Origin of the sequence: Streptomyces buecherae (assembly GCF_014295035.1) — a bacterium.
In the GTDB taxonomy this organism is placed as follows: domain Bacteria; phylum Actinomycetota; class Actinomycetes; order Streptomycetales; family Streptomycetaceae; genus Streptomyces; species Streptomyces youssoufiensis.
Window position 1 is genome coordinate 773014 of the sequence record NZ_CP060404.1, and the last position, 57260, is coordinate 830273.

The 57260-nt window shown below is 74.2% G+C and carries 48 protein-coding genes and 2 pseudogenes (1 of these 50 running past the window's edge); 20 read left to right on the forward strand and 30 right to left on the reverse strand.

What is annotated here, in order from left to right:
* Positions 1-2121: the 3' portion of a right-handed parallel beta-helix repeat-containing protein gene (locus H7H31_RS02610; protein WP_187064432.1), read on the forward strand. The gene continues 312 nt to the left of window position 1, outside the view; only the last 2121 of its 2433 coding nucleotides appear in the window; its start codon lies beyond the left edge, outside the window; the stop codon is at positions 2119-2121.
* Between the two features lie 12 nt (positions 2122-2133).
* On the opposite strand, the gene H7H31_RS02615 is transcribed toward H7H31_RS02610, so the two are convergent.
* On the reverse strand, positions 2134-4647 hold the full coding sequence (locus H7H31_RS02615; protein ID WP_372455935.1) for a hypothetical protein: 2514 nt from the start codon (positions 4645-4647) through the stop codon (positions 2134-2136).
* Between the two features lie 286 nt (positions 4648-4933).
* On the opposite strand from H7H31_RS02615, the gene H7H31_RS02620 reads away from it, so the two are divergent.
* On the forward strand, positions 4934-5773 hold the full coding sequence (locus tag H7H31_RS02620; protein WP_187064433.1) for a DeoR/GlpR family DNA-binding transcription regulator: 840 nt from the start codon (positions 4934-4936) through the stop codon (positions 5771-5773).
* Positions 5774-5929: 156 nt separating this feature from the next.
* Here H7H31_RS02620 and H7H31_RS02625 read toward each other — a convergent pair whose 3' ends face one another.
* Together H7H31_RS02625 and H7H31_RS02630 are read right to left on the reverse strand one after the other, a co-directional pair.
* Complete coding sequence (locus H7H31_RS02625; RefSeq protein WP_187064434.1) at positions 5930-6490, reverse strand: ATP-binding protein; 561 nt, start codon at positions 6488-6490, stop codon at positions 5930-5932.
* Between the two features lie 180 nt (positions 6491-6670).
* The gene (locus tag H7H31_RS02630) at positions 6671-6997 is read right to left on the reverse strand and encodes a hypothetical protein (protein WP_187064435.1); all 327 of its coding nucleotides are present in this window, start codon (positions 6995-6997) and stop codon (positions 6671-6673) included.
* Between the two features lie 179 nt (positions 6998-7176).
* Between H7H31_RS02630 and cds1 the strand changes: the two genes are divergently transcribed.
* Entirely contained in the window at positions 7177-8280 is a 1104-nt protein-coding gene (cds1, locus tag H7H31_RS02635; protein WP_187064436.1) for an L-cysteine desulfhydrase Cds1, read from the forward strand.
* 76 nt (positions 8281-8356) lie between these two features.
* Here the strand turns inward: cds1 and H7H31_RS02640 are convergent.
* The 3 genes and pseudogenes from H7H31_RS02640 to H7H31_RS02650 all read right to left on the reverse strand — a co-directional run.
* A pseudogene (locus tag H7H31_RS02640) lies at positions 8357-9128 on the reverse strand (ABC transporter permease); the annotation flags it as partial.
* Between the two features lie 8 nt (positions 9129-9136).
* A pseudogene (locus H7H31_RS33615) lies at positions 9137-9520 on the reverse strand (ATP-binding cassette domain-containing protein); the annotation flags it as partial.
* Entirely contained in the window at positions 9517-9810 is a 294-nt protein-coding gene (locus H7H31_RS02650) for an SHOCT domain-containing protein (RefSeq protein WP_187064438.1), read from the reverse strand. The gene H7H31_RS02650 and the pseudogene H7H31_RS33615, both read right to left, overlap by 4 nt.
* Positions 9811-10044: 234 nt before the next feature.
* On the opposite strand from H7H31_RS02650, the gene H7H31_RS02655 reads away from it, so the two are divergent.
* A complete protein-coding gene (locus tag H7H31_RS02655) occupies positions 10045-10371 on the forward strand; it encodes a trypco2 family protein (RefSeq protein WP_176165239.1) in 327 nt (108 codons plus the stop codon).
* A 23-nt stretch (positions 10372-10394) separates the two neighbouring features.
* A complete protein-coding gene (locus tag H7H31_RS02660; protein ID WP_187064439.1) occupies positions 10395-15491 on the forward strand; it encodes a S1 family peptidase in 5097 nt (1698 codons plus the stop codon).
* A 229-nt stretch (positions 15492-15720) separates the two neighbouring features.
* Here the strand turns inward: H7H31_RS02660 and H7H31_RS02665 are convergent, their stop codons facing one another.
* The gene (locus tag H7H31_RS02665) at positions 15721-16989 is read right to left on the reverse strand and encodes an ROK family protein (RefSeq protein ID WP_187064440.1); all 1269 of its coding nucleotides are present in this window, start codon (positions 16987-16989) and stop codon (positions 15721-15723) included.
* Between the two features lie 17 nt (positions 16990-17006).
* Between H7H31_RS02665 and H7H31_RS02670 the strand changes: the two genes are divergently transcribed.
* From H7H31_RS02670 to H7H31_RS02680, 3 genes are all read left to right on the forward strand, one after another.
* Positions 17007-18332, forward strand: a complete 1326-nt coding sequence (locus H7H31_RS02670) for an MFS transporter (RefSeq protein ID WP_187064441.1) — start codon at positions 17007-17009, stop codon at positions 18330-18332.
* A 120-nt stretch (positions 18333-18452) separates the two neighbouring features.
* A complete protein-coding gene (locus H7H31_RS02675; RefSeq protein WP_187064442.1) occupies positions 18453-19088 on the forward strand; it encodes a GNAT family N-acetyltransferase in 636 nt (211 codons plus the stop codon).
* Positions 19089-19635: 547 nt separating this feature from the next.
* Positions 19636-20577: a DUF2797 domain-containing protein gene (locus H7H31_RS02680; protein ID WP_187064443.1), complete on the forward strand. Its 942-nt coding sequence runs from the start codon at positions 19636-19638 to the stop codon at positions 20575-20577.
* Between the two features lie 143 nt (positions 20578-20720).
* Here H7H31_RS02680 and H7H31_RS02685 read toward each other — a convergent pair whose 3' ends face one another.
* From H7H31_RS02685 to H7H31_RS02695, 3 genes are read right to left on the reverse strand one after another with little or no spacing between them, the layout of a single operon-like run.
* The gene (locus H7H31_RS02685) at positions 20721-21386 is read right to left on the reverse strand and encodes a response regulator (RefSeq protein ID WP_187064444.1); all 666 of its coding nucleotides are present in this window, start codon (positions 21384-21386) and stop codon (positions 20721-20723) included.
* The gene (locus H7H31_RS02690; protein WP_187064445.1) at positions 21383-22636 is read right to left on the reverse strand and encodes a sensor histidine kinase; all 1254 of its coding nucleotides are present in this window, start codon (positions 22634-22636) and stop codon (positions 21383-21385) included. The genes H7H31_RS02685 and H7H31_RS02690 overlap by 4 nt, the downstream gene beginning before the upstream one ends.
* 57 nt (positions 22637-22693) lie before the next feature.
* Positions 22694-23398, reverse strand: coding sequence for a TetR/AcrR family transcriptional regulator (locus H7H31_RS02695; RefSeq protein WP_187064446.1), 705 nt, complete (start codon positions 23396-23398; stop codon positions 22694-22696).
* Between the two features lie 161 nt (positions 23399-23559).
* On the opposite strand from H7H31_RS02695, the gene H7H31_RS02700 reads away from it, so the two are divergent.
* Positions 23560-24144: a nitroreductase/quinone reductase family protein gene (locus H7H31_RS02700; RefSeq protein ID WP_187064447.1), complete on the forward strand. Its 585-nt coding sequence runs from the start codon at positions 23560-23562 to the stop codon at positions 24142-24144.
* A gap of 371 nt (positions 24145-24515) precedes the next feature.
* On the opposite strand, the gene H7H31_RS02705 is transcribed toward H7H31_RS02700, so the two are convergent.
* Entirely contained in the window at positions 24516-25727 is a 1212-nt protein-coding gene (locus H7H31_RS02705; RefSeq protein WP_176166587.1) for a geranylgeranyl reductase family protein, read from the reverse strand.
* A 169-nt stretch (positions 25728-25896) separates the two neighbouring features.
* On the opposite strand from H7H31_RS02705, the gene H7H31_RS02710 reads away from it, so the two are divergent.
* Positions 25897-27285, forward strand: a complete 1389-nt coding sequence (locus tag H7H31_RS02710; protein WP_187064448.1) for a dipeptidase — start codon at positions 25897-25899, stop codon at positions 27283-27285.
* A 364-nt stretch (positions 27286-27649) separates the two neighbouring features.
* On the opposite strand, the gene H7H31_RS33620 is transcribed toward H7H31_RS02710, so the two are convergent.
* The 8 genes from H7H31_RS33620 to H7H31_RS02745 all read right to left on the reverse strand — a co-directional run bounded on the left by H7H31_RS33620 (position 27650) and on the right by H7H31_RS02745 (position 35291).
* On the reverse strand, positions 27650-28063 hold the full coding sequence (locus tag H7H31_RS33620; protein ID WP_308284219.1) for a transposase family protein: 414 nt from the start codon (positions 28061-28063) through the stop codon (positions 27650-27652).
* Positions 27978-28352: a hypothetical protein gene (locus tag H7H31_RS33625; RefSeq protein WP_232109650.1), complete on the reverse strand. Its 375-nt coding sequence runs from the start codon at positions 28350-28352 to the stop codon at positions 27978-27980. The genes H7H31_RS33620 and H7H31_RS33625 overlap by 86 nt, the downstream gene beginning before the upstream one ends.
* A 223-nt stretch (positions 28353-28575) precedes the next feature.
* The gene (locus tag H7H31_RS02720) at positions 28576-29436 is read right to left on the reverse strand and encodes a MerR family transcriptional regulator (RefSeq protein WP_187064449.1); all 861 of its coding nucleotides are present in this window, start codon (positions 29434-29436) and stop codon (positions 28576-28578) included.
* Between the two features lie 190 nt (positions 29437-29626).
* On the reverse strand, positions 29627-29980 hold the full coding sequence (locus H7H31_RS02725) for a hypothetical protein (RefSeq protein ID WP_232109651.1): 354 nt from the start codon (positions 29978-29980) through the stop codon (positions 29627-29629).
* On the reverse strand, positions 29973-30224 hold the full coding sequence (locus tag H7H31_RS02730; protein ID WP_187064453.1) for a hypothetical protein: 252 nt from the start codon (positions 30222-30224) through the stop codon (positions 29973-29975). Before H7H31_RS02730 ends, H7H31_RS02725 begins: the two co-directional genes overlap by 8 nt.
* Before the next feature lie 87 nt (positions 30225-30311).
* On the reverse strand, positions 30312-31346 hold the full coding sequence (locus H7H31_RS02735) for an NUDIX hydrolase (protein WP_187064450.1): 1035 nt from the start codon (positions 31344-31346) through the stop codon (positions 30312-30314).
* 709 nt (positions 31347-32055) lie between these two features.
* Positions 32056-34179, reverse strand: a complete 2124-nt coding sequence (locus tag H7H31_RS02740; protein ID WP_187117724.1) for a serine/threonine-protein kinase — start codon at positions 34177-34179, stop codon at positions 32056-32058.
* A 104-nt stretch (positions 34180-34283) separates the two neighbouring features.
* Complete coding sequence (locus H7H31_RS02745) at positions 34284-35291, reverse strand: ROK family protein (protein WP_187062658.1); 1008 nt, start codon at positions 35289-35291, stop codon at positions 34284-34286.
* A gap of 216 nt (positions 35292-35507) precedes the next feature.
* On the opposite strand from H7H31_RS02745, the gene H7H31_RS02750 reads away from it, so the two are divergent.
* Together H7H31_RS02750 and H7H31_RS02755 are read left to right on the forward strand one after the other, a co-directional pair.
* Entirely contained in the window at positions 35508-36578 is a 1071-nt protein-coding gene (locus tag H7H31_RS02750) for a LacI family DNA-binding transcriptional regulator (protein WP_372454957.1), read from the forward strand.
* Positions 36579-36662: 84 nt separating this feature from the next.
* Positions 36663-37310: a maleylpyruvate isomerase N-terminal domain-containing protein gene (locus H7H31_RS02755; protein WP_187062659.1), complete on the forward strand. Its 648-nt coding sequence runs from the start codon at positions 36663-36665 to the stop codon at positions 37308-37310.
* A 123-nt stretch (positions 37311-37433) separates the two neighbouring features.
* Here the strand turns inward: H7H31_RS02755 and H7H31_RS02760 are convergent, their stop codons facing one another.
* The 6 genes from H7H31_RS02760 to H7H31_RS02785 form a co-directional block, all read right to left on the reverse strand.
* The gene (locus H7H31_RS02760; protein ID WP_187062660.1) at positions 37434-38894 is read right to left on the reverse strand and encodes an AAA family ATPase; all 1461 of its coding nucleotides are present in this window, start codon (positions 38892-38894) and stop codon (positions 37434-37436) included.
* Between the two features lie 140 nt (positions 38895-39034).
* A complete protein-coding gene (locus H7H31_RS02765) occupies positions 39035-40408 on the reverse strand; it encodes a DUF6986 family protein (protein WP_187062661.1) in 1374 nt (457 codons plus the stop codon).
* Positions 40409-40598: 190 nt separating this feature from the next.
* A complete protein-coding gene (locus H7H31_RS02770) occupies positions 40599-41561 on the reverse strand; it encodes an electron transfer flavoprotein subunit alpha/FixB family protein (RefSeq protein ID WP_187062662.1) in 963 nt (320 codons plus the stop codon).
* A 156-nt stretch (positions 41562-41717) separates the two neighbouring features.
* Positions 41718-42503, reverse strand: a complete 786-nt coding sequence (locus H7H31_RS02775) for an electron transfer flavoprotein subunit beta/FixA family protein (protein ID WP_187062663.1) — start codon at positions 42501-42503, stop codon at positions 41718-41720.
* A gap of 187 nt (positions 42504-42690) precedes the next feature.
* Positions 42691-43197, reverse strand: coding sequence for a flavin reductase family protein (locus H7H31_RS02780; RefSeq protein WP_187062664.1), 507 nt, complete (start codon positions 43195-43197; stop codon positions 42691-42693).
* A gap of 242 nt (positions 43198-43439) precedes the next feature.
* Positions 43440-43754, reverse strand: coding sequence for a TlpA family protein disulfide reductase (locus H7H31_RS02785; protein ID WP_187062665.1), 315 nt, complete (start codon positions 43752-43754; stop codon positions 43440-43442).
* A 226-nt stretch (positions 43755-43980) separates the two neighbouring features.
* On the opposite strand from H7H31_RS02785, the gene H7H31_RS02790 reads away from it, so the two are divergent.
* The gene (locus H7H31_RS02790; RefSeq protein WP_187062666.1) at positions 43981-44700 is read left to right on the forward strand and encodes a lysophospholipid acyltransferase family protein; all 720 of its coding nucleotides are present in this window, start codon (positions 43981-43983) and stop codon (positions 44698-44700) included.
* A 102-nt stretch (positions 44701-44802) separates the two neighbouring features.
* Here H7H31_RS02790 and H7H31_RS02795 read toward each other — a convergent pair whose 3' ends face one another.
* The 3 genes from H7H31_RS02795 to H7H31_RS02805 are packed head-to-tail and all read right to left on the reverse strand — an operon-like array spanning position 44803 to position 48082.
* Positions 44803-45891, reverse strand: a complete 1089-nt coding sequence (locus H7H31_RS02795) for a threonine aldolase family protein (RefSeq protein WP_176165217.1) — start codon at positions 45889-45891, stop codon at positions 44803-44805.
* Positions 45870-46649 (reverse strand): SDR family NAD(P)-dependent oxidoreductase, encoded by a 780-nt coding sequence (locus H7H31_RS02800; protein WP_187062671.1) that lies wholly within the window; start codon positions 46647-46649, stop codon positions 45870-45872. The genes H7H31_RS02795 and H7H31_RS02800 overlap by 22 nt, the downstream gene beginning before the upstream one ends.
* Positions 46650-46684: 35 nt before the next feature.
* Positions 46685-48082, reverse strand: a complete 1398-nt coding sequence (locus tag H7H31_RS02805; RefSeq protein WP_187062667.1) for a DUF6421 family protein — start codon at positions 48080-48082, stop codon at positions 46685-46687.
* Between the two features lie 391 nt (positions 48083-48473).
* Between H7H31_RS02805 and H7H31_RS02810 the strand changes: the two genes are divergently transcribed.
* The 6 genes from H7H31_RS02810 (at position 48474) to H7H31_RS02835 (ending at position 53307) form a co-directional block, all read left to right on the forward strand.
* The gene (locus tag H7H31_RS02810) at positions 48474-49157 is read left to right on the forward strand and encodes a glycerophosphodiester phosphodiesterase (RefSeq protein WP_187062668.1); all 684 of its coding nucleotides are present in this window, start codon (positions 48474-48476) and stop codon (positions 49155-49157) included.
* Positions 49158-49360: 203 nt separating this feature from the next.
* Complete coding sequence (locus H7H31_RS02815; protein ID WP_187062669.1) at positions 49361-49753, forward strand: VOC family protein; 393 nt, start codon at positions 49361-49363, stop codon at positions 49751-49753.
* 170 nt (positions 49754-49923) lie between these two features.
* The gene (locus H7H31_RS02820; protein ID WP_187059618.1) at positions 49924-50097 is read left to right on the forward strand and encodes a DUF6191 domain-containing protein; all 174 of its coding nucleotides are present in this window, start codon (positions 49924-49926) and stop codon (positions 50095-50097) included.
* A 184-nt stretch (positions 50098-50281) separates the two neighbouring features.
* Positions 50282-51214 (forward strand): M56 family metallopeptidase, encoded by a 933-nt coding sequence (locus tag H7H31_RS02825; protein WP_187059619.1) that lies wholly within the window; start codon positions 50282-50284, stop codon positions 51212-51214.
* Between the two features lie 120 nt (positions 51215-51334).
* Positions 51335-52120 (forward strand): phosphatase PAP2 family protein, encoded by a 786-nt coding sequence (locus tag H7H31_RS02830; RefSeq protein WP_187117725.1) that lies wholly within the window; start codon positions 51335-51337, stop codon positions 52118-52120.
* A 218-nt stretch (positions 52121-52338) separates the two neighbouring features.
* Positions 52339-53307 (forward strand): pirin family protein, encoded by a 969-nt coding sequence (locus tag H7H31_RS02835; protein ID WP_187064666.1) that lies wholly within the window; start codon positions 52339-52341, stop codon positions 53305-53307.
* A gap of 281 nt (positions 53308-53588) precedes the next feature.
* On the opposite strand, the gene H7H31_RS02840 is transcribed toward H7H31_RS02835, so the two are convergent.
* The gene (locus H7H31_RS02840) at positions 53589-54152 is read right to left on the reverse strand and encodes a cupin domain-containing protein (protein WP_187064667.1); all 564 of its coding nucleotides are present in this window, start codon (positions 54150-54152) and stop codon (positions 53589-53591) included.
* Positions 54149-55279 carry a type III polyketide synthase gene (locus tag H7H31_RS02845; RefSeq protein WP_187064668.1) on the reverse strand — a complete coding sequence of 377 codons (1131 nt, stop codon included), beginning with the start codon at positions 55277-55279 and terminating at the stop codon, positions 54149-54151. Before H7H31_RS02845 ends, H7H31_RS02840 begins: the two co-directional genes overlap by 4 nt.
* Before the next feature lie 350 nt (positions 55280-55629).
* Here H7H31_RS02845 and H7H31_RS02850 point away from each other — a divergent pair, with 350 nt between their 5' ends.
* The gene (locus H7H31_RS02850) at positions 55630-56886 is read left to right on the forward strand and encodes a cytochrome P450 (protein ID WP_232109652.1); all 1257 of its coding nucleotides are present in this window, start codon (positions 55630-55632) and stop codon (positions 56884-56886) included.
* Positions 56887-57260: the final 374 nt, after the last annotated feature.

The window sequence follows — 57260 nt, forward strand, 5'->3', positions numbered from 1 at the left end:
GACGGCTCGCCGGACCTGGCGGACGTGCGGGTCGCCACGCGCTCGGCGGTCGGCATCGAGGTGCGCGGCACGGCCCGGCCCACGGTGCGCCGCTGCACGGTGGACAACCCGGCGGGCATCGGGCTGAGCGTGTTGGACGGCGCGGCCGGGATCTTCGAGGAGTGCGAGGTGGTCGCGGCCGGCCAGTCGGGCGTCTCGGTGCGCGGCGGCGCCCACCCGCGCCTGGAGCGCTGCCGGGTGCACCACGCCAGCGGCGCCGGGCTCTCCGTCACCGGCGAGGGCAGCACGCTGGAGGCCGTGGGCTGCGAGGTGTACGAGATCAAGGGCTCGGGCGTGCAGGTCTCCGCCCGCGCCGCCGCGCTGCTGACGGACTGCCAGATCCACCGCACCACGGCCGACGGGGTCAACCTCGACACGGACGCGGTGCTCACACTGGCCGACTGCGACCTGCACGACGTGCCGGAGAACGCGATCGACCTGCGCTCGCGCTCGGTGCTCACGCTGACCCGCTCCACGGTGCGGCGGTTCGGGCGCAACGGGCTCTCGGTATGGGACCCGGGCACCCGGGTGGACGCCAACCAGTGCGAGATCCACGACAGTACGGGCGACTACCCCGCGGTGTGGGTGAGCGACGGAGCCGCCGCGGTGCTGGACGGGTGCCGGGTGCACGACGTGCCGGACGCGCTGTTCGTCCTCGACCGCGGCTCCCGCGTCGACGTGGTGGACAGCGACCTGTCGCAGGTGCGCAACACCGCCGTGTCGGTCAGCGACGGCGCCAGCGCGCAGCTCGACGACTGCCGGATACGCGAGGCGGCGACCGGTGCCTGGTTCCGCGACCACGGCAGCGGCGGCACCCTGGCCGGCTGCACCATCGACTCCGTCTCGACCGGGGTGATCGTCACCAAGGGCGCCGACCCGACGATCGAGCGCTGCACCGTCACCTCGCCGTCCGAGGCCGGGTTCTACGTCTCGGCCGAGGGCCGGGGCTCCTTCCACAACTGCCGGGTGACCGGCAGCGGCGGCTACGGTTTCCACGTCATCGACGGCTGCCGCGCCACGCTGACCCGCTGCCGCACGGAGCGCTGCGCGCGCGGCGGGTACGAGTTCGCCGAGCCCGGGCCCACCAGCGAGGACTGCACCAGCGACGAGAGCGCCACGCACGCCCCACCGCCGCCCACCCCCGGTGGCGGCGTCGGCCCGACCGGCGCGTTCGGGCAGCCCGCCGTGCAGACGGTCGGGCTCCTCGGCGGCGTGCCGAGCCAGTCCGTCGCGGCCCCGCGGGCGGCTTCCGTACCGGAGCCCGAGCCGGTCAGGGCGTCCGACGATGTGCTGGGCGAGCTCGACACGCTGGTCGGCCTGGAGAGCGTCAAGCGCGAGGTGCGGGCGCTGATCGACATGATCGAGGTGGGGCGGAGGCGCCAGCAGGCGGGGCTCAAGGCCGCGTCCGTGCGCCGACACCTGGTCTTCACCGGCTCCCCCGGCACGGGCAAGACCACCGTGGCCCGGCTCTACGGTGAGATCCTGGCCTCGCTCGGGGTGCTGGAGCGCGGGCACCTGGTCGAGGTCTCCCGCGTCGACCTGGTCGGCGAGCACATCGGCTCCACCGCGATCCGTACCCAGGAGGCGTTCGAGCGGGCTCGCGGCGGGGTGCTGTTCATCGACGAGGCGTACGCCCTCTCGCCCGAGGACTCCGGGCGCGACTTCGGGCGCGAGGCCATCGACACGCTGGTGAAGCTGATGGAGGACCACCGGGACTCGGTGGTGGTCATCGTCGCCGGGTACACCGTGGAGATGGCCCGCTTCCTGTCCGTCAACCCGGGCGTGGCCTCGCGGTTCTCACGCACCATCAGGTTCGGCGACTACGGGCCCGACGAGTTGTTGCGGATCGTGGAGCAGCAGTCGGAGGAGCACGAGTACCGGCTGGCCGAGGGCACGGCCGAGTCGCTGCTCAAGTACTTCACGGCCTTCCCCAAGGACGCGGCGTTCGGCAACGGGCGCACCGCGCGGCAGACGTTCGAGGCGATGGTCGAGCGGCACGCGGGCCGGGTGGCGCAGCACCCGGACCCGAGCACCGACGAACTCACGCTGCTGTACCCGGAGGACCTGCCGGAGCTGCCCTAGCCTCCGGGCGGGTCACGGCGCGTGTGCCGCGCCGCGACCCGCCGTCGGGTCGCCGGTCGCCGCGCCCGACGCCGCGTGACCGGCCGCCCTCGCCCTCGGGCGGGGCACCCCTTCGCCGGCGAGCCGGGCCAGCAGGCCGGCGCGCTCCTGGGCGAACGCCGGGTCGGCCTGGTAGTCGGAGTGGCCGAGGATCGGCGCGGGCAGCGGGTGTTCGGCGGTGCGACCGTAGGCCAGCGGGTCCTTGAGCGCGCCCCGGTCGATGGGTGGTCGGCCGTCCCCGGGGCGGGCGTCGGGGAGGCCGGGGGGTTCGATGGGCCCGCCGATCGGGTCGGTGTACCGCCACAGGTTGCGCCAGTAGTGCAGTTCCCGGTGGAGGGCCGACAACTGCGCGGGCCCGAAGAACGCGGGGAACCAGCGCCCGTACAGCCGCTCCAGCGGCGAGCCGTAGGTGAGCAGGGCGACGCGGCCCCGGGTGCGCCGGTCGAGTTGCCACACCGCCGCGGCGGCCAGCACGCTGCCCTGCGAGTGGCCGGAGATCACCAGGCGGCCACCGGTCTTCGCGGTCCAGGTCTGCATGCGCCAGGTGAGGTCGGGGACGGCGCGCTCGGCGTAGCAGGGCGGCGCGAACGGGTGCGCGGCGCGCGGCCAGAAGGTGCCGACGTCCCACAGGATGCCCACCGTGCGGCGGGCCCCCTGGTCCCGGTAGGCGCGTCGGCCGGAGGCGAGGAGGACGGCGAAGGCGACGCCCACCAGCCAGGAGCCCATCGCCTGGGCGGCCTGCGCGGCGGCGTCGATGATCGCGGGCGCGCCGTCGGCGGCCCGTCCCGGCACCTCGCCGGTGCCCCAGGCCCCGGCCACCGCGAGGCAGCCGAGGAGCAGCGTCAGCGCCGCGACGGGGCCGATGATCCAGGGCACGGAGTCGGTGAGGCCGGCGCGGGCGATGGTGCCCGCGATCTTCTTGGTGCGTACGGTGTCGGGGCGCTCGTCCGGGTAGCCGTCGGGCACGGTGCGCTCCAGGTTCCTGCGCACCCGGTTGACGCGCCATGCGAAGGCCAGGAGCAGCAGCACCAGGATGACCAGCAGCGGCGGGATCACGGCGGCCTGCCAGGACAGCAGGATCGGCGGCCCGGTGATCGGGCCGTCGCCCATTCCGGGGGTGGCGCCGCCGTCGAGCCAGTCCGCGAAGCGCTGGGCCACGCCGCCGGTGAGCACGCCGGCGATGGCACAGGCGAGGACCGCGACGGCGGGGCCGGCGAGCCCGGCGAGCGGCGTGCGCACCCGCGAGGGCGGAACCGGCTCGTGTCCGTGCCGTGGGTCGAGCCCGCCGGTGTGGCCGTCGCGGGCGGCCGAGCGGTAGAGCGCCGCGGCGACCACGGCCAGCGCCAGGATGAGGGCGATCTGGGTGAGGGCGATGACGCCGAACGCCGGGTCGCCCGGCAGCCGTCCGCTCGACGTCCAGCCCGGGCGCGACCAGCCCGCGTGCAGCACGGACAGCGCCAGCAGGACGAGCGAGGTTGCGGGCACCACCTTGTCGGTGACGCGGTCCAGCGTGCGGTCGAGGGTGGTTTCGCTGCGGCCCCTGCGGCACACCGCGTACAGCACGGCGAGGCCGCTCGCCTGGATGGCCACGAGCAGCGCCCAGCCGGTGGCGTCGAGTACCGCGGAGCCGCCGGGCGCGCGGTCGTAGCGGGTGGCGGCGGCCGTCAGGACGGCGGCGACGGTGAGGAAGCCGGTGGCCGTGTGGACGGCCCGCAGTCGGGCCACGAGCCGGCGGCCGTACCAGAAGCCGGGCAGGTGCAGGGCGGGTCGGTGGGCGGCCGACGGGTCGTCCTCGTTGAGCGGGCGCTCGATGGGCGGGGCGGACTCGTACGCGCTCCAGGTGCGGGTGGACAGCAGCCACAGCAGCGCGATGACGGCCAGCGGGGCGACGGCGGCCAGGGCGATCCGGCGGCCGGGCTGGCTCCACCAGCCGCCGCCGGTCGGTGACGCGAAGCCCAGCCAGGACCGCCCGTCGGCGCAGGCGGCCGAGCCGGCGCACTGCCAGGCCGTCAGGTCGAGCGCCACCTCGCAGACGGCGGCGACGAACAGGACCGTCAGGGTGAGCGCGATGAGCCGCACCAGCACGCCGTACAGCCGCACGGTGCGCTCGCGGCGGTCGGCGGCGGGGCGGGACCAGTGCGCGAGGTTGATGACCATGAACGGGAGCAGCAGCAGCCACAGCGCGCGGCTGCCGTCGCCGGAGGTGAGGCCGGACCAGCAGTACGCCTCGGGCACCGGGCGGTCACGGTAGTCGGCGGGGCGCGCTTCCGCGTCGGCGTCCTCGGTACGGCGGTAGACGCCCGCGGTCTCGTCGCCGGTGACGCGGTGCACGCGCGGGTCGTCGTCGAGCATCGTCGACGGGGTGGCGCCGCCGACGCCGTGCACCAGCAGTTCGAGCGCGAGCGCGTCGGAGGCGGGCGCCGCGTCCGGGCCGAGGATGGCGTCGGGCGCGGCCGGGGCGGCGGGCGGTACGGCGTGGGCCGCGATGGGTGGTGGCGCCGCGGTGCCGGCCCCGGCCACCGCCTGCGCACGCGTTGGGTTGGTCTCGTCGTCGGGTCGCTTCGTCGGCGCCACCGTGTCCCCCGATCCGGTGTGGGTGCGGGAATGCCGCGCTCGATGGGACGCCGCGGCGGACGGCGGCGGTTGCGGTACGGCGCCGCTGATCGGGCCCGCGGGTGGTCCCGCTGTCGCGATTGTGCCCGCTCCGGCGGTCGCCTACCCGCGTGCGAAGATGTGCGCGGACATCGGCGGCTGGGCGGAAGGGACGGGCGGGGTGAGCGAGAATCAGAACCTCCTCGCGGAGCAGCGACGCGCCCTGATTCTCGATGAGGTCAGGCGGCACGGTGGGGCGCGAGTCAACGAACTGACGCGCAAGCTCAAGGTGTCGGACATGACGGTGCGCCGTGACCTGGACGCGCTGGCCCGGCTCGGGGTGGTGGAGAAGGTGCACGGCGGTGCCGTGCCGATCGCCGAGGCGAGCACGCACGAGCCGGGGTTCGAGGCGAAGTCCGGGATGGAGCTGAGCGCCAAGGAGGACATCGCGCGCGCGGCGGCTCCGCTCGCGGTGCCGGGCTCGGCCATCGCGCTCTCGGGCGGTACGACGACCTACGCGCTGGCGCAGCACCTGGTGGACGTGCCGGGGTTGACGGTGGTGACCAACTCCATGCGGATCGCGGACGTGTTCCACAGCGCGCGGCGGGCGGCCGACGCCGCCTCGGAGGGTGCGGGTGGCCGGGAGCGGTCCTTCGGCGCGGCGACCGTGGTGCTCACGGGCGGGGTGCGCACGCCCTCGGACGCGCTGGTGGGTCCGGTGGCGGACGCGGCGATCCGCTCGCTCCACTTCGACGTGCTCTTCCTCGGGGTGCACGGCGTGTCGGCCGAGGCCGGCCTGTCGACGCCGAACCTGGCCGAGGCCGAGACCAACCGGCACTTCCTGCGGTCCGCGCGCCGGGTGGTCGTGGTGGCGGACCACACCAAGTGGGGCAAGGTGGGCCTGAGTTCGTTCGCCACGCTGAGCGAGGTGGACGTGCTCGTCACCGACGCGGGGCTGCCGCGCGCGGCGCGCGAGGAGATGGCGGAGCACCTGCGCGAGCTGGTGCTGGCCGGCGCGTAGGCGCCCCACCGCCGGTGCCCCGCCGGCGCGCGCCCCGCCGGTGCGCGCCCCCGGCGGGCGCGGCGCGCACGGCCCGGGCCACCGGCGGGGGCGTACGGGCCGTGGCCCGGCCAGGGGATGCGCTGTCGCGGTCGAGGGGCCTGGCCGGGTGTTGGCTCAGCGGCTGGCGGCCTCGGCGGGGTGACGCTCCAGCGGCGGTCTGGGGTAGGCACCCAGTGCCGCCGCCGCGGTCGGCCGATCGCTCGCCGGGCCGGCGCTGGGCGGGCCCAGCGGCAGGGCGGCCTGGCGGGCCGGGCGCCGCGTCGGCCGCGGGGTGGTCTGCGCGGCGGGCAGCGTGAACCACACGGTCTTGCCGCCGCCGTCGGCCGTCCCGCGCACACCCCAGCTCTGGCTGAGCGCGGCGATCAGGGCGAGACCCCGTCCGTGCGTGCCCAGCGGATCGAGGGTGGGCGCCGCCAGCTCGCGCGCGTCGCGGTCGCGGACGGAGACGGTGAGCCGGTCGAGGGCCCACTCCAGGTCCACGGTGCAGCGCTTGTCGGGTTCGGCGTGCAGATGGACGTTGGTCAACAGCTCGGAGACGCCGAGGACCGCCGACTCGATGAGCTGTTCCAAGTGCCAGTGGCGCAACTGCGCCGATACGATCCTGCGGACCTGGCCGATCCGCTCCGGGAGAGCCTGGAGCTCCACGGTGCAATGCCTGCTCGGGCTGCTGATCACGGCCGCAACTCCCTGGAAAAGTAGGGCTAGCCTGCATCAGGTGCGAGCGGGAGTGGGGCGCGCGGGACTACCCGCCGCGCCCGACCAGCGCGCTGGTTCGCAGCGTAACCACTGGTGAACTCTCGGTGACACCGATGCGCGTCCAGCGTCCCGCCATCGGCGCGACCGCGCAACTCGCGATCAGCTCGTACGGGGCTCGCCCTGCGCCGAGCGGATCACGTCCAGGAAGCGCCGAGCGGCGGCCGGGCCGTCCGTCGCCCCCGACTCGCGCTGACCGAGCGTCAGCACGTAACGGGTGCCGTTGACGATGGCGCGCGCCTGGTCGCGGGCGGCGAACCAGGGTTTGCCCGCCTGCACCGAGCGCAGCGGGGCGCTGTCGATCTCGCTGCCGTAGCTGGTCAGCAGCTTCAGTCTGCCGTCTTTGATCAACACCTGTCCGGCGCGGGTCACCGAGCGCAGCGAGCGCTCGATCCGTACCCCGGTCGCGTTGAACTCGGTCTCCGCCACGATTCACGCCTCCCCATCGCCCGGGCGCCCGTGCCCGCCGGCCATCCGCTCATCGGACTCGCCGTCACCCTACGTCCAAGGGGCAGTTTGCCTGCCGTACGAGCCGGGCACCAGAGCCGCTTTATGATCGAAATCGGGTCAGGTCCACCACCGGTCCCGGGAACAGCACGAGGAGTGGCATGGACAGCACCGAGACGATCGACGTGGACCGCACCGACCCGCACTACCGCGCCTGGCTGGGCGAGGCCGTGCGGAAGGTCCAGGCCGATGCCAACCGTTCGGCCGACACCCATCTGCTGCGCTTCCCGCTGCCCGAGAGGTGGGGCATCGACCTCTACCTCAAGGACGAGTCCACGCACATCACGGGCAGCCTCAAGCACCGCCTGGCGCGCTCGCTGTTCCTGTACGGGCTGTGCAACGGCTGGATTCGCCCGGGCAAGCCGGTCATCGAGGCGTCCAGCGGTTCGACGGCCGTCTCCGAGGCGTACTTCGCCAGCCTGATCGGGGTGCCGTTCATCGCCGTGATGCCGCGGACGACCAGTCGCGAGAAGTGCCGCCTGATCGAGTTCCACGGCGGTCAGTGCCACTTCGTGGACGACCCGCGGACGATGTACGCGGAGTCCGCCGCGCTCGCCACGGCCACCGGCGGCCACTACATGGACCAGTTCACCTACGCCGAACGGGCCACCGACTGGCGGGGCAACAACAACATCGCCGAGTCGATCTACCAACAGCTCCGGCTGGAGCGCTACCCGGAGCCGAGCTGGATCGTGGCCACCGCGGGCACCGGCGGCACCTCGGCGACGATCGGCCGGTACGTGCGCTACATGCAGCACCGCACGCTGGTGTGCGTCGCCGACCCGGACAACTCGTGCTTCTTCGACGGCTGGGTCAGCGGCGACGCCGACGCGTGCGTCGAGCGCAGCTCGCGGATCGAGGGCATCGGCCGCCCGCGGATGGAGCCCAGCTTCGTACCCGGCGCGATCGACCGGATGATGAAGGTGCCGGACGCGGCGAGCGTGGCGGCCGTGCGCGCCCTGGAGGCCGCCATCGGCCGCAAGGCGGGCGGCTCCACCGGCACCGGGCTGTGGAGCGCGCTGCGGATCGTCGCGGAGATGGTCGCGGCCCAGCGCACCGGAAGCGTCGTCACCCTGCTGTGCGACCCGGGCGACCGCTACCTGGACAAGTACTACTCCGACGCCTGGCTCGCCGAGCAGGGCCTGGACATCGCGCCGTACGCCGCCACCCTCGACCGCTTCCTGGCGGAGGGCGTCTGGCGGTGACGGCGCACGCCTCTCGACGTGCGCCGTCACCGCCTGGTCGCGCCGGCTGGCCTGGGCCCGCGCTCGGGCCGGGGGGCTACTCGGTGGCGATGGCGCGCGGTACGTCGAGCCGGGCGGCCCGGCGGGCGGGGCGCAGGGCGGCCAGCGCGCCGGCGCGCACGCCGACCAGGGCCACGACGACCAGGTGCCCGGGCGGCAGGGCGAACGTGCCCTCGCCCGAGTTCACCGCGACCTCGACCGGGGCCCAGCCCAGGAAGCCGCCGAGGGCGAGCCCGCCGAGCGTGCCGAGGGCGGCGACCAGCAGTGATTCCCGGCGCACCAGCGCGCGCAAGCGGGCGCGGGGCTGGCCGACGGCGCGCGGCAGGCCGAGTTCGCGGGTGCGCTCGTGTACGGCCAGGGTGAGCGTGTTGGCAATGCCGAGCAGGGCGGACAGCACGGCGCGCGGGAGCAGCGCGTAGACCAGTGTGAGCATCATGTCGATGCCGCCGGCCGAGGCCGCCGCCCGCTCGTCGGGTCCGCACAGCGGGGTTGCCCCAGTCGACGGCGACCCGTCGCACGGCCCGCTTGTCGTCGGCGGTGGCCACGCCGTCCTCGAAGGTGACGGCGACCAGGATGTCGGCGTCCTGGGCGCGGTGCGGGGCCCACGCCTGGCGGGTGATGACGTAGTCGCCGGCCAGGCCCTTCTCCTCGTACACCGCGCGCACCGGGTACGCCTGCCGCGCGCCGTCGGCGAGGGCGAGTGGGATGGTGTCGCCCACCCGCCAGCCGTGCCGGTCGGCCTCGTGCGTGGAGACGGCCAGGCCGCTGGTGCCCAGGTCGGCGAGGTTGCCGCGAACGGTGCCGAGGTTCGGTACGGAGGCAGGCTGATGTTCTCGGCCACGGTCAGGGTGAGGAGCAGGTTGAACGCCTGGAAGACGGAGCCGACGCGCTGCCTGCGCAGCAGGGTCAGGCGGCGGTCGTCGAGCGCGCCCAGTTCGGTGTCCGCGAGGAACACGGCGCCCGAGGTGAGGGGGCAGGCCGGCGGCGCAGTGCGTCAGGGTGGACTTGCCGGAGCCGGACGGGCCCATGATCGCGGTGAACCGCCTGGCGGGGAAGCCGACGCTCACCCGTCCAAGGCCCGCACCTCGGTCTCGCCCGCCCCGTGGGCCTTGACGGCGTCGGACACGCGGGCGGCGTAGGCGGTGTCGTCGGTCGCGGCACGGTGTGCGGCGACCGACGCGGCGGTGGGGTGGGGGGTCACGCCGTACCACCCCGGTGGCCGAACTCCTCGCTCAGGACGGAGAGTCGGCGCCAGTACTCGTCCTCGTCGATCTCCCCGGCGGCGAACCTGCGGCCGAGGATGGTCAGCGGCGAGTGCGCCCCGGGGGCGGCCGGCGCCTCGGCCCGGGTCCACGGCCCGCGGCCACGCCGGACGGCGCGCCGCCACAGGGCGATGCCGCCCCCGATCACCAGGGCCCAGACGAGGGGGAACAGCAGAATCCAGGGGCCGGGTCCCCCGCCGTCGCCCCAGCCGTGCGCGAGCGTGTTCATGGTGAGCGGACTCCTCGGTGGGATGGGCTGTGCCTGTCACGATCGAGCCTGCTGCGCGGCGGCCCTCCCGTCGTCGTACGGCCAGCGGCACCTGGCGTACCCCACGCGGAGTACGCGCGCGGGGCGCGGCTACATCGCTCGGCGGCGCGGGGGCGACACGGGGATCCGGGCCGGTGGCGCCGTGGCCGGAAGAGGGTGATCGCGGGCGGTCAGCGCGTTGTACGGTGAGTGTTCTTGCTTGAGGGGAGCGACGGCATGGGCACGGAGATCGGGCTCGCGCGGGCCATCCGCGGACTGCGGGCGGAGTTGGCGGAGGCGATGGCCGACGGCGAGGACGAGGCGATCAGGTTCCGTATCGAGTCCATCAGCCTCGATCTCCAGGTGGCCGTGGAGAACGCGCGCGAGGGACACGCGGGGCTCAGGTTCTGGGTCGTGTCGGCCGATGGCGGCGCCTCCTCGTCCACCGCCACCACCCACTCCCTGTCGTTGCAGCTCGCCGCCGAGACGGCCACGGGTGATCACGTGCGGATCGCCGCCACGCCCGAACGGCGGCCTGACTGACGGTGGTTGGGGAGGGCAATGGCGTGCGGGACCTGCCGGACCGGGCCGTCGAGGTGGTGCGGGTCAGCCGCGCGGACGGCGGCGTGCACTACGGCGGCTCCGGCTTCCTGTTGACCGGCGAACTCGTGTTGACCGCGCACCACGTCGTGGACGACGGGGCGTACGCGTACCGGGTGTTGCGGCCCGAGCCACGCCGGGGCGCGAGTGCGGCCGACGTCGAGTTGGTGGTGCCGCACGGGGAACTCGACCTGGCGCTGCTGGTCCTGGACGAGGCGGTGGACGCGCTGGCGCCGATGCGCTTCGGGCGCCTGCCCCACGCGCTGGACACGGTGCCCTTCCACGCCATGGGCTTCCCCCGGTACGCGCGCGAGGCGGGCCGGCCGCGGCGCCGGCAGGCGACCGGCACCATCCAGCTCGCCTCGCGGCCGGGCACGGGCGGCCTCGACCTGTGGCACGAGAGCGCGCAGCCCGCGGACCTCCCCGGCGCCGGCTCGCCGTGGCAGGGGTTCTCCGGGGCGGCGGTGCTCGCCCCGCGCGGGACCGGCCCGCGCGCGGAACACCTGGTCGTCGGCGTGTACACCTCCCACCTCACCCCGGCCGGCGCCCGCTCCACCATCGCCACCCGCGTCGACTCGCTGGCCGACGCCGGCAAGTTCACCCGCTACCTGCGCGCCCACGAGGTCACCCCGGAGCCGGTGGACGTCCCGCTGCCCGGCGGCGCGCCACGCGGCCTGCCCAGCAACGTGCGCACCCACGAGAGCGTGCTGGCCAGGTTGCGCGGCACGCGCAGCTACCTGCTGCCCGAGCACCTGCCGTTCGTCAGCCCGGGACCCGGCAACGAGGCCGCGCCGCGCCGTCTCCTGGAGCGGCTGGTCGACTCCGAGCGGGGGCGCGGGGTGCTGCTGGTGGGCGCGGCGGGCACGGGCAAGACCCGTACCTGCTTCGAGGTGGCGCAGGCGGCGCACGACGACGGCTGGCACGTCCTGCACGTACGCACCGACCGGCAGCGCTCGCTGACCGTGTCCCACCTCGAACAGGCCGTCTTCGACGCCGGCCAGTCGCGGGTGCTGCTGGTCCTGGACTACCTCGACACCTGTGCGCAGCTCGATCTCGGCGCGCTGGCCGACGAGTTCATGCTCGGCGCGGCCGAACGCGGCATCCGGGTCGCCTGCGTGGCCTCGACCCGCCCCGGCACGCTGCCCGTCCTGCGCAAGCGCGGCGTGCGACAGCACTTCGACGAGGTGACGTTGCGTCAGGACAGCGGTCACCAGGCCGCCGTGATCGACGCGATGCTGCCGGTGGTCGCCCCGCGCGCCCTCGACGGCCTGGGGCGGGCCGCGCTGCGGGCGGCGTGCGGCAACCGGCCGATCATCGCGCTCCTCGTCGCCGCCCAGATCGAACGCCGCTACCTGGCCCGCCAGGACCTCCCGCACCTGACCGGCTGGCGCAGCGACGACCTGCTGGCCTGGCTCGACCCCCGGCTCCAGGAGGACCGGCTGCGCCCCCCGGAGGCCACCGACTGGGACGCCGACGCGGACGGCGGGGCCCCGCGCCCGCCCAGCGACCGGCAACTGGCCGCGACCGTGGCCGCCTACGCCTGCCCGCAGCCACGGGACGCCGTCGTCGCCACGGTGGACGCCTTCCTCGAAGGCCGGGACAGCGGGCTCGACGGCGAGTACGTCGTGCGCAGCCTGACCGAACTCGGCTGGCTTGAGGAGCCGCACGAGGACCAGCTCATGGTGGTCCACGACATCGTCACCGACGAGCTCGTACGGCAACTGCTGCTGCCCGCCGGGCCGGTGCACCCGGACGCGTTGCACGCCGTGTTCTCCACCTCGTTGACCAGCGCCCGCACCTTCGGTGGCTTCGCGGGTCACCTGGCGCGGCTGGCCGCCGACCTCGACGACGCGGACGGCCGCCAGGTGGCCCGCCTCAGCGGCGAGTGGCTGCGGGCCGCGGCGCCCCGCGTCGGCGCGCTGCTCAAGCGGGCCGGTGAGGAGGGCCGGCAGGCGCTGCTCACGCTGCTCAGCCGGCGCCCCTGGCAGGCGTCGGCGGACGGGGTCTGGGACGAGGTGGCACAGCCGTGGCTGGAGCGCGAGAAGTACTCGCCCACCGCGCGGACCCTGCTGGCCCAGGCCGTCGAGTCGGCCACCGGACCGGTGCCGGAGCGGCTGGTGGAGGCGGCTCTGACGTGGCTGTACCGGGGCGGGCCCGAGGCCGAGACCTCGCATCACGTGCTCCACGCCCTGCTGGAGCGCCGCGACCTGAGCGCGCGGGACGAGGTGCGGGTCACGGACTACGCGCTGGCCTGGCTGGGGCTGTGGAAGCGGCACCGCTCGGCCCGGTTCGTGATCGGCGCGCTGCTGCGCGAGGACCGGGCCCTGGGGCCGCAGCGGCTGGTGGCGGCCGTCCAGTACGCGTTCAGTTGGCTGCACGTCCACGCCACCACCGATGCCGCCCACGTGCTGCACCGGCTGCTGGCGCGCGCGGACGTGGACCGGCCCGCCGCGCGGCGGGCCGTCTCGGCGGCGCTGACCTGGATCGGGCACGGCCACGGCACGCAACGCGCCGCCAGCCTCGTACTGGCCCCGCTGGTCGCCCATCCGGAGCTCAGCCGCCAGCAACAGAAGCAGACCGCCGGGCTCGCGCTGACCTGGCTGGCGCACAACGAGGCGGAGCCGGTGGCCCGGTTCGTGCTGCGGGCGCTGCTGCGGCGGGAGGATCTGGCGGAGCTGCGCGCGGGACGCGCCGTGGACCAGACCGTGCTCTGGCTCCAGCACGGGCACGCCGCCACCCTCGCGGCGGCCCAGGTGTTCGGGCCGCTACTGCCGCACCCCGCCCTGACCGGCGGGCAGCGCGCCCTGGTGGTCGAGATGGCGTGGGAGTGGGTGGGCGGCTACGGCGACTCGCTCGCCGCGGGGCACGTGCTGCGCCCCCTGCTGGCCGACGCCGCCGACCTCGGCGAGCGCGCGGCCGACCTGGCCGAGCGCGCGCTGGCCTGGGCGCAGGCCCACCCGCGGGCGCCGGAGGCCCCGGCGGTGCTGAGCGCGCTGCTCGGCGGCGCGGCCCCGGGCGACTGGTTGCAGCGCAGCGCCGACTTCGCCCTGCACTGGCTGGAGTCGTACGGCACCGAGGCCGACGGCGCGGTCGTACACCGGGCCGCCCTCGCCTGCCGGGAGATGCGCCGCGACCAGGTCCGCCGTGCCGCCGACGCGGCCCTGGACTGGCTGCGGACGCACACACCGGCGCAGCCGCCCGACGCTCTCGACGCCGGCGCGTCCGTGACGGGGGCGGCGGGCTCGCTCCTCATCCCGGCCGCCGAGACCGAGGAAGACACGACGGGCCCGGGCGCGCGATTCGGTGCCCCGGGAGGAGAGTTGGGGGTCGACGAGCCGGCGGACGGCCAACGGCCGGCCGAGGGACTGGCGGATGCCGGGCTGGCGGACGAGGTGGGGTCGACGCTGCGCCTGCTGCTGGCCACGGCCGGGTTGCGCCCGACGCAGGAGGCGCGCGCGCTGGAGCACGCGGCGGACTGGCTCGGCCGCCCCCGCCGCCATCGCGACCGTGGGTACCTGTGGTCGCGGGTGCTGCGGGCGCGCGGCTGGAGCGGCGGCAACCGCGGCTGGCCCCAGGGCAACGGGCCGCTGCCCGAGCCGGACCTGAGCGACCTCGCGGCGCTGCTGGGGCAACCGGAGCTGACGGCGGCCGAGGCGGCCCACCTGGCCGACCGGGCACTGGCCCTGAGCGCCGAGGGGAGCGCGCCCACCCGTGCGGTGCGCGCCGCCGTCACCGCCGTACTGCGCCTGCCACGGCTCACCGCGCGGCAGGAGGCGGGCGCCGTGGAGTTGGCGACCCGCCTGGTGGCGGCGGAGCGCTCCGCCGGGACGCTGGGCCCGCTGCTTGCGCTGCTCGACCGCCCGCTACCGGAGGCCGCCCACGCGCGGGCGACGGCCCTCGGGTGCGGCTGGCTGGCCGCGTGCGAGCGGCTCGCCGACGCGCCCCGGGCGCTGTTCGCGCTCGCCGGGCGGCCGGGGCTCACCGACGACCAGCGGCGCGCGTTGAACGCCCACGCGCTGAACTGGTACGCGGTCAACCCCGAGCGCCCGTGGGCCCCGGAGGTCCGCGCCTTCCTCACCGATCACGGGGACGACGGTTTCGGCGCCTGGTTACGCGGCGTGGAGGAGACCCGGGCCTGGCTGCTGGCGCACCCGGACGACCCGGAGCGCGGAGCGGTGCTGCTGCGCCTGCTGGCACGGCCCGACGAGACCCGCCCCGCCAACGTGCCGGCCGCCCGGTCAGACGACGCGACCGACGCGGCGGGGGGCCCGGGCGACGACGGCCCGGGCGACGGGCCGGGCGGCGGGGCCTGGGACCGGCGGCTCATGCTGTCCGCCGTGCACGCCGCGCTGGCCACCGTGTTGAGCTGGCGGGACTTCGTCGCACTGTTGGAGAACGAGGGCCTGCGGCCCGAGCAACGGCGGGCGGTGGCCGGACAGGCGCTGGCGTACCTGCGGTCGTCGGGAGCGGTCAAGACCCGGCTGGTGATCATCGCGCTGCTGCGCACCACGGACCTCACGGCCGAGCAGCGGTGGGACGCGGCCGAGGAGGCGTTCGCGCTGCTGACCCGGACGAGCGGCCGGACGTTCAAGACCCGCCCGGTGCTGCTGGCCCTGCTGCGCCACCGCGAGCTGTCCCACGAGCACGAACAGGCCGCGATCGAACGGGCCCTGCGGCAGGTCGACGGGGCCGAGACGAGCGAGGCCAAGCCGCTGCTGCGGCTGGTGTTGAGCAAGCGGCTGACCGCCGAGCAGGCGGCGCGCGCCATCGGCCACAGCCTGGACTGGCTGCTGGGGCGCGAGCCGACGGGCGGCGTCGGTTCGCTGGTGGAGGCGTTGCTCGGGCGCGCGGAGTGCACCCCCGACCAGCGGCGACACGCCACCGCGTACGCCCGGCGCTGGCTCGCGGCCAACCCGGAGCACACCGTGGCCGAGCGCGTCGCCGCACACCTGGCCGCCCAGCCCGAGGAACCGTGCCCCGCCCCGGACCCGCGACGCACGGCGCCGACACCAGCACCGGCACCGGCACCGGCACCGGACGCGGCCTCCCCGACCGGCGGCTGACGCCCGGGCCCACGGTCGCCGCGGCTGGGCACCGGCCGTGGCCCGCCACCTGGCGTACGCCGGCTCGCTGGTACGCCGGTACGGCACCACCCGGTGCACACCCGCGCCGGTACGCCGATACGGCACCACCCGGCGTACGACCCACACCGCGCTCCGCGTCCGCGCACCCGGCGTGCGCGGACGCCCGACGCGCGGCGCCGAGCAGCGGTGCCCCGCCGCGTTGGCCGTATCAGGCGCCGAGCGCCCGCAACGGGTCGTCGAGGACCGGCTGCCACGCGAGTTCGGCCGCGCCCACCAGGCTGTTGTAGTCGAGCGTGCACGGCAGCAGGGGCACACCGCCGCTGCGACCCCACAGGCTGCGCTCCGCGACGACCGCGCGCAGCCGCTCCGGGTCGGCGTCGAGCAGGTCGCGGTGGAGCCCACCGAGAATGATCCGGTCCGGGTTGAGGATGTTGACCAGACCGGCCAGGCCGCGGCCGAGCCGGTCGATGAGCAGGTGGGCCGCGGCGCGCACGGACGGGTCGGCGTACTCGTCGCGGAGCAGGTCACGGGCCTGCTGGAGGAGGGACACCTCGGGGCCGGGCTCGCGTCCGGCCGCGGTGAGAAAGGCCAGCGGGTCGGCCTCGACGTCGAGACAGCCACGGCCGCCGCAGTGGCAGGCGCGCCCCTCCTCGTGCACCGTCAGGTGCCCGACCTCCAGGGCGAGCCCCGAACTCCCGGTGTGCAGCCGCCCGTCGAGCACCAGGGCGCCGCCCACGCCACGGTGGCCGGTGGCCACGCACAGCAGTTGTCGGGCGCCACGGCCCGCTCCGTGGCGGTATTCGGCCAGCGCCGCGAGGTTGACGTCGTTGCCGGTCTGCCCGATCGGCGCACCGGGCGCCGAGTCGGCGGCCGGGGGCCCGGCGGGCACGGCCGTGGCGTCGCCGGGTCCGGGGACGCCCGCGCGGGCGAGGCTGCGCCGGAACAGCTCCCGTACCGGCGCGCCGGCCTGCCAGGCGACGTGCAGCGGGTTCAGCGCGGTGCCCTCCGGCTCGGCGACGGCCGATGGCACGGCCAGTCCCGCGCCGAGGCAGCGGCGCCCGCTGGCGCGCAGCAGCCCGGCGCCGGCCTCGACGACGGCGTCGAGCACCGCCGCGGGGTCGGCGGGCACCGTCATGCAGCCCGGTGCGGTGGCCACGATCCGGCCGCCGAGGCCGACGAGCGCCGCCCGGAACCCGTCCACGTGCACCTGCGCGGCGAGCACGACGGGGCCGTCCGGGGCGACGGTGAGCCGGTGCGAGGGGCGGCCCTGGGTGCCGGCCGCCGCGCCCGGCCGCGAGTCCACCCGGATCAGGCCGAGCGCCTCCAGTTCGGCGGCGACGGCGCCCGCGGTCGCGCGGGTCACGCCGAGCTCCGCCGTGAGCACCGCGCGCGTGGGGGCGCGACCGGTGTGTACGAGCTCCAGCGCCGGGCCGAGTGCTCCCCGGCCCCGCTCCAGTCTTGTCCGTGTCTGGGTCACGCCCCTATTCTGGCTTTGTGCCGACGCTAAACAAAATACGGACGGCCACTCCGTGGGGGCGGAGCAACGCCACCGTAGATCCCGCCATCCGTCGCCTGCGGGCGGCGCTCACCCTCTTCTTCGCCCTGGACGGCTTCGTCTTCGCCGGCTGGGTCGTCCGCATTCCCGCCATCAAGCAACAGACCGGCGCCTCGACCGGCGACCTCGGGCTCGCCCTGCTCGGCGTCTCCGCCGGCGCGGTGGCCACCATGGTGGTCACCGGCCGGCTCTGCCAGCGGTTCGGACACCAACCGATGACCGTCGTCGCCGCCGTCGTGATGTCCCTGAGCGTCGCGCTGCCGGCGCACACCCACTCGGCGCTCGCCCTCGGCCTGGTACTCCTCGTCTTCGGCGCGGGCTACGGCGGTCTCAACGTCGCGATGAACAGCGCGGCGGTGGACCTGGTGGCCGCGCTGCGCCGACCGGTCATGCCCACGTTCCACGCCGCGTTCAGCCTCGGCGGCATGCTCGGGGCGGGCCTCGGCGGCCTGGTCGCGGGGCGACTCTCAGCCACCACGCACCTGACCGCCCTCACCGCGTGTGGGCTCGCCCTCACGGCCTTCGCCGGCCGCGCTCTCCTGGCCCACCCGGTGCCCCGGCGGCTACACGAACGGCCGGACACGGCGCCCCGTAGCCGCCCGCCACAAGCCGACGCGACCGATCCCGCCCACCGCCCGTCGTCGGCGCGGGCCGCATCCGTCGAACGAGGCGAGTCCGTCGGGCAGGCGGCGGGCCGGGGCGCGGCCCGGCGTACGCGCCGGCTGGTCGCCGTCTTCGGGCTGATCGCCCTGTGCACGGCCTACGGCGAGGGCGCGTTGGCCGACTGGGGCGCGCTCCACCTGGAGCAGGATCTCGACGCGCACCCGGGCGTCGCGGCGGCCGGCTACTCGGTCTTCGCCGCCACGATGACCATCGGCCGGCTGTCCGGCACGGCGCTCCTGGAACGCCTCGGCCAGACGCGCGCCCTGGTGGCGGGCGGCGCGACGGCCGCCACCGGCATGCTCGTCGGCTCCCTGGCCCCCACGGTCTGGCTGGCCCTGCTCGGCTTCGCCGTCACGGGCCTCGGGCTGGCCAACATCTTCCCGATCGCCATCGAACGCGCCGGCGCGCTCAACGGCCCGAGCGGCGTCGCCACCGCCTCCACCTTCGGCTACGGCGGCATGCTCTGCGGCCCGCCGGCGATCGGCTTCGTCGCCGACTGGTTCTCGCTGCCGACGGCCCTGACGACGGTCGCCCTGCTCGCGGCGATCGCGGCGGTCGTCGCCTACGCCAGCCGCAACGCGCTCCGCCCACCCGCGGGTTGACCGCGCGCCCGCACGGGGCCTCCCGCCCGCGCGTTCCCCGGGCCGACGGAACCCAGCGGGCCGCACGTATAGTCTGAGGAACCGCTACGACATGTAGATGACCGGTGAACCTCGGAGGATATGGTGCTGACTACGCCGTGTTTCGGCCCCGATGTCCTCGGCGTCGCCGACCAACTCACCGATGCGTACGTCGACGTCTTCACCGCCCCGCCCTGGGAGGACCGCGACGCGCGGGCGACCCGGGCGGAGTTTCGGGAGCGGCTCGCGACGGACGCGCACCGCCCGGGTTTTCGGGCCGTGCTGGCCACGTCGGACGATGGCAGGGTGCAGGGCTTCGTCACGGGGTGGACCACTCAGGCCCCGTTTCGCACTGACCGTGCCTACGGGAAGGTGACCACGCGGCTCGGCGCCGAGCGGGTGAACGAGTTGCTGGTGGGCGCCTTCGAGGTCGACGAGCTGGGGGTGCGGCCAGACGTCCGCGGTACCGGTTTGGGGCGGCGGCTGCTCTCCGCCCTCGTCGACACCGCGCCCGGCGGCCGGGCGTGGCTGCTGACCTGGAGTCAGGCGCACGAGACGCTCGCGTTCTACCGCCGCATCGGTTGGCGGGAACCCGCCCCCCTGCCGGGCAACGAGACGGACGTCGTCGTGTTCCTCTCACCGGGCGGGCCCGGTGACTCCTCCGTGGCCACGGACGGCGACCGCAACGGCCTCAACTCCGACCAGAATTCGGGAGCCCGCCGAGGCCCGGGCAGCTGAGACCCGAGCCGCGTCCTGCTCACGCCACAGGGTCTCCACCGGCACCGCACCCGCGTCCGGCTCGCCAGCCGGCAGACTAAGAGCGCCCGTAGTCGCGCCCCTGTCCGGTGCACGCCGGTGGCACCGGTACACAGCCGCGCGGTCCTGCGACCACGTGGGCGCCGTCCGCACCGGACAGTCCGACCCGACGGTCCCGGACCACCGTGAAGCAGGATCGCTGCCGGCCGCCGACTCGCGTCCCCCGCCTCGTCCGCCCTCGGGCTGGCAGGCGCGCCGGAGCGATGTCAGTGGCGGCTGGCACACTCCCGGACATGGAGTACGGGAAGCTGATCGAGGTCGTCGACCCTGAGGGGATGCCGCTCGCCGCCGAAGCCCGGTTCCGGGCCCGCGTACCAGGCGAGCGGAATCGAGACGGGGCTCCGCGTGGCGCGGCGCACACCGGACGAGAGGTCGGGCTCGCGTCGTCGCACGACTGCGCTGGTCGTGGCGGCACGATCGACCGTTCGCCGATGCCCACGCCCACGCCACGGCGACCAGGGGCCCGGCCATGAGCGATGACCGCGTGCCGCGCGAGCCGCGATCCGGCGACTCCGGCTGGCGGTGCGCCGGACTGCGCTGGGGCCTCCCGGCCGAGCCCGCCCTGCTCTGGCGCCACCCCGAGCGCGGCGAGCGCGCCTCCACCCTGTCCCCGGGCCGACCCATCGCCTTCACCACGGGCGCGGCCCGGCGCTGCGTCGGAGTGCGCAGGGGCGACCGGCACACCGCCTGCCCGACGGCCGCGGCGATCCCCCCGACGGCGGTGTCCGCCCAGTGCCCCGAGTGCGCGCGGCTCGACCGGTCGTACTCCGTGGCGGCCGACACCCGCGCCGACGACCCGCGCCCCTACGACGTCTACCTCGCCTGGTTCGGGCCCGGTTGGGTCAAGGTGGGCATCACCGCGACCGAGCGCGAGGGAGCCCGGCTGCTCGAACAGGCCGCGCTCTCCTACGTGCTGCTCGGGCGCGGCCCCCTGATGGCCGCCCGCCGCGCCGAGTCGGTGCTCGGGGCGGCCCTGGCCGTACCCGACCGGATTCCGTACGCGGCCAAGCGGGCGGCCCGGGAGGCCGTGCCGCCTCCGCCGGAGCGAGCGGCCGAACTGGCCGAGCTGCACGCGCGGGCCCGCGCGCTGACCGCGCTGCCGGAGTCGCTCCAGGTCCTACCGTGCGCCCCGGTCCACCACGACGCGGCCTTCGCGCTCGACCGACCCCGGCCGCCGGGACCGGTCGGCCTCGTCCAACTCGCCCCGCACGCCACGGTGGCCGGCACCGTCGAGGCCGTCGCGGGCCCCGACGTCTCGCTCCGCGACGCGGACGGCCGCGCCCTGATCCTCGACACCCGCCAACTGGCGGGGTGGCCGCTCACCACAGCCGACCCGTCCGCCCCCACCACCGCGCCCGTGCGCCCGACCGAGCCCCCACCCTCGCCTCCGGCCCCGGAGCCCCTGTTCTGAGCGCCGCCGTTCCCGCGCCGCCACGCGCCTGTCCGCCCCGGGCCCACGCTCGGGCATCAGGCGGGTGCCCACGGCCCATGCCGGCTCGGCCCACGTCACCCGGTCCGGCGCACACGGCGGGCGGGCGACGCCGCTCGGCCCGCTCAGCCCAGCCAACCCGGGCGTACGAGCCCCGACTCGTAGGCGAGGACGACCAGTTGGGCCCGGTCGCGGGCGCCGAGCTTCACCATGGCGCGGCTGACGTGCGTCTTGGCCGTGAGCGGGCTGACGACGAGGCGCCGGGCGATCTCCTCGTTCGACAGTCCGATGCCCACCAGCGCCATCACCTCGCGTTCGCGGTCGGTGAGTTCTGTGAGGCCGACGGCGACAGCTGGCTCCTTGGAGCGCGCCGCGAACTCCGCGATCAGGCGGCGGGTGACGCCGGGCGACAGCAGCGCGTCGCCCGCCACGACGGCCCGCACGGCGCGCAGCAACTCCTCCGGCTCGGTGTCCTTGACGAGAAAGCCCGAGGCTCCGCATCGGATCGCCTCGAAGACGTACTCGTCCAGCTCGAAGGTGGTGAGCATGACCACCCGGACGGCGCCGAGCGCCGGGTCCTCGGTGATCCGACGCGTGGCGGCGAGGCCGTCGAGCACCGGCATGCGAATGTCCATGAGGACGACGTCGGGCCGCAGTTCACGGACCTGCCGCACGGTGTGCTCGCCGTCGGCGGCCTCCGCGACCACCTCGATGTCGGGCTGGGCCGCGAGCAGCGCCCGGAAACCGGCGCGGACCAGCAGTTGGTCGTCGGCGAGCACGACGCGGATCACGGTGTCTCCTCGGGTGGCAGGGGGATGCGGGCCCGAACGCGGAACCCACCGTCGGGGCGCGGCCCCGCCTCGACCGTGCCGCCGAACGCGGCGGCCCGCTCCCGCATGCCGACCAGTCCGTTACCGCCGGACACGGCGTCCGCGCGCCCACCGCCGGCAGCGGAGCTGGCCGGCCCGTCGTCGTCGACCGACACGTACAGGGCGTTCGCGCCGTGGCGCAGGACGACGCGCGCGGCGCGCGCTTCCGAGTGCCGGATGACGTTGGTCAGGGCCTCCTGGACGATGCGGAAGGCGGCGAGGTCGGCGCCGGGCGGCAGATCCGCGCGGCGGCCCTCGGTGCGCACCTCGACCCGGAGGCCGGCGGCAGCCGCCTGCTCGGTGAGTTCGGGTACGCGGTCGAGTCCGGGGGCCGGCGAGCGGGGCGCGCTCCCCGGCGTGCGCAGGCTGTCGAGCACCTGTCGCACCTCGCCCAGCGCCTCCTTGCTGGCTCCCTTGATGGTGGTCAGCGCGGCCCGCGCCTGTTCCGGGTCCTGGTCGAGCAGCGCGAGGCCGACGCCCGCCTGCACGTTGATCACCGAGATGCTGTGCGCCAGGACGTCGTGCAGTTCGCGGGCGATGCGAAGCCGCTCCTCGTCGGCGCGGCGGCGTTCGGCCGCCTCCCGCTCGACGCGCTCGCGCACCAGTCGCTCCCGGCGCAGCCGGGCGAGCTCGGACAGCGCCAGGACCACCAGCACCCAGGCGGCGATGCCCATCTCCTGCCACCAGCCCGCCGCGCCGTCGCCCCCCGGCGGGAGCCACCGGTAGAGCCAGTGCGTCACCAGGGCGTGCGCCAGCCAGGTCAGGCCGACCGCGCTCCAGGCGGCCCGCCGATGGCCCGAGGTGACGGCGGAGAAGCAGGCGAGGACCACGCTCAGGAAGATCGGCCCGTACGGGTAGCCGGCCGCGAGGTAGGCCGTGACCACGGCACAGGTGCCGAAGACGGTGACGCGCGGGTAGCGGTGTCGGATCACGAGCAACGCGGGGCCCCACACCAGCAGCAGCCAGGCCAGCGGGTCCAGATCGACCCGGTCGGCCTGCCGGTGGGAGGCGAAGTTGGTGCCGACGCACTGGAAGACCGCGACGGCCAGCGAGGACAGCCACGGCAGCCGCCCGGAGGACGCGGCGCCCCAACGGCGCCACGGTGGCCCCTGGCCCGCCCACCGGCCGGACGCCCGCCCGTCGCCCACGCGGTGGACTCGTTCCGTGCTCATGCCGCAACGCTAGACCGCGCCACGACGCCCCGCGTCAGCCCGACGCGGTGCGCGCGTCTACTCCCCGGGGAGTAGACCGACCTGGCGGGCCAGCCCGGCGGCGGCCTGGTCGAAGAACTCGTCCCGCGCCTCGACGACGTGGTTGAACTGCCCGAACACCTCGAAGTTGACCAGCCCGAACAGTTGCGCCCAGGTCGCGGTGAGGCCCGCCAGCGCCGGTGCGGGCAGGTCGACGCCGAGTTCGACGCCGAGTCGCCGCGCGTCCTCCTGCACCGGTGCGGGCGCCGCCGACGCGTCCGTCGGGTGCAGCTCCCCCGCCTCGTGCGCGTCGCGGAGTACGGATATGAGGGCGAGGCCGACGCGGGCGGCGGGGCCCGTGGTGTCGCTGGGGGCGGTGTAGCCGGGGACGGGCGTGCCGTAGATCAACGCGTACTCGTGCGGATGCGCGAGCGCCCACTCGCGGACGGCACGACAGACGGCCGTCCACCGCTGGTCGGGAGAGCCTCCACTGGCCGCGGCGAGCGCGTCCTCGGCCGCGGCGCCCAGCGCGTCGTACGCGTCGATGATCAGCGCGGTGAGCAGGTCGTCCCGGCTGGGGAAGTAGCGGTAGAGCGCGGAGGAGACCATGCCCAGCTCGCGGGCGACCGCGCGGAGCGACAGTTTGGCGGCGCCCTCGCGGGCGAGCTGCCGCCGCGCCTCTTCCTTGATCGCTGCGGTCACTTCGTCGCGGGCCCGCTCTCTGGCCCCCTTGATCGCACTCATGCGGGCCAGTGTGCCACCGCGACGGAGCAGCAACCAGAAAAGAGAGCACCGCTCTTGCTTCGGGGCGCCGATCCGTGCACACTGATCTCAAGCGAGAGCACTGCTCTCTCGGTCGCGAGGCCCTGCCGCGCAGACTCACCTCTCCTAACGGAAGGCTCACCATGACGCACTACGCGAAGCCCAGTTGGTTCGAGGCCCGGGTGATCGGCGGCGGGATCGCCTGGCTGGCCCGGCGCGGCGTCTCGCTGTACGGCAGCGCGGAGCTGTCGGTGCGCGGCCGGACCACCGGTGAATGGCGCAGCGTTCCGGTCAACCCGCTCCAGCTCGACGGGGCGCACTACCTGGTGTCGGCCCGAGGCACCACGCAGTGGGTGCGCAACATGCGGGCGGCGGGTGGCGGGCAGCTCAGGAAGGGGCGCGGCGTGCGGCCGTTCCGCGCGATAGAGCTGCCCGAGGGCGCGGAGAAGACCCGGGTCCTCCGGGCCTACCTCAAGCGCTGGGGCTTCGAGGTGGGCAGGTTCTTCGACGGCGCCACGGGCACATCGAGCGACGAGAAGCTGGCCCAGGTTGCCCGGCAGCACCCGATCTTCACGTTGACCTACGCGGACGATGAGGCATGGACAGCACACTCTCCCCGGCGCGCGCCCGCCGCGAGTTCACGGCCGAGCACCCCGGACGACGCCAGCGACGCGCCAGGACGCGTCACCCACACCGCCCCCGAGCCGCTGAGCGCCACGCGCCCCTGACGGCCCGGCGACGCACTCCCGACGCGGCCCAACGCTCCCAAGCGCCCCTACCGACGGCCGCCGCGCACGCCCGCCGGGCCGCCGCCACCCACCGCCCCAGCACCCGCCAGCCGCTCGCCGCCCTCGCCCGCGCCGCCGCGCAGGCGCTGAGGCTGAGGTCGCGGAGTCGTCTCGTTCCCGTGCGCTGGCGCGACCGGCCCACCGGCGGGCTGGGCAGCGCACCCCGCACGCACCACGACCCGCTGCCCAGCGGCGGAGCCAGCCACCCACCGGTCGACGCGGCGGAAGCCCACCCGCGTCGCGCCCTGGGCACGGGGCCGACGCGTCACGACGCCCCGCAGCCCTCCCCGTGGCGGAGCAGGGTCGGCGCGTTAGCCGCGGTCGAGCACCATCATCAAGCGACGTGCGGAGGGGTGGGTGCGGACGATCTCGGCAAGCGTGGTGGTACCGCGCGTGATCTTGGCGAACGCCCGCCAGGCCGGGCGGAGACCGGTGATCGCCGCGTGCACCATGCCCGGCCGCCGCTCGTAGGCCAGCAGCAGGCGGCGCCCCACGCCCATCTCCACGCCGAGGCCCGACTTGATGGCGAAGGCGTAGTTCAGCGCCTGCCGCCGCGCGTCCACCGCGTCGTGCGCCTCCGCTATGCGCACGGCCCACTCCCCCGCCAGCCGGCCGGAGCGCAACGCGAAGGAGATCCCCTCCCGAGTCCACGGCTCCAGCAGCCCCGCGGCGTCGCCACAGACGAGTACGCGGCCCCGCGAGAGCGGCGAGTCGTCGGAGCGGCAGCGCGTGAGGTGGCCGGAGGAGATGCTCGGCTCGAACCCCGCGAGGCCCAGGCGCGCGATGAAGTCCTGGAGGTAGCGCTTGGTCTCGGCACCCTCGCCGCGCGCCGAGATGACGCCCACGGTCAGGGTGTCGCCCTTGGGGAAGACCCAGCCGTAACTGCCGGGGATCGGCCCCCAGTCGATCTGCACCCGGCCCGCCCAGTCCTCGGCGACGGTCGGCGGCACCGGGATCTCCGCCTCCAGGCCGAGGTCCACCTGCTCGACCTTGACACCCACGTGTCCCGCTATCCGACTGGCACTGCCGTCCGCCCCGACGACGGCCCGGGCGAGCACGGTCTCCCCGTCGCTGAGCACGACGGCGACGGTGCGCCGGTCGGGTACGGAGGGCCCGTGCTGCTCGACCCGGGAGACGGTCACGCCGGTGCGCAGGGTGGCCCCGGCGGCCGTGGCCGACTCCACCAGCGCGGCGTCGAACTCGGGCCGGTTGATCAGCCCGAAGAGCATCTGCTTGGACCGCCGAGTGCGCGAGAGCTTGCCGTTGAGCGAGAAGGTCACGGCGTGCACGCGATCCCGCAGCGGCATCTCGAACCCTGGCGGCAGGGCCTCGCGCGAGGGCCCGATGATCCCGCCGCCGCAGGTCTTGTAGCGGGGCAGCTCCGCCTTCTCCAGGAGCAGCACTCTGCGGCCCGCGCACGCCGCGGCGTGCGCGGCGGAGGCGCCCGCCGGGCCCGCCCCCACGACCACGACGTCCCACACCGACTCGCCGTCGTCGGCCGCGTCGCCGCCGTGCAGACCCATCTCGCCGCTGTTGTCGCTGCTCACGATGTACTTCTACTCCCGCTCGACCACTCGCTTCGGCTACCGCTCGCATCCTACGGCGCGCCGCTCGGCGGCCCCGCTGTGGGAAGATCGGTGCACCCTTCGCCCGTACGTACGGACATAACGCCGCGCCCACAAGGAGCGTTCCATGGAGCAAGCCTCCGTCCGCCAGCCCGACCACGCCACGCTCGCCCAGACCGTGGCCGCACTCCAGCCCCGGGCCCGCGCGGAACTGACCGAACTGGTCGCGTTCAAGTCGGTCGCCGACCCGGCCCAGTTCCCCCGGAGCGAGTGCGAGGCCGCCGCGAACTGGGTGGCGGACGCGCTGCGCGGCGAGGGCTTCCAGGACGTCGCCCTCCTCGACACCCCCGACGGCACGCAGTCGGTCTACGGCTTCCTCCCCGGCCCCGAAGGCGCCCCCACCGTCCTGCTGTACGCGCACTACGACGTACAGCCCCCGCTGGACGAGGCCGCCTGGCTCTCGCCGCCCTTCGAGCTGACCGAGCGCGACGGCCGCTGGTACGGACGCGGGGCCGCCGACTGCAAGGGTGGCCTGATCATGCACCTGACGGCGCTGCGGGCCCTCAAGGAGAACGGCGGGATACCGGTTCACGTCAAGGTGATCTGCGAGGGCTCCGAGGAGCAGGGCACCGGAGGGCTTGAGCGGTACGCGGAGGCCCACCCCGAGCTGCTGGCGGCGGACACCATCGTCATCGGGGACGCGGGCAACTTCCGGGTGGGGCTGCCGACGGCCACGGCCACCCTGCGCGGGATGACGCTGATGCGCGTGCAGGTGGACACGTTGGGCGGCAACCTGCACTCGGGCCAGTTCGGCGGCGCCGCCCCGGACGCGCTGGCCGCGCTGATCAGGGCGTTGGACTCGCTGCGCGCCGAGGACGGCTCGACCACGGTTCAGGGCTTGGCGTCCGACGCGAGCTGGGAGGGGTTGCAGTACGCGGAGGAGGAGTTCCGCAAGGACGCCAAGGTGCTCGACGGAGTGGAGCTCATCGGTTCCGGCACCATCGCGGACCGGATCTGGGCCCGCCCCGCGGTGACCGTGCTCGGCATCGACTGCCCGCCGGTCGTCGGCGCCACCCCCTCGGTGCAGGCGAGCGCCGGCGCGCTGGTGAGCCTGCGCGTGCCGCCGGGCGTGGACGCCGCCGAGGCGACCGACCTGCTCGCCGCGCACCTGAAGGCGAACACCCCGTGGGGCGCGAAGATCGCCGTGGAGCAGGTGGGCCAGGGCCAGCCGTTCCGCGCCGACACCAGCAGCCCGGCCTACGCGTCGATGGCCAAGGCCATGCGCCTCGCCTACGACGGCCAGGAGATGCAGATCTCGGGCATGGGCGGCTCCATCCCGCTGTGCAACACCCTGGCGTCGCTCTACCCGGAGGCCGAGATCCTGCTGATCGGGCTGAGCGAGCCGGAGGCGCAGATCCACGCGGTCAACGAGAGCGTGTCACCGCAGGAGTTGGAGCGGCTCTCGCTCGCGGAGGCCCTGTTCCTGGTCGAGTACGCGGCAACCGACGCGGCCTGACACGGCCACCGCCCTCCGACCGACGACGCCCCGCCCGCCCGCGGCGACGCACTGAGTCGCAGCGGCAGGAGCGGCACGCCCCCGGCAGTCCCGTGGTTACGGGCCCCGGGGGGCGTTGTCGGCAGACCGCACGGCTCGGCCCGCCGAGAGTCCGGCGCACGGGCGGGCGAGCGGACGGGCCGGCCGACCTCGTCGCGCCCTGCGCCGGGCGCCAGAGGCACCCGGCGCGGAGCGCGGCACCGCCGCGCGAGTGCGGCACAGTGAGGCTCCGCCAACGCGAAGACGCAGTTCAAAGGGCTGGTATGACCGGTTCTCGGGGTGCTCACGCTGGTCGTGGGCGGCGGTCTGAGGAGTAGATCGTCCGTCAGCGGTTGACTTCGCGGTTCGTCAGAACGAACAGGGCGCGCAGGAGGTGGGTAGCGCACGCGGGATCGCTGCGGTGCTTGGTGAGGATCCGCCAGTTCTTGAGGTGAGCGAAGCCGTACTCGACCGGTGCCCGTCCGACGGCGAGGGTGCGGTTGGCGGTCTTCTCGCCAGGGGTGAGCTTGTGGGTGCGGCTGGCGTGGAAGCCGGTGACGGCCACGGGATCGAGTACGTCGTTGTCCAGGGCGCGAAGGCCCATGTCTGCCAGGGCCTGGAGGTCGGCGGCGCGCAGGTGGGCCAGGACGTGGTCCCGGCAGGCGGCGATGTTGTCATGGGTGCGGCCGGACCTGGCGGCAGATATCCAGAGCAGCCGACCCCGCTCGTCGGTCAGGGGCGGGGAAGTGCGGGCCGTGATGGTGGTGTTTGCCGAAGTAGTTCCGCCGGTCGGCCTTTCCGGTGCGGCGCTGGGTGGCGATGCGGGTGCCGCCGATCAGGACGACCTCCCCGCCTTGCTTAGCGATCTTCTTCCGTGCGCGGTTGCAGGCGCGGGGCTTGCCCGGCGAGCAGGTGATCAGCTCGTCGCGCCGGCGGCGGACGGTGGTCTCGGACATTTTGTCGCCGCCGGCCCTGTCGGCCAAGCGCTGGTCGTGGCGCAGCACGGCCAGGACGAGCACCGCGATCTTCCCGGCGGCAGGATCCGCCACCTGGACCGGATCACTTTCCGGTGACGTCGCGGCAGATCAGCGCGGTGGTTGACGGTCTCCGTGGACAGCGGCAGGCGGCACTGGTGAGCAAGCGGGCAGGTGCCCTCGGCGTACCTTTGGCTTTCGTCACGCGATCCCAACGGTCGTCGGGGGCACCGGAGTTACGTGCGCGCCGCGCCACTCAGGGCTGCTCTTCTCGGGCTCGCTCTGGGCGCGATGCCAGTCAGCAGGTCCGTTGATCCCTGTCGCCGGCCTGATCGGCCGAGTGAAGCAGTTCGATGACACGTTCCTCGTACCGGACGCGGGCCGGGGAGAAGTCGTACGGCATCTTGCCGATGGCCTCCATCACGCTCATCCTCGCCCCCTCTTCTTCCTCGCCGGCGTGCTCGTCCTCCCGGTCCAGGAGGTCGTTGAGGGCCTCTTCCAGGCCGGATCCTTCTATGGCGGCTGCCAGGGCGGTCTCGTGATCACATCGCTGGGCGGCCAGGTCCTCGATGCGGGGGTCGTCGGGGGACACGGTGTCATCCAGGGCCGCCTCGGCCTCGGCCAGTCGGTCCTCCTCGGCCCGCAGCTCGGGGTGGGTGGCCAGGACGATGAACCGGTCGGCCTGGACGGCGGCGCCCAGGGGGCCGAGGACGCGCTCCGTGACCAGGAGGGTATCGAGGTCGGCGGAGCGCAGGGCTCCGGGCGGCAGATCGCGCAGGCGGCCAGTGGCCAGCGGTGAAAGCAGGCCAAGAGGGCTGCCCACCTCGCGGAGACGGTTGACGGCGGCCCGCTGGGCCTCGATGGCGGCAGCCTTGGAGGCGAGGGACTCCTCCAGACGGGCCAGGGACTGCTCGATGCCGCTGGTGCCATCAAAGGCGGCGTGGATGTCGTCCAGGGAGATACCCGCATCAGCCATCCTGCGGACCCATAGCAGGCGGATCATGTCGTCGTATCCGTAGCGGCGGCGGTCGTCGCTGCCGCGTTCCGGTTCGGCGAGGAGCCCGATGGCGTGGTAGTGGCGGATGGCGCGGGGTGTGGTCCCGGCGAACGCGGCGGCATCGCCGATCTTGACCCGGCGGGGGATCGCAGGAAGGGGCATGTGAGGGAACCTCTCGATGTCGTGCTCGCCGCCTACTGGACCACATGCCGCTACGGCACGTGCAAACCCCTCTGTCGTGGGGCGCGTACCGGGACTTCCGCACCGTCAAACCCGTACGGACCGCCGCACGGGTAGAGAAGACGCACCAGATGAGTAGCCCTGGGGAACAACTCGGGGGTGGGGGATGCGATCAACAGGCGCCATCAGGGCGGCAGCGTCCCTGGGCACGGGCGAACGGTGAACCGGCTTCGGGCAGTTCTCGAAGCCAGCCGCGGTCGGCCAGCCTGACCAGTTTCCCGCGCAGCGACTCCAGTCCGGCCCACACGCTGAAGTCCACCCCCAGCATCTCGCCGACCTGCCGGGCCGTGACCGGCCCGGCGCCCTGCCACACGACGGCGAGAACGCGCCGGTAGCCCGACGGCCGAACCCCCTCCGCCACGCCGGACGTGCGGTGCGGTTGCGGGATCAGCGTCACCGCCCGGCCGCCCACCTGCCCGGGCGTCGGTGCGGTCGAAGCACGCTCCCCGGCGAGCCGCTCACTCACCGCGCAAGAACCCTTCGGCAACCGGGAGTTCGTCACGCTCGGCTCGTCCCGCCGCTAACTGCTTGGCCAGATGTTCTTCGGGTTCGTCCAGCCCCGCGCGCCGGGCGGTGATGCGTTCCATCAGCTCGGGACCAGGCGCCGGATCGTAGAAGGCCACCAGGCCGCAGCCAGCAGGAACCGGCGAACCGACCGCGCTGACGCACGATCTATGCCGTAGACCGCCGCCCATCGCCAGCACGAGCACCCCAAGACCGTCACGCCAAACCTTTGCCCCGCACTTTCAAGTTGGTGGAGGCTCACTGCACTGCACTGACCGACGCCGCGCGGGGGGTCAGGTGACGGGGAGGCCCTGCTCCAGGTTGATGGGGCAGCCGCGTTCGCGGGCGCGGAGGGCCCAGCGCAGTCGGTGCCAGCGATGCGGGGGCAGTAGGTCGGCCGCCTCGTCCTCCGTGACGAAGCGCCAGCCACGGAGTTCGTCCGCGGGGAGCAGCAGTTCGCCCGCCTGACTCTCGCTGAGCCGGCCGCCGTCGAAGAGCAGGCGCAGTCCGCCGTATCCCGGCGGGTTCGGCGGCTCCCAGTCCACGACCAGCAGTCGCAGCGGATCGGCGAGGCGCATGCCCAACTCCTCGGCCACCTCGCGGACTCCGGCGCGGGTGGGGGGTTCGCCGGGCTCCACCACGCCGCCGGGGAACTCCCAGTCGGGCTTGTAGGTGGGATCGACGAGCAGGACGCGGTCGTCCTCGTCGAAGAGCAGAACCCCCGAGGCCACCGTCTCCGCCGTGGGGTGCGGAGTCTGCACCATCGTGCAGGCACCCGCGCCGTCCCGTACCGCGTCGGCCACCAACTCCGCAGCCTGGCCCGCGGTGAGTCGGTCGGTGCGGATGACGTGTGCGTCGGCGGTGAGCCAGGACAGTGCCCCGCGGTAGGGCTCAAGGTGGTCCAGGCACCACTTCCGGGTCGACGCGTCGCCCTCGGGCTGGTCGGGAACGAGCGCCCGGCCCTCGATGCGCTCGCGAAGGATCGTTTCCTCCGCATGGAGGAGGATGTGCTGTACGGGGATGCGGCGGGACGCCAGGCCGCCGAATATCTCGTCCCGGTAGTCCTGTCGCAGCAAGGTCATGGGCGTCACCAGCACTCCGCCCACCTCCGCGAGGAGCGCCGCCGCGGTGTCCACCACCAACCGCCGCCAGGAGGGCAGGTCCTGGTAGTCGCCCACCTCCGCGAGGCGCTTGCTCGGCAACATCGTGCGCAGGCCGGTGCCGATCAGTTCGGGGTCGAAGAACGTGCTGTCGGGCAGCAGCTCACACACCTCACGGGCCGTGCTGGTCTTCCCCACACCGAACGTGCCGTTCAGCCAGACGATCACGGGTTCCCCCTCCTCCGTAGCCCCCAGACAGTTGCCCGCATCACCGTGCCACGAAAACGTGTGCGGTTCGGAGGGGGCGCGCCCGGGCCGACGGCGGACCGTCGAGTGGGAAGCGGGGGCCGACGGCGGGGGTTACGGACCCGGCGCGCGGCGCCCCGGCGCCGGCCGGTCCGTGCCGGCCGGCCGCGAACCCCTGGCTGCACCGCCGCCCCACCGTCCCCCAGGAAACCGCCGGTCACGCGGCGGTCGGCGGTGGGCGGGCCGGGGTTCGTGGCAGTACCGTCCGGTGCCACCGCGCGGGCCACGCGAGCGCGCGCCGGGGCCGAGCGGCGGCCCGCCGGGGCGCGCCGTGCGCCGCCGCGTGAGCCTCGCGACGCCGTGGCGCGGGACGGACGGGCGCGCCATCGCACCACGGCCTCGGCGGGCCCGAGCGGCAGCCATCCGCCCAGGCCCGCGCGCCTGCGCTCCTCCGTACGCGCCCCTGCGCTCCGCGACTGCACCAACGCGCCCGACACCGCGTCACTTCGCCGTGTCGTTTCCCGCCGTCAGACACCCCAACGGCACGGAACCGCCACCGGACGGCTCGGCTCCGGGTCCGGCGGCCGATGCCGATGCCACTGCCGACGCCGATGCCACTGCCGAGGCCGGGCCGGGCAACAGCCCCGGAGCCGGGTTCGGAGCCAGGGCGAGCCAAACCGGCGCGGGGCGGTCAGCACACGGGCAGTCCCGGGACGGGCTGGTCGTTGGCTCCGCCCTTGACGTACACGACGCTGACGTACACACCGGCATTGCCGCTGTCGTCGTCGGTCTTGGCCCACCACACGTTGGTCCACGCGCCCGACGTCTCGCGGCGGCCCAGGTTCTCCTGGCAGAAGAAGTAGTTGGTGCCCTGATTCAGGGTCCCCACCTGGACGCCGTCGCGGGTGTAGGAGGAGGCGGACTTCCAGACCGTGCAGTCGTGCTTGCCGGCCCCGGCGCCCGACGGGTGGCACGCCGGCGCCGGGGCCTGGGACGAGGCGCCGGGCCCCGGCTCGGACGCGCTCGGCCGGTCACGGCCCTCGCGCTCCTCCCCCGCCGCGTCCCGATCCGCGTCCTTAGCGCCGTCCCCCTCGCCCTTGCCGTGCTCGTCGGCGTCGTCCTCGTCCCGCTCGTCGTCGCCCCGCTCCGTGGACTCGCCCGAAGCCGTGGGCGTCGGCGACGCGCTGGCTCCCGCACCGCGCTTGCCCTTGGCGCCGCCCTGTTCGGGATCGCCCGCCCCGCCGTTCGGGTCGACGGCGCCCGGCTCGGCGTCGTCGGTGGGGTGCCCGGAGGACCCGCCGCCCGCTCGCGTCTCGTCGCCGCTGCCCCGGTCCATCAGCGCGTACGTCAGCCCGCCGCCCACCAGCACGGTGGCCGCAGCCACCGCGGCCAGCGTGCCGCGCCGGGCGCGCCGGCGAGCGGGCAGCCGCCGCGTGGCCCTACCGCCGCCGGCCACCAGCGTCTCCCCGGCGCCCCCACCGTGCCCGGGCGCCCCACCGGCCCCCTGCGCCTGCCGCGCTACCCCAGCCGCGCCAAAAGCCCCCGCCGCACCAGCGGCCCCCGCCACCCCGGGCACCCCCGCACCCGCACCCGCACCCGCACCCGACGTACCGGAAACCCCAACCGCCCCTGGCCCACCAGAAACCCCCGGCCCGCCAGAATCGCCCGGTCCGCCCGCGGCCCCGGCCACGCCCGAACCACCGAACCCGCCCAACGCGCCACCCGCGCCCGCCGCGCCAAGGGCCGGGCCCGCGCCGTACGCGCTCGCCCCGCTCCCCTTGGCCGGCGCGCCGAAGGCGCCGGGTCCGGGCGCCTGCTGGCCGGTGCCGGCGGGCCGCTGGCCCCAGTCCCCGCCCGATCCGTGCGCCGGAACTCCCGGCGCCCCGTACGCACCGCCCGGGCCCGCGGCGAGCGGTGCGGCGTGCCCCGCGGCCACCGCGTCGAGCATCGCGGCGGCCTGGGCGGCCGTCGGGCGGGCCGCCGGGTCCTTGGCCATCAACGCCCACAACACCGGGGTCAGCGGCCCCGCGCGGCGCGGCTCGGGCAGCGGCTCGGTCACGATGGCGGTCAGCGTCGACCACACCGAGGTGCGGCGGAACGGGGAGGAGCCCTCGACGGCCGCGTACAGCGTCATGCCCAGCGCCCATACGTCGGAGCCCGGGCCGGGTTCGTGTCCCTGGGCGCGTTCGGGGGCCAGGTAGTCGAGCGAGCCGATGAGTTCGCCGCTGCGGGTGAGCTTGGTCGCCGCTCCGTCGTCGGGGGCGTCCATGCTGGCGATGCCGAAGTCCGTGAGGACGACCCGGCCGGCGCCGAGTTGGGCCGAGGCGCCGTACGCCCCCGGCGTGCTCGCGCGGTCGAGCAGCACGTTGCCCGGCTTGACGTCGCGGTGCAGCACGCCCACCTCGTGACCGGCGCCAAGGGCCTCGGCGACCCGCGCCCCGATGGCGGCCGCCCGCGTCGGGTCCAGCACGCCCTCGGCCGTCAACACGTCGTCCAGCGAGGGCCCGTCGATGAGCTCCATCACGATGATGGGCAGCCCGTTCTCCTCCGCGACGTCGTGCACGGTGATCACGCCGGAGTGGCGGATGCGGGCCGCCGCGCGCGCCTCGCGGCGCATACGGGTCCGCAGGTCGGCCAGTTCCGCCGGTCCGGCATCGGTGAAGGCGCGGAGCACCTTGACCGCGACCTCGCGGCCGAGCACCTCGTCCACGGCCGCGCAGACCACGCCCATGCCACCGCGCCCGAGTTGCCGTGTGACCCGGTATCTCCCGCCCAGCACCCTGCCGGTCAGGTCCGCGCCGTCCCCCGTACTCACCGTGCTGTTCCCCTCACGCACTCGTGCCGCGCCCTGGTCCGTCCCGCGCGTCCCGCGCGCGGTGGCGCCTCGCGCGGGTGTGCTGGCGCCGCGTGGGGCTCAGCTTAGGCCCCGAGCCGTCGCGAACCTCGTGGCCCCACGCACCGCTCGGAGCGCCCCTGGGCCGCCGCGCCGAAGCCGGCGACGTCGCTGGCCCGCGCGGCAGCCGCGGCCGCGCCGACCAGGCCGGCGTCCGTACCCATCTGGGCTGGCACGACGGACAGCTCCCGGACGAAGGACAGCCGCGCGTAGTCGCGCAGGGCGCGGCGCAGCGGGGCGAAGAGCACCTCACCGGCGCCCGCGACGCCGCCGCCGACGACCGCGAGTTCGACCTCCACCAGGGTGGCGGTGGCCGCGATGCCGGCCGCCAGCGCCTGTGCGGCGCGCTCGTACGAGGCGCGGGCGACGGGGTCGCCGGCCCGGGCGGCGGCGGCCACGGCGGCGGCCCCCGCGCCCTCGGGCCCCGCCCGCCAGCCGTCCGCGACGGCCCGCGACGCGATGTTGGGGCCGCTGGCGATGCGCTCGACGCAGCCCTGGCTGCCGCAGGGGCACGGGTCGCCGTCGAGGTCGACGCTGATGTGCCCGATGTGCCCGGCGTTGCCGGTGGGGCCGAGGTGGGGCCGACCGTCGAGGATCAGGCCGCCGCCGACGCCGGTGGACACGACCATGCACAGCGCGTTGGCGCAGCCGCGTGCCGCGCCCTGCCAGTGCTCGGCCGCCGCCATCGCGACGCCGTCGCCCACCAGCGTGACCGGCAGCCCGCCCACGGCCTGGCGCACCTGACTGACCAGCGGATACTCGCGCCAGCCGGGGATGTTGACCGGGCTGACGGTGCCCACCGAGGCGTCCACCGGGCCCGCGCTGCCGATGCCGACGGCGACCACCCGCGACCACTGGGGGCTCGCGGTCAACTCGTCGAGCACGGCGCGCACCGCGGCCATCACGGTGGGCCCGGATGCGCGCGCCGGCGTGGCCCGTCGTGCCCGTACGGTCAGCGCGCCGGTCTCCCGCACGAGCGCGCCCGCGATTTTGGTGCCGCCGATGTCCAGCGCGGCGACGAGCTCATCTGACATGGGGCGGTCTCCTGACAGGCGATGAGGGGCTGGTTGGCGTACCCGGAACGGTCCTGCGGGACGGGCGGGAGCCGAATGTACGCGGCCCGGCGGCGGGGCGTGGGCGTGCGCACCCCGGTTCCGGTCATAGTCTCCGCCGAATTTGACAACGTTGTCTAGAGGCTATGCTCAACCCGACGCCGCCAACAGACAATCCAGCGACAGGACGAGCGCACCGTGACTGACCCGGCCCGGGGCACCACACAACGCAACGGCACCACCTCTCCTCGCTACGGCAACAGGCCCACCATGAAGGACGTCGCGGCCCGCGCGGGGGTCGGCCTGAAGACGGTCTCCCGCGTGGTGAACAGCGAACCCGGGGTGACGCCCGACACCGAACGCCGCGTACAGGAAGCGATCACCGCCCTCGGCTTCCGCCGCAACGACAGCGCCCGCATCCTGCGCAAGGGCCGCACCGCGAGCGTCGGCCTGGTCCTCGAGGACCTGGCCGACCCCTTCTACGGGCCGCTCAGCCGGGCAGTCGAGGAGGTCGCCCGGGACCACGGCGCGCTGCTCATCAACGGTTCGAGCGCCGAGGACCCGGCTCGGGAACAGGAGTTGGTGCTCGCGCTGTGCGCCCGCCGGGTGGACGGCCTGGTGGTCATCCCGGCCGGCGACGACCACCGCTACCTGGAGCCGGAGATCTCGGCCGGCGTCGCCACCGTCTTCGTGGACCGCCCGGCCGGCCGGATCAACTGCGACGCGGTGCTCTCCGACAGCTTCGGCGGCGCCCGGGACGCGGTGGCCCACCTGATCGCGCACGGGCACCGGCGCATCGGCTTCATCGGCGACCAACCCCGCATCCACACCGCCATCGAGCGGCTGCGCGGCTATCGCGCGGCGATGTCCGTCGCCGGCCTGCCCGTGAACGAGGCGTGGATGTCGCTGGGCGCCACCGACCCGAGCCGGGTGCTGGCCGCGGCCGAGGCGATGCTGTCCGGACCGGAGCCGGTGACCGCGCTGTTCGCGGGGAACAACCGGGTCACGGTCACGGCCGTACGCGTGCTGGCGGCCCGGCCCGGCCGGGCCGCGCTGGTCGGCTTCGACGACTTCGAACTCGCCGACCTGCTCTCCCCCGGGGTTACCGTCGTGGCGCAGGACGCGGCCCAACTCGGCCGCACCGCGGCGAACATGCTCTTCCGCCGCCTGGAGGGCGCCGACGAGGAGCCCCGACAGGTCGTGCTGCCCACCCGGCTGATCGCCCGCGGCTCGGGCGAGATCCCGCCCGCACACCGCGTGACCTCGTAGCGGCCGACCCCGGCAGCGGCGCGGCCGGCTCCGGCGGACCGCGCGGAGGAGGCCCTTCCGGACTCCCTCGCTAAGGTTCCCGACATGCGTCTACCCACCGAAGCACCACGCTCCCCGGTCACCCCGGACGACCTCGAACAAGCCGTACGCCATGCCGTCACCACGCTCCGGCAGGCGCCCGCCGCCGCGTGGGAGAGCAAGGCCGGCACGCTGGAGTGGGACTGCTGGGAGACCGTGGAACACCTCAGCGACGACCTCTTCGCCTACGCCGCCCAACTGGGCCCCGCCACACCGCCACTGACCGGCGACGTCCCGTTCGTCTGGGAGAGCCGCAGGCCCGGCGGCCCCGCGAACGCCATCCACGCCGACCGCGCGGCGGGGCCCGACGGCCTGTTGCAGGTGCTGGAGGCCAGCGGCGCGCTGCTGGTCGCCATGGTGCGGACGAAGCCACCACAGGTACGCGCCCACCACGTCTTCGGGGTCTCCGACCCGGAGGGCTTCGCCGCGATGGGGCTCGTGGAGACGCTGGTGCACACCCACGACCTGGCCGAGGGCCTCGGCCTCGACTGGACCCCACCCGCCGACGTGTGCGCACGGGTACTGGCACGCCTCTTCCCCGACGCCCCACGCACCACGGACCCCTGGCCCACCCTGCTCTGGTCCACCGGACGCGCCGAACTGCCCGACCACCCGCGGCTGACCAAGTGGCGCTGGTACGGCGAGCCCCGCTGACCCCGTGAGACGGGGACCGCGCGCGGGTCCGCCGTCACTGCCGGCGGACCCCGCCTCTCCCCGCGTGACGAGCACGGCTCGACGCACGACAGCGGACGCAGATTCCGTTGGGCCGAGCCCGACCTACTCCAGGAACCGGTCGTCGTCGAACTCGTCCGCCTCCCCGTCCGGGAGCGCCTCGGCGCCGGTGTCGGGCGTGGCGTGCGGGTCGGGCACGCCGAGCAGGCGCCTGGTCAACGCGTCCTGGTCGGAGAGCAGTTCGTCCAGGGCGGCGGAGAGGTCGGTGGCCGTCACGGTCGCCGCCTCGCGCTCCGCGGCGAACAGCGCGGTCCTGCGCATCAGCTCCTTGGCGAACGAGGCCGTGGTACCGGCGGTGCGCGCCACCGCGTCCGTCAGCGCCGCGTCGGGCAGCCCGAGCCCGGCCCCGTACAGGTCGAGCAGCCGGCGCCGGCCCTCGGCGTCCGGCAGGGGGATCTCCACGGCCATGTCCACCCGGCCCGGGCGCTGGGCCAGCGCGGGTTCCAGGATGTCGGCCCGGTTGGTGGTGAGCAGGAAGGCCACGTCCACGTCGTCGCCGAGTCCGTCCATCTCGTTGAGGACCTGGAACAGCAGTGGCTGCCCGTCGTCCACGAAGTCGCGGGACTCCGCGATGAGGTCGCAGTCCTCCAGGACGACCAGCGCGGGTTGGAGGTGGCGGGCCAGCGAGCAGGCGTCGGCGACGTGTTGGATGCTCGTGCCCGACAGCACGACCACCGTGAACTCGGGCAACTGCGACAGCAGATAGCGCACGCTGTGCGTCTTGCCGGTGCCGGGCGGCCCGTACAGGAGCAGCCCGCGGCGCAGGTGCTGGCCGTGCGCGCGCAGCCGCTCGCGGCGCCTGGCCACGCCCACGACCTGTCGCTCCACGCGCGCCAACAGCCCGTCCGGCAGCACGATGTCGGTGGCGGCGAGCGCGGGCCTGGGGTGGAACCGGAAGGGGCCGATGCCGTCCCCGAAGGGGCTGTTCTGGAAGGAGAGCACCTTGCCGCGGAAGACGTTGTGTTCGTGGATCAGCCGGTCCACGCCCGCCAGCAGTCGCTTGGCCGCGTCCCGGTCGGCGGTGAGCACGTCGAGTTCGACCTTGTTCCGCCCGTACTCCTCGTCGGGGCCGCGCAGCAGCACGACGTACGGCACGCCGTCGTCGGTGCCGAGGTAGATGCCGAAGGCGACGCAGGCCAACTCCTCGTCGGTGGAGATGGGCAGGTACGCGTAGTCGACGGCGCCGACGGCGTGCCGGCCGTAGCGCTGGGTCGCCTCGACGATCTCCGCGAGGGAGTCCCCGCGGTAGCTTTCGGAGGCGACGCCGATGAGCTCGTGGCTGCGGCCGGGCTCGGTGAACCAGCGCTCGACGGCCAGGTGCACGTTGGCGTGGTCGTACGCCGGGTAGCTGGCCTTGACGATGGGCGCCTCCTCCGGCGGTTGGCCGAGGTGGTCGCGGAGTCGAAGGTCGAGCGAGCGTGCCGGGTCCACGTGCTCGCGGTGGACGACCTGGTCGAGGAACTGCCTGAAGAGCTTGCCGAACTCGGCGATCTCGGTGTTGTCCATGCCTGCGCCACTCCCCCTCCGCGGCGCCCGTGGTCCCCCCGGCCTGTCCCGGGGCCGCGCGCCGCCGGCCAGGTGGTGCGCGACCAGCGAGCACCACCCCGCGCATCGTACGGGTCGGGCGGCGGGCCGGGCCGCTCCTTTTATCGGCGCTGTACGGGCTGGTCAGCGCCCGCGCCGGGCCCGCTCGCGACGCGCGGGCCCGCCCCCGCGTCCCGGGCCGCGTCGGCGGTCGGGGTGGGCCGGCCCGCGAGCCGGTCCAGGTCGGCCCGGTCCAGGCCGGTCAGGCGGCTCACCTCGGCGCCGTCCAGCGCCCCGCAGTCCAGGCCGCGCAGCAGGTGGCCGCTGAGCGCCCGGGCCGTGGCGGGCTCGTCCAGTACGGCGCCGCCCGCGCGCCGTGCGTACGCCGCGAGGCGGCCGGCGGCCTCTTCGAGCCCCTCCCGGTAGAAGGCGTAGACGGCGGCGTACCGCGTGGGGAGGTGGCCGGGGTGCATGTCCCAGCCCTGGTAGTAGGCCCGGGCCAACGAGCGGCGTACCAGGGCGTAGTGGAGGCGCCAGGCGTCGTGCACCCGTGCGGTGGGGCCGACGGGCAGCACGTTGGTGGACCCGTCCGAGAGGCGCACGCCGGTGCCGGCCGCGGCGGCCTGCATGACGGCCTTGGCGTGGTCGGCGGCCGGGTGGTCGAGCGACTGGTGGGCGGCGCTGACGCCGCAGGAGGCGCTGTAGTCGAAGGTGCCGTAGTGCAGGGCGGTGGCGCGGCCGGCGGCGGCGTCGATGAGGCGGGCGACGGTGGCGCGGCCGTCGGGGCCGACGATGGCCTGGGTGGTCTCGATCTGGATCTCGAAGCCGAGGCGGCCCGCCGCGAGTCCGCGCGCCCGCTCGAACTCCTCGCACAGCCGGACCATGGCACGCACCTGCTCGGGGTGGCTGACCTTGGGCAGCGTGAGCACGAGCCCGGCGGGCGGCCCGCCCGCGTCCACGAGTGCGGTCAGGAAGACGTCCAGGGTCCGCACGGCCCGCTCGCGTACGGCCGCCTCCAGGCACTTCATGCGGATGCCGACGTACGGGGCGGCCTCGCGGGGCCCGGCGCCGGTGCTGGCGGCGGCCACCAGGCGCGCGGCGCGGGCGGCGGCGGCGTCCTCCTCGGCGTCGGGCCGCGTGCCGTAGCCGTCCTCGAAGTCGACGCGCAGGTCCTCGACGGGCTCGCGCTCCAGCTTGGCGCGCACCCGCGCGTACACCGGCTCGGCGAGGTCGTCCGGCAGCCCGAGTACGGCGGCGAGGGCGGCCGGGTCCGGGGCGTGTTCGTCCAGGGCGCGCAGGGCCTGGTCGCCCCAGGAGCGCACGGTGTCGGCGGCGAAGGCGTCGCCGGGGACGTAGACGGTGTGCACGGGTTGCCTGGTGCCCGGGTCGCCGGGGTAGCGGCGGGCCAACTCCGCGTCCACGTCGGCGAGCGCGGCCCCGATCTCCTCGCGTACCGAACGCGCCAGAGTGGTGGCGACCGCCTCGTGCTGCTCCATGCCCGCACCCCTTCCCTGCTTCCGCAAGACGAAATGCAACATCCGCGCAGCGAAGCTATCCGCGCCCTCCACCCGGGTCAACACCCCCTCTCCCGCCGGCGACCGGGGGAAACGCGCCAGGCCCCGCGCGGGCGTGCGCGGGGCCTGGTGTGGTGGAGCGGTCACCGGTCGCGGAGACCGGTCGACGGGGTCAGCCCTTGCGGGACTTGACCTCTTCGGTGAGCTGCGGGACGACCTCGAAGAGGTCGCCGACCACGCCGTAGTCGACCAGCTCGAAGATGGGCGCCTCGGCGTCCTTGTTGATGGCCACGATGGTCTTCGAGGTCTGCATGCCGGCCCGGTGCTGGATGGCGCCGGAGATGCCCGCGGCGATGTAGAGCTGCGGGGAGACCGACTTGCCGGTCTGACCGACCTGGTTGGTGTGCGGGTACCAGCCCGCGTCCACCGCGGCGCGCGAGGCGCCGACGGCCGCGCCGAGCGAGTCGGCCAGGCCCTCCACGATCGGGAAGTTCTCGGCGCCGCCGACGCCACGGCCGCCGGAGACCACGATCGCGGCCTCGGTCAGCTCCGGACGCCCGCTCGACTCGCGCGGGGTGCGCGAGACGACCTTGGTGCCCTTCGAGCTGTCGGCGACGGTGACGGCGAGCTGCTCGACCGTGCCGGCGGCCGGGGCGGCCTCCACGGGGGCCGAGTTCGGCTTGACGGTGATGATCGGGGTGCCCTTGGTGACGCGGGACTTGGTGGTGAAGGCCGCGGCGAACACGGACTGCGTGGCCACCGGGCCCTCGTCCCCGGCCTCCACGTCGACGGCGTCGGTGATGATGCCGGAGCCGACGCGCACCGCGAGGCGGGCGGCGATCTCCTTGCCCTCGGCCGACGACGGGACGAGCACGGCGGCCGGCGTGACGGCCTCGTACGCGGCCTGCAGCGCGTCCACCTTCGGGGCGACCAGGTAGTCGGCGAACTCCGGCGCGTCGGCGGCCAGCATCTTGACGGCGCCGTGCTCGGCCAGCACCGCGGCGGCGGTGTCCGCGCCGGGGCCCAGGTGCACGGCGACGGGCTCGCCGATGCGGCGGGCCAGCGTCAGCAGTTCGAGGGTGGGCTTGCGGACGGCGCCGTCCACGTGGTCGACGTAGACGAGTACTTCAGCCATGGATCTGCTCTCCTGCGAAGAAAGTGCGAGACGATGAGGGGGCGTGGGCTGTGCGCCCCGCCAGGGGCCGCTGCCGCCGGCCGCGCCGGCGGGCGCCGATCCGCGGGGCTCGGGCCCGCAACGGACCGCGCGCCGCCTGGCGGGCGCGTGCGCGACCTAGATGAACTTCTGGCCCGCGAGGAACTCGGCGAGCTGCTTGCCGCCCTCGCCCTCGTCCTTGACGATGGTGCCCGCGGTGCGCGCCGGGCGCTCGGCCACGGCGTCGACGGCGGTCCAGGCGCCCGCGAGGCCGAGGTCGTCGGCCTCCAGCTCCAGGTCCTCCAGGTCCCAGGACTCCACCGGCTTCTTCTTCGCCGCCATGATGCCCTTGAACGAGGGGTAGCGGGCCTCGCCCGACTGGTCGGTCACCGACACGACCGCCGGCAGGGCCGCCTCGAGCTGCTCGCTGGCGCTGTCGCCGTCACGGCGGCCGGTCACCTTGCCGTCGGCCACGGAGACCTCGGACAGCAGCGTCACCTGCGGCACGCCCAGGCGCTCGGCCAGCAGCGCGGGCAGCACGCCCATCACGCCGTCGGTGGAGGCCATGCCGCACACCACCAGGTCGTAGCCGGCCTTCTCGATGGCCTTGGCCAGGACGAGCGAGGTGCCCAGCGCGTCCGTGCCGTGCAGGTCGTCGTCCTCTACGTGTACGGCCTTGTCGGCGCCCATCGACAGCGCCTTGCGCAGCGCGTCCTTCGCGTCCTCGGGGCCGACGGTCAGCACGGTGATCTCCGCGTCGTCCGCGTCCTCGGAGATCTGGAGAGCCTGTTCGACGGCGTACTCGTCCAGCTCGGACAGCAGGCCGTCCACCGCGTCGCGGTCGGTGGTCAGGTCCTCGGCGAAGTGCCGGTCGCCGGTGGCGTCGGGCACGTACTTCACACAGACAACGATCCTCAAGCTCACGCCGGCTCTCCTACTGCATCGTCTCTTCGCAAACTGCCGTGTGCTGGCAGCATAGGCGCCTTCAGGGGCAGATCCCGATCGGGGCGGTTCGCACCCTCGAACGAAATATTACTCGTCAGTACACCCATGGTTTTCCCCGTTCGCAAGGCCGTTGAACTGTGACCTTGCCAACGGCACCACGGGCCGTTCAGTCCCGCAGCGCGTTGAAGCGTCCCTGGTGGTACAGGAGCGGACGACCCGCCCCGACCGGGTCGCCGGCCACCACCCGCGCGATGACCACGCGGTGGTCGCCGGCGGGCACGCGCGCGCTCACCTCGCACACCGCCCACGCCAGCACGCCTTCGAGGATCGGCACGTTCTCCGGGCCCAGGCGCCAGCGGGTGGGCGGGGCGAACCGGTCGACGCCGCTCGTCGCGAACGTGGTGGCCAGCCCCCGCTGGTGCTCGCCCAACAGGTGGACGCCGACGTGGCGGGCCGTGGACAGGACCGGCCAGCTCGACGACCCGGTGCCCACGCCGAAGGAGAGCAGCGGCGGCTCGGCCGAGACGGACGTCAGCGAGGTCGCGGTCAGCCCCACCGGGCGCGACCCGTGAGCGGTGATCACGGCGACGGTGGCGGCCTGGCGGCGGAAGAACGAACGGAAGACGTCCGTGGCGGCGAGCTGGGACGTGTCGAGTTCGGGCGAGGCGGTCATGAAGGGTTCCTTGCGCTGCGGGGAGTGCTGTCGTCCACCAGTGCCCTCACTCTCGGACCGGGCCCACCGGAGTGTCCTGCCGTCGGCGCTCAGGGAGGCGGACAGCACGCGCTCACACGGCGGACGGGGTCCCCGTGGGCGCGTCCGTACAGAACGAGACGAGGCCGCATCACGTCAGGGTGACCAGGCACGCACGCCGCGGTCAAGACCGTGCCGGTCGGTGCGAGATCCGTCACGGACCGTCAGACGGCCCGGCCGATGGCGGCGATGACGTCCGCGGTGCGGGGCTGCCCCTCGGCCGTGGAGACCACTCGGCCGTCCGCGTCGAGCACCAGGACGGTCGGGGTGCGCCGCACGCCGAGGCGCCGCACCAGGGACAGCTTGGCCTCGGCGTCGATCTCGACGTGCGCGACGCCGTCGACCAGCGTGGCGGCGTGGGCGAGCACCCGCCGGGTGGCTCGGCACGGCTGGCAGAACGCGCTGGAGAACTGGACCAGCGTGGCGCGCTCACCGAGCCGGGCGGTCCCCAGTTCGACGGCCGTCAGTCGTTGCGTCATACACCAAGCATGCGGCACGCGAGGCGGGGCAGGTGTCGTCACAGCGAAAGGCCGATCGCGTGACGGCGTTTTTGGTTGCCTCCCGTGATGAGGATCTCTCACCCGGGCCCTCCAGAGGCTGGCCGCAGCGCCCGACATCAGGCACGATCAGCGGAAAGCCCGTACCTACGGCCGCGTAACTTCCGCCGGGAGAACCCTCCCAAAGGAATGGCAGAAGGGTCCCTTGATGGCAGAACTCGTCTACCCACCGGTGATCGGCATGGCCCGCACCATGTTCAAAGCGCTCGACCTGCGCTTTGACATCCAGGGCACGGAGAACATTCCACGCCGTGGCGGTGCGGTCCTGGTGAGCAACCACATCGGGTACCTCGACTTCGTCTTCGCCGGGCTGACCGCGCGCCCGGCCAAGCGCCTGGTGCGCTTCATGGCCAAGGAGTCGGTCTTCCGCCACAAGGTCTCCGGGCCGCTGATGCGGGCGATGAAGCACATTCCGGTCGACCGCAAGCAGGGTATGGACGCCTACCGGCACGCGGTGAAGTCGCTGCGCTCCGGCGAGATCATCGGCGTCTTCCCGGAGGCGACGATCTCCGAGTCGTTCACGCTCAAGACGTTCAAGTCGGGCGCGGCGCGCATGGCGCAGGAGGCCGGCGTGCCGCTGCTGCCGATGGCGCTGTGGGGCACGCAGCGGCTGTGGACCAAGGGCCACAAGCGCGACTTGGGCCGCAACCACTTCCCGATCACCATGCGGGTTGGCGAGCCGATCTCCGCGGAGCCGGGCGAGTCGGCCGACTCCCTCACCGAGCGGCTGCGCGCCCGGGTGCAGGAACTCCTGGAGGCGGCGCAGCGGGCCTATCCCGTACGCCCCAGGGACCCCGACGACACGTGGTGGGTGCCCGCGCACCTGGGCGGCACTGCGCCGGCGCCCGTACAGCCGGCCGGCCACTGACGGCAGCGGGCCACTGACGGCGGCAACGAGCCGCCGCGACGTGCGACGGCCGACCGGACGCGAGGCGTCCGGTCGGCCGTTGAGCTTGCCGGGTTGGCCGGGCTACCTGCCCAACTCCTCCTTGAGCGCGGTGACGAAGCCGTCCACGTCCTCCTCGGTGGTGTCGAAGGAGCACATCCAGCGCACGTCGCCGGCGGCCTCGTCCCAGAAGTAGAAGCGGTAGCGCTGTTGCAGCCGCTCGCTCACCTCGCGCGGGAGGCGGGCGAAGACCGCGTTGGCCTGGACCGGGTGGAGGATCTCCACGCCGTCCACGCCGCGCACCCCGTCGGCGAGCCGCTGGGCCATGGTGTTGGCGTGTCGGGCCTGGCGCAGCCACAGGTCCTTGGCCAGCAGCGCCTCCAACTGCACGGAGACGAACCGCATCTTGGAGGCGAGCTGCATGGACAGCTTGCGCAGGTGCTTCATCGCGCGTACGGCGTCCGGGTTCAGGACGACCACGGCCTCGCCGAACAGCATGCCGTTCTTGGTGCCGCCGTAGGAGAGCACGTCCACGCCCGCGGCGTAGGTGAACGCCCGCATCGGCACGTCGAGCGAGGCCGCGGCGTTGGCTATCCGGGCGCCGTCCAGGTGCACCTTCATGCCGCGCTCGTGGGCGTGGTCGCACAGGGCGCGCACCTCGTCGGGCGTGTAGAGGGTGCCCAGTTCAGTGCTCTGGGTGATCGAGACGACCTGCGGCATCGCCCGGTGCTCGTCCTCCCAGCCGTACGCCTCCCGGTCGATGAGCTCGGGCGTGAGCTTGCCGTCCGGGGTGGGCACGGTGAGCAGCTTGAGACCGCCGACCCGCTCCGGGGCCCCGCACTCGTCGACGTGGATGTGCGCCGAGTCGGCGGCGATGACCGCGCCCCAGCGGTCGGTCAGCGCCTGGAGGGCGACGACGTTGGCGCCGGTGCCGTTGAAGACCGGGTAGGTCACCGCCAGCGGGCCGAAGTGGCTGCGCATGACGTCCTGCAGGTGGACGGTGTAGTCGTCCTCGCCGTAGGCCACCTGGTGCCCCTCGTTGGCCAGGGCGAGGGCGGCCATGATCTCCGGCGGGGCGCCGGCGTAGTTGTCGCTGGCGAAGCCGCGTACCCGCGGGTCGTGTCGGCGACGGGCGTCGGTCGTGCGGGGCGTTACGGCTTCGCGGTCAGCCACAGGCGGTTTCCGTTCACCTCTCGGGCGGGCTGCTCCCAGACTCCGGCGATGGCGTCGGCCAGCTCCGTGACGTCCGTGAAGCCCGCGAACTTCGCGTTCGGGCGCTCGGCTCGCATGGCGTCGTGCACCAGCGCCTTGACCACCAGGATCGCAGCCGCGGACGAGGGGCCCGCCTCGCCCCCCTCCTTGCGGAAGGCGTCGGCCAGCGCCAGCGTCCACGCCTCGGCGGCGGCCTTGGCTGCGGAGTAGGCGGCGTTGCCCGCGGTGGGCTTGCTGGCCCCGGCGGCGCTGATCAGCAGGTACCGGCCGTTGGCGCTGCGGCGCAACCCGTCGTGGAAGGCGAGCGAGGTGTGCTGGACGGTGCGGACGAGGAGGTCGTGCAGCAGGTTCCAGTCGTCGAGGTCGGTCTCGGCGAAGGTCGCGGAGCCGCGCCAGCCGCCGACCAGGTGCACCAGGCCGTCGATGCGGCCGAACTCCTTCTCGGTGCGCGTCGCCCACTCGCGGGCGGCGAGCGGGTCGAGCAGGTCCACCGTGTCGCCCGTGACCGTGGCACCGCCGTGCGCGTACCGCGCGGCGTCCACGGCCTCGGCCAGCCGGGCCGCGTCCGCGTCGGCGGCGACGACGGTGGCCCCGCCCTCCGCGAGCCGCAGCAGCGCGGCGCGCCCCGCGGGGCCCGCGGCTCCGGCCACCGCGACGACCGCTCCCTCCAGCGCTCCCCTGCCCTGTGCCGCCGCACCGGCCGCCGTGTTGTCGGTCATGATCGTCGCCTCCTGGTCGGACTGCTCGGACGGGGTCACGCGGCCACCCGGTCCGCGTTCTCGGCCGTGATGCCCTTGGTCGAGGCGATCACGGTCTTGAGCTTCTTCGCGAGGGCCTCGTAGAACATGCTCAGCGGGAACTCGTCCGGAAGCACGTCGTCCACCAGCTTGCGGGGCGGCAGCGACAGATCGAGCGCGTCGGGCCCCTTGGCCCACGTGGAGCCGGGGTGCGGGGCGAGGTACGAGGCGACCAGTTCGTACGCCTTGAACCAGTGCACGAGCTTGGGCCGGTCGATGCCGTCGCGGTAGAGCTTCTCGATCTCACCGCAGAGCTGGTTGGTGACCTGCGGCGCGCGGTCCCAGTCGATGTGCAGGGTGTTGTCGGTCCAGCGTACGACGTCGTGCCGGTGGAGGTAAGCGAAGAGGAGCTGGCCGCCGAGGCCGTCGTAGTTGCGCGTCCGGCCGCCGGTGACCGGGAAGCGGAACATCCGGTCGAAGATCACCGCGTACTGCACGTCGCGCGCCTGCTGGTAGCCCTCGGCCTCCAGCTTCACCGCCTCCTTGAAGGCGGTCAGGTCGCAGCGCAGCTCCTCAAGCCCGTACATCCAGAACGGCTGCCGCTGCTTGATCATGAACGGGTCGAACGGCAGGTCGCCGTGGCTGTGCGTGCGGTCGTGGACCATGTCCCACAGGACGAACGCCTGCTGGCAGCGGTGCTGGTCGGCCAGCAGGTCGCGGGCCTCGGCCGGCAGGTCGATGCCCAGCGTCTCCACCGCCGCCTCGCTGACCCGGCGGAAGCGCGCGGCCTCCCGGTCGCAGAAGATGCCGCCCCAACTGAACCGCTCGGGCGCCTCGCGCACGGCGATGGTCTCCGGGAAGAGCACGGCCGAGTTGGTGTCGTAGCCGGAGGTGAAGTCCTCGAAGGTGATGCCGAGGAAGAGCGGGTTGTCGTAGCGCGTGCGCTCCAGCTCCGCCAGCCACTGAGGCCACACCACGCGCAGGACGACGGCCTCGAAGTTGCGGTCGGGGTTCCCGTTCTGCGTGTACATCGGGAAGAGCACGAGGTGCTGGAGGCCGTCGACGCGCTGCCGCGCGGGCTGGAAGGCCAGCAGGGAGTCGAGGAAGTCCGGGACGCCGTAGCCGGTGTCGGCCCAGCGGCGCAGGTCGGCGGCGACCGCCTCGTGGTACGCCGCGTTGTGCGGGAGCAGGGGGGCCAGCTCGCCGATGGCCGCGACGCAGCGCTCGACCTGCTGCCGCAGGGCGTCGGCCGTGGGCGCGCCCTCCGCCGTGAGATCGACCGAACCGTCCTTGGACTGCCACGGCCGGATGGTCTCGACGGCATCCTTCAGCACGGCCCATGCCGGGTGCTCCACCACGCGCTCCGCGGACAGAACGCCATCGATCGCCGTCTCCGGCGCGAGAATTTTCGTCATGATCACTCCTCCACGGAAGAACCTCGCGTGGGGCCACCGTATCCACGGAGCGATCACCGCCTCAAGTGGGGCCTCGAAAAATTATCCTGCTCACACCCGGTTTAGACCGCCGATTTTCCTGTCACGGGCGGGTCCGATGATCAAGATCAGCCGTCGGAGCCCTCTTCCGCACCACGCCCGCCCACCCCGCGTCAGCGGTTCGGGACGGGCCGCCCGGCGCCGTTCCCCGATGGTTTCGCGCCGTACACCGTCCGTACGAAAGGGACCGTTAGGCTGACCGCCGCCCCGCGCGCGGAGCGCGGCGTAGGCCCCGAACCCGGCCTAATCGGGCGCCCCGCGCCCACCGCGTCACCGCCCCACGCGGAGCGCCGCCGATCCCCAGGAGCCAGCGTTGACCTTCCTCACCATCGGACACCGCGGCGTCATGGGCGTCGAGCCCGAGAACACCCTGCGCTCGTTCGTCCGCGCTGATCGCGAGGGGCTTGACGTCATCGAGCTGGACCTGCACCTGAGCAAGGACGGGGCGCTGGTCGTCATGCACGACGCCGAGGTGGACCGCACCACCGACGGCTCCGGGCGCATCCGCGACCTCACGCTGGCCGAGCTGCGCGAGCTGGACGCCGGCCAGGGCGAGCGGGTCCCCGTCTTCGAGGAGGTCGTCGACGCCGTCAAGGCCCCCATCCAGGCCGAGATCAAGGACGCGGCGGCGGCCCGCGCGCTGGCCGACGTGCTCACCGAGCGCGGCCTGACCGACCGCGTCGAGGTCATCTCCTTCCACGACGAGGCCGTCGCCGAGATGGCCACCCTGCTCCCCGACGTGCGCACCGGCCTGGTGGCCAGCCGCTACGGCCTCGACGTGATCGACCGCGCCCTGGCCGCGGAGGCCGGCCTGCTCGCCCTCAACATCCGCCGACTCACCCTGGAGCTGGTGGACCGGGCGCACGCGGCGGGCCTGCGCGTGACCGCCTGGACCGTCAACACGCCCGAGCACCTCCAGGTCGCGCACGGCATGGACCTGGACGGCATCACCACCGACTACCCGGAGCTGAAGAACACGCCGCGCGACCCGGCCTGACCTGGCGGCCTGACCTGGCCCCCGGCCCCGCCCACCAGCACGCTCGCCCGTCCACGACCGCCCACTGGCGGGGGCGTGCGCCGAGCGCGGGCGCGCGCGAGCGGCGCACGGGGCGGATGTCGTCAAGGGGGCGATTCCGGCCGCGCTACGTCGACTGACGGATTCGCCCGCATTCGCGCCGTCGGATGCGTAGGGTCACGAGCATGGTGCATGTGCTGAGCAGCCGCGTCCTCCTGCGGCCCACCGACCCCGAGCGTTCGCGCCGCTTCTACGGGCGCGCCCTCGGCCTTGAGGTCGCCCGCGAGTTCGGCACCGGGCCCGAGCGGGGCACCGTCTACTTCCTGGGCGGCGGCTTCCTCGAGGTCTCCGGACGCTCGGACACCCCGCCCGCGCCCGGCCTCCAGCTCTGGTTCCAGGTTCCGGACGTGGCGGCGGCGCACAAGGAGCTGTCGGAGCAGGGCGTGGAGGTGCTGCGCCCGCCGCTGCGGGAGCCGTGGGGGCTGGTGGAGATGTGGATCGCCGACCCCGACGGCGTGAAGATCGTCTTGGTCGAGGTCCCCGTCGACCACCCACTGCGCTACCGCCCCGGTCTCTGACGTCCAGCTTCCCCCGCCCCGGCACGCCCCGCGTCCAACCCCGGCCCCCCGTCACCCCCATCACACCCACACCGCCCCCGGAGCTTCCCCAGGTACGCTCGCGAGAGAGCCAGCGCGCCGACACCTCGTGCCGGGGCGGCTCGGCCGCCGCAGTCACAGGGGAGGTCACGGTGTTCAACCTGGTCGACGAGTTGTTCGCACCCGGCCGCAAGCACGCCCAGGACGAACGCGACCGGCTGGAGCTGTGCCTGGACGACATCGGCGACGGCGACCCGGGCCGGGGCCCCATAGACCTCGCCTCGGGCCGGGTGACGATACGCCGCGCGCCGGGTCCGACCCGCTAGCGCGACCCACCCGACACGCACACCACTCCGCAGCCGTGCCCCGACGCTCGCCGCGGGGGGCGCCGCCGCGCGGCGGGTCGCACGCGGAGGCTTGCACTCCGCAACCCGCCACCCCGCGTGTCGTGCGTCACTTCGGCGCTGTGACCGTACCGGCGCCCGTCCAGCCCCTCATAGGCTGAGCGACATGATGGTCCCGCTGGCGCTGCTGGCGCTGGGAGCAGTGGCCGCGGCCCTGGCGCCGCGCATGCTGACCCGCTCCGACTGGCCCGACCGCGAACCGGTGCTCGCCCTGTGGGTGTGGCAGTGCGTGGTGGTCGGCGTCATCATGTGCTGCGCGCTGGCCATGTCGCTGAGCGCGGCGGCGGCCTGGGAGGCGGTGCGGGGCAACATCTTCGCCCCGGCGCCGAACGGCGTCATGGAGGCGTACGCGCTCACCGCCTACGGGCCGTGGGCCGCGCCGGTGGCCGTCGTCCTGGCCTGCGGCGCCGTGTGGACCGTCGTCATGCTCACCCGAGAGGTGCGCGGCTCGCGGGCGCAGCGCAAGCAGCGCCGCGCGGACCTGCTCGTCCGCTCCCCCCAACTGCCCGGCGAGGAGTCCAGCGGCAACCGGCTGGTCGTCCTGGAGGGTGACCGCCCCGACGCGTGGTGGCTGCCGGGTACGGCGCCACAGTTGGTCATCACGACGGCCGCGCTGCGCCGGCTGAACAAGCGGCAGCTCGACGCCGTGCTGGCGCACGAGGAGGGGCACGCCCACGCCCGCCACCACTGGCTGTTGAACGCCTCGTCCGCGCTGGCCGGCGGCTTCCCGCAGGTGCCCGTGTTCGCCGCGTTCCGGGACCAGGTGCACCGGCTGGTGGAACTGGCCGCCGACGACGTCGCGTCACGTCGCTTCGGCCGACTGGCCATCGCCCTCGCGCTGGTCGAACTCAACGAGGAGCGCGGCGTCTTCGGCCCCTGCCCCGGGGTCGCCGAGGTGCCGCGCCGGGTCAACCGCCTGCTGGCTCCCGGGCAGCGCTTCACGACGGCCCGCCGCTGGCGGATGACGGCTGCGGCGGCCCTAGTGCCGGTGGTCCCGGTGCTGGTCACCCTCGTACCGGCGCTGCGCGCACTGGGTTAGCCGACTCGACGCGGCGATGTACGCGGCGCGCGGGACGGTGAGGGGCCGCGCGGCACGCGAGTGACCCGATACCCGTACGACCGGCTGCCGCTCGCCCCTCCGATCCGCGATCATTCCTCCATGCGACCGCCGCCCCGCCCCGCCGCCCGCCGTCCCGCCCGTCCCACACCCCGGCCGCCCGTGCCACGACGTGGCTGGGCCGTGGCCGCGGCGGTGTGGGGTGGACTGTTCGCGGTGCTGCTCGTGCTGGTCGCCGCCGAGTGGGGGCCGCTGCTGTCCGTGGACCGCGACATCGCCAGCGGACTGCACCGCTCCGCCGTGACGCACGACGACTGGACGCGGACCAACCGCGTCTTCTCCGACTGGGTCTGGGACCCGTGGACCATGCGCGCGCTGCTCGCCGTCGTGGCCGGCTGGCTGCTGTGGCGGGGCCGCTGGCCGGTGGCCCTGTGGTTGGCGGCGACCGCCGCGATCGGCACGGCTCTCCAACAGGGCTTCAAGGCCGCGGTCGGCCGCGAGCGACCGAGGTGGCCGGACCCGGTGGACTCCGCGCACTACGCCGCCTTCCCCTCCGGCCACGCCCTCACCGCGACCCTGGCCTGTGGGCTGCTCCTGTGGCTGCTCGCGGTGCACCCGGTCCGCCGCCTGTGGCGGGGACTGGCCGCGGCGACGGCGGCGGTCTCCGTGCTCGGGGTCGGCTTCACCCGGGTCTACCTGGGCGTGCACTGGGCGACCGACGTACTGGCCGGCTGGCTGATCGGCCTGGCGCTCACGGCGGTGGCCATCCTCCTGTACCCGTACGCGGCGGACCCGGCACCCGACCCCGCGCCGAAGGCGGACGCGCCAGCGCCGGACCGCGCCACGGAGCACCCGACTCCGCGCGCGGACCGACCGCACGGCACGTAGCGCGGCCACGCGCGACACGGGCCGTACCCGGCCACCCCGACCCAGCGACGCCGGCCGACGGCCCGCCACCGCGAGCCGTACGCGTCGGTCTCACCCGCCGCGTACACGACCACGCCCGGCGGCCCCTCCGGACGGCGCCGGCCGCCGTCGGCCCCGCGTCGCGACCGCTGCTCGACGGCGCCTTCGGCGCGGGGCGGTGGCGTGGCAGAGTGCTCCCCATGAGCAACCTGGATCTGCGTCCCGCCCCGACCGTCTGCGGCGGGCGCGCCGACGTCACCGCGCGACCCGTGCGTGACCTCCTGGCGGCCAAGCCGGTCATGCTCGGCGAGAGCACCGAGGTCCGCCGGCTGCTGCCCAGCATGGGGCGGCGCATGGTGGGCGCGTGGTGCTTCGTCGACCACTACGGGCCCGACGACATCGAGCGCGAGCCCGGCATGCAGGTGCCGCCGCACCCGCACATCGGCCTGCAGACGGTGAGTTGGCTGCACGACGGGGAGGTGCTGCACCGGGACAGCCTGGGCAGCGAGCAAGTCCTGCGGCCGAGGGAACTGGGCCTGATGACGTCGGGCCGGGCCATCGCGCACGCCGAACAGTCCCCGCGCGAGCACGCGAAGCTGCTGCACGGCGCCCAGCTCTGGGTCGCCCTGCCCGACGCCCACCGGCACACCGCCCCGTCGTGGGAACACCACGCGGAGCTGCCCCAGGTGAGCGGCGGTGGCGGGCTCAGCGCCACGGTGATCCTCGGCGACCTGGACGGCGCCCGCTCCCCCGGCACCACCTTCACCCCGCTGATGGGCGCCGACATCACCCTGGCCGCCGGCACCGACACCCGCCTGCCGCTCCAACCCGACTTCGAGTACGCCGCCTTGACGATGTCCGGCGAGGCCGAGGTGGACGGCGTCCGCCTGGCCCCCGGCTCCCTGCTCTACCTCGGCTGCGGTCGCCGGGAACTGCCCCTGCGGGCCACGGTCGACAGCGCGTTCATGCTGCTGGGCGGCGAGCCGTTCGAGGAGCGCATCGTCATGTGGTGGAACTTCGTCGGCCGCACCCACGAGGACATCGCCCAGGCCCGCGAGGACTGGGTATCCGGCACCCGCTTCGGCGAGGTCAGCCCGTACGAGGGCGCGCCGCTACCTGCCCCCGAGCTGCCGCCGGTGCCGCTGAAGGCGCGGGGGCGTACGCGCTGAACTGGTGTTTTCTGGCTTCGAGCCGTAAGGCGGCGGCTGCGCGTCGCAGACGCAGGTGGATCGACCGCCTGTGCTACCGCACGGCATGTACGTCGTAACGGGTGAAGTCAGCGGCAACACAGATCAGGCGCGAACACCTCCCGCTCCCTGAACCGCCTGACCGCCCCGTGGGCGCGCGACCGCCGGGTGACGGCCGAGCTGAACGTCTGGATGCCGTCGGTGCGCTTGGCCAGCAGCCGGCGCCGCCGCCCCTCCCGGGGACCGGCGAGGTGGCGCGGGATTTATCGGGGACCGGGCGGGTCGTAGCGCAGGGGTGTGATCTGCTCGATGTCGTACCGGGCGCGGAGGGCGTCGATCGCGGCCTCGCGCTCGGCGGGTTGCGCGCCGGAGGTGAGGATGTCGAGCAGTTCCTCGAAGTAGCGCTCGTGGGCGGGCGGTGGGGAGGACTGGAACAGCATCTTCGCCGTCGCACCGCTGGTGTTGGCGAAGGCGTGCGGACAGCCCTGCGGCACGTGGATGAGGGTGCCGGGGGTGGCTCTCGTTCTCCGTTGTCCCGCGTGCGACTCCCAGGAGCGCCAGTTGTCGGGGGTGCGCACCCGAGGTTCGAACGCGAGCACGTCCAGTTCGCCCTCCAGCACGTAGAAGAGTTCCTCGCTGTGGGCGTGGGCGTGTGCGCCGACATCGAAGCCGGGCGGCACCAGCACCTCGAAGGTCGAGGCGGCGGCGGAGTGTTCGCCGGTCACCTTGTACGTGACGTGCTGGGCCTTCGCGGCCAGGACGCGACCTGCGCCGGGCGGTACCACGAGCCCCTGGCCGCTTCCCGTCCTCAGGCCGGGGCCGGTCATACGAGGGCCCCCTGTCCGTCGAGGTCCTCGCTGTCCGCCAGCCCGTCTTGGAGCCGGTTCAGGGTGCGGGCGGCGGCTTCGGCCCTGGTCCAGGTGCCGAGTGCGACCTCGGCGGTGATGCCGGGGCCGAAGCCCGCGATCATGCCGTGGGCGCCGACGCCGGGGCCGCCCTCGGCGAAGAGGCGGCGCAGGGCGTCCAGCACGACGGCGCTGGCGATGTTGCCGTACTCGGTGAGTGTGGCGCGGCTGAAACGGAACGACGTCGGCGGGACCTTCAGATGGGTGCACAGGTCGTCGAGGATGCGCGGGCCGCCCGCGTGGATGATGTAGAAGTCCATGGCGGAGGCGGATTGGCCGTGTTGGCGGGCCAACGAGGCCAGAACCGGAGCGAGTTGCTCCATCGTGCCGGGCACCCGTTTGTCGAGCATGAAGTGGAAGCCGGTCTCGCGGACGTCGTAGGCGATCCAGTCCTCGGTGTCGGGCACCAGGTGGCTGCCGTTATGGCGCAGCTCGACGCCGGTGCCGCCTTCGCCGCGCACCACGGCCGCGGCGACGGCGTCGCCGAACAGCCCGTTGGAGAGCAGGTTGCCCACGCCGAGGTCGGTGGGTTGGTAGCAGAGCGAGGAGAACTCGCAGGCCACCACGAGGGCGTTGCGGCCGGGGTAGGCGGTGCAGAAGTCGTGGGCGCGGTTGATGGCGGCGCCGCCTGCCGCGCAGCCCAGCTGGGCGATGGGGATCTGCCGGGTCTCGGGCCGGAAGCCCATCGTGTTGATCAGCCAGGCGGTCGGCGAGGGCATGGTGAAACCGGTGCAGGACACGAAGACGATGAGGTCGATGTCGCGCGCCGTGAGGCCCGCGTGGCCGAGTGCCTCTTCGACCACCGCGGGGACCCGGGCCCTGGCCTGTGTGACGTACATGTCGTTGCGGGCGCGGAAGCCGGGGTGCTGGAGGATCTCTTCGATGGGGCGCACCAGATGGCGCTCGCGCACCCCGGTATTGCCGATCAGACGCAACGCGAGTGGTAGCTGCGGATGATCGTGGTGCAGTCTGCGCGCCAGGGCGAGGGTCTCCCCCTGGGTGATGACGAACTCCGGAACGGCGACGGCGGGACGGCACAACGTGGGCATGGGATCACCTCGGGCGATGGGGGCGCACGCACGGCTGTCGCCGCGCCCGGGAACGGGCAGGACACCCCACCCTCGGAACATTTGCTGACATTCACACAACAAGCGCATATGGAGGGGCGTGTCCACCGCTCGCGTCCGCTCGGCACGACGGAGGGTGGGGCGGCGGAGTGCTCCGGCCGCACAAGGGTGGTCTCTGCCATGTGTTTGCATTAGAGCACGAGTTGACCGGGTAAGGTAGCATCTGCACCTTTCCGGGTGAGGCAGGCGTGTGGCGGTCCGGTACGCGACGGCCGCCCCGCCGTCACCGAACGGCGGCGGTGAACGAACGCATGACGGCGAGGAGTGGTGGCGTGAGCGAGGGCCTGATGAGCGGAACGCAGCGTCCGGACGAACCGGCGCACGCCTGCCCCGCGTCCGGGGTACGGACGTACGACGCCCACGACCTCCCGGCGCTCGACTTCGACCCCTTCCTCCGCGCCTCCCTGACCGACGCTCCCGTCTCGCGCATCCGGCTGCCGCACGGCGAGGGCGACTGCTGGCTGGTCACCCGCTACGAAGACGTCCGCTTCGTGACGTCGGACGCCCGCTTCAGCCGCGACATCGTCGGCCTGCCCATCCCCAAGATGACCAAGCACTTCATTCCGCTGGACCGGGCTGTCAGCTTCGTCGATCCGCCCGACCACGCCCGGGTCCGGGCCGTGGTCGCATCCGCCTTCACCCAGCGCGCCATGGACCGGCTGCGCCCCCGCCTGCAGGAGCTCGTGGACGGCCTGCTGGACGCCGCCGAGGTCGCGGGACCGCCCCTGGACCTGGTCGGCGCGGTCACCTCGCCCTTCCCGCTCACCGCCATCGGCGAGGTGCTCGGCATGCCCACCGCGGATCTGCCCCAGGTACGCGACTGGGCGCAGATCCTGCTCACCCGAGCCTCCGACGCGGCGGCGGCCGAACGGGCCCGCGAGGTGAAGGAGCACGCCCGAGAGTACTTCCGGCGACTGGCGGACCAGCGTCGCCACCAGCCGCGCGAGGACCTGATGAGCACCATGGTCGCCGCCGTCGACGCCGGACGCATCGACGAGGAGGAACTGCTCGCCCTGGCCACCTTGATGGGCCTCAACGGCTGGCACGCCGTCTGCAACAACACCTCCAACATGGTCTTCGCCCTCCTCACCCACGACGGCCTCGCCGACCGGCTGCGCGCCGAACCCGCCCTCGTACCGCGCGCCGTGGAGGAACTGCTGCGCTGGATCCCGCACAAGCACGGCGTCGGGCAGCCCCGCGTCGCCACCGAGGACGTGCGTGTCGGAGGCACGCTGGTCCGCAAGGGCGAATTCGTCTACGTGTCGTACGTGGCGGCCAACTGGGACGACCAGGTCTACCCCGAACCCGACCGTATCGACTTCGACCGCCAAGGCCCCCCGCACCTGGCCTTCGGGCACGGCCCGCACTTCTGCATCGGCCCGCTCCTCGCCCGCACGGAGGCCGAGATCCTGCTGGCCGCCCTACTCGCCCGCTGGCCCGGGCTTCGACTGGCCGTGCCGCCCGAGGAGGTGCCTTGGCAGACAGAGGTGCTCATCCGCGGACCCGAAGCGCTCCCGGTGCGTTGGTGAGGACCCGCTGGAGCCCCGGTCCCGGTCCCCGGCGAACCGGCACGGCGACGCCCCGCTCAGGAAAGCCGCTCGCGAGGCCCCGACGAGCTCGCTCCCGGCGAGGGCTCCGTCCGCTTCCACCGAGACGGTGATCGCCGCGGCTGCCACGGGCCGGCCAGTGCTCCGCCCAGGCCGGTGACCACCGCACGGATCCGGCGTTCGGTCGCGATCCGGTGGTACTCCTCGGCCGGTCGCCGTGGGCGGGGATGGCGTCGACCGCCACGACCGCGCAACCGGGCTCTATCACAGAGCGGCGTGCACGGACCAGGATGCCTGGGGCCTTCTGCTGCTGATCGCCGCCCCAACCCGCGCCCGCCGCCGCCAACCGTCGCGCC

What these genes read in the sequence shown, in the direction of transcription:
- cds1 (WP_187064436.1), top strand. Translation starts at nt 7,177, where the DNA reads ATGGACAGCACCGAGACGATCGACGTGGACCGCACCGACCCGCACTAC.
- H7H31_RS02650 (WP_187064438.1), bottom strand. Translation starts at nt 9,810, where the DNA reads ATGAACACGCTCGCGCACGGCTGGGGCGACGGCGGGGGACCCGGCCCC.
- H7H31_RS02675 (WP_187064442.1), top strand. Translation starts at nt 18,453, where the DNA reads ATGGTGCTGACTACGCCGTGTTTCGGCCCCGATGTCCTCGGCGTCGCC.
- H7H31_RS02680 (WP_187064443.1), top strand. Translation starts at nt 19,636, where the DNA reads ATGAGCGATGACCGCGTGCCGCGCGAGCCGCGATCCGGCGACTCCGGC.
- H7H31_RS02690 (WP_187064445.1), bottom strand. Translation starts at nt 22,636, where the DNA reads ATGAGCACGGAACGAGTCCACCGCGTGGGCGACGGGCGGGCGTCCGGC.
- H7H31_RS02695 (WP_187064446.1), bottom strand. Translation starts at nt 23,398, where the DNA reads ATGAGTGCGATCAAGGGGGCCAGAGAGCGGGCCCGCGACGAAGTGACC.
- H7H31_RS02700 (WP_187064447.1), top strand. Translation starts at nt 23,560, where the DNA reads ATGACGCACTACGCGAAGCCCAGTTGGTTCGAGGCCCGGGTGATCGGC.
- H7H31_RS02705 (WP_176166587.1), bottom strand. Translation starts at nt 25,727, where the DNA reads ATGGGTCTGCACGGCGGCGACGCGGCCGACGACGGCGAGTCGGTGTGG.
- H7H31_RS02710 (WP_187064448.1), top strand. Translation starts at nt 25,897, where the DNA reads ATGGAGCAAGCCTCCGTCCGCCAGCCCGACCACGCCACGCTCGCCCAG.
- H7H31_RS02720 (WP_187064449.1), bottom strand. Translation starts at nt 29,436, where the DNA reads ATGCCCCTTCCTGCGATCCCCCGCCGGGTCAAGATCGGCGATGCCGCC.
- H7H31_RS02745 (WP_187062658.1), bottom strand. Translation starts at nt 35,291, where the DNA reads ATGTCAGATGAGCTCGTCGCCGCGCTGGACATCGGCGGCACCAAAATC.
- H7H31_RS02755 (WP_187062659.1), top strand. Translation starts at nt 36,663, where the DNA reads ATGCGTCTACCCACCGAAGCACCACGCTCCCCGGTCACCCCGGACGAC.
- H7H31_RS02760 (WP_187062660.1), bottom strand. Translation starts at nt 38,894, where the DNA reads ATGGACAACACCGAGATCGCCGAGTTCGGCAAGCTCTTCAGGCAGTTC.
- H7H31_RS02765 (WP_187062661.1), bottom strand. Translation starts at nt 40,408, where the DNA reads ATGGAGCAGCACGAGGCGGTCGCCACCACTCTGGCGCGTTCGGTACGC.
- H7H31_RS02770 (WP_187062662.1), bottom strand. Translation starts at nt 41,561, where the DNA reads ATGGCTGAAGTACTCGTCTACGTCGACCACGTGGACGGCGCCGTCCGC.
- H7H31_RS02780 (WP_187062664.1), bottom strand. Translation starts at nt 43,197, where the DNA reads ATGACCGCCTCGCCCGAACTCGACACGTCCCAGCTCGCCGCCACGGAC.
- H7H31_RS02785 (WP_187062665.1), bottom strand. Translation starts at nt 43,754, where the DNA reads ATGACGCAACGACTGACGGCCGTCGAACTGGGGACCGCCCGGCTCGGT.
- H7H31_RS02790 (WP_187062666.1), top strand. Translation starts at nt 43,981, where the DNA reads ATGGCAGAACTCGTCTACCCACCGGTGATCGGCATGGCCCGCACCATG.
- H7H31_RS02800 (WP_187062671.1), bottom strand. Translation starts at nt 46,649, where the DNA reads ATGACCGACAACACGGCGGCCGGTGCGGCGGCACAGGGCAGGGGAGCG.
- H7H31_RS02805 (WP_187062667.1), bottom strand. Translation starts at nt 48,082, where the DNA reads ATGACGAAAATTCTCGCGCCGGAGACGGCGATCGATGGCGTTCTGTCC.
- H7H31_RS02815 (WP_187062669.1), top strand. Translation starts at nt 49,361, where the DNA reads ATGGTGCATGTGCTGAGCAGCCGCGTCCTCCTGCGGCCCACCGACCCC.
- H7H31_RS02825 (WP_187059619.1), top strand. Translation starts at nt 50,282, where the DNA reads ATGATGGTCCCGCTGGCGCTGCTGGCGCTGGGAGCAGTGGCCGCGGCC.
- H7H31_RS02830 (WP_187117725.1), top strand. Translation starts at nt 51,335, where the DNA reads ATGCGACCGCCGCCCCGCCCCGCCGCCCGCCGTCCCGCCCGTCCCACA.
- H7H31_RS02835 (WP_187064666.1), top strand. Translation starts at nt 52,339, where the DNA reads ATGAGCAACCTGGATCTGCGTCCCGCCCCGACCGTCTGCGGCGGGCGC.
- H7H31_RS02840 (WP_187064667.1), bottom strand. Translation starts at nt 54,152, where the DNA reads ATGACCGGCCCCGGCCTGAGGACGGGAAGCGGCCAGGGGCTCGTGGTA.
- H7H31_RS02845 (WP_187064668.1), bottom strand. Translation starts at nt 55,279, where the DNA reads ATGCCCACGTTGTGCCGTCCCGCCGTCGCCGTTCCGGAGTTCGTCATC.